47 protein-coding genes, 1 pseudogene and 1 riboswitch (1 of these 49 cut by a window edge) are annotated in these 45,211 nt (G+C 74.8%); of the genes and pseudogenes, 32 read left to right on the forward strand and 16 right to left on the reverse strand.

Features of this window, described 5'->3' with window-relative positions:
• Together RF644_RS16240 and RF644_RS16245 are read right to left on the reverse strand one after the other, a co-directional pair.
• Nucleotides 1–269 carry the start of a hypothetical protein gene (locus tag RF644_RS16240; protein ID WP_017834826.1) on the reverse strand. Its footprint begins 373 nt before the window's first position, so 269 of the gene's 642 nt are visible here — the first part of the coding sequence; it begins with the start codon at nt 267–269; its stop codon lies off the left edge, out of view.
• A complete protein-coding gene (locus RF644_RS16245; protein ID WP_368797261.1) occupies nt 266–1,069 on the reverse strand; it encodes a glycosyltransferase family A protein in 804 nt (267 codons plus the stop codon). The genes RF644_RS16240 and RF644_RS16245 overlap by 4 nt, the downstream gene beginning before the upstream one ends.
• A 38-nt stretch (nt 1,070–1,107) precedes the next feature.
• On the opposite strand from RF644_RS16245, the gene RF644_RS16250 reads away from it, so the two are divergent.
• The 5 genes from RF644_RS16250 to RF644_RS16270 all read left to right on the forward strand — a co-directional run bounded on the left by RF644_RS16250 (nt 1,108) and on the right by RF644_RS16270 (nt 6,893).
• Nucleotides 1,108–1,713, forward strand: coding sequence for a MarR family winged helix-turn-helix transcriptional regulator (locus RF644_RS16250; RefSeq protein ID WP_368797262.1), 606 nt, complete (start codon nt 1,108–1,110; stop codon nt 1,711–1,713).
• 143 nt (nt 1,714–1,856) lie between these two features.
• Nucleotides 1,857–2,879: a polyprenyl synthetase family protein gene (locus tag RF644_RS16255; protein WP_368797263.1), complete on the forward strand. Its 1,023-nt coding sequence runs from the start codon at nt 1,857–1,859 to the stop codon at nt 2,877–2,879.
• A complete protein-coding gene (gene crtI, locus RF644_RS16260; RefSeq protein WP_368797264.1) occupies nt 2,876–5,362 on the forward strand; it encodes a phytoene desaturase family protein in 2,487 nt (828 codons plus the stop codon). The genes RF644_RS16255 and crtI overlap by 4 nt, the downstream gene beginning before the upstream one ends.
• Nucleotides 5,359–5,715, forward strand: a complete 357-nt coding sequence (locus RF644_RS16265) for a lycopene cyclase domain-containing protein (protein ID WP_017834831.1) — start codon at nt 5,359–5,361, stop codon at nt 5,713–5,715. The genes crtI and RF644_RS16265 overlap by 4 nt, the downstream gene beginning before the upstream one ends.
• Nucleotides 5,712–6,893 carry a prenyltransferase gene (locus RF644_RS16270; protein WP_035923224.1) on the forward strand — a complete coding sequence of 394 codons (1,182 nt, stop codon included), beginning with the start codon at nt 5,712–5,714 and terminating at the stop codon, nt 6,891–6,893. Before RF644_RS16265 ends, RF644_RS16270 begins: the two co-directional genes overlap by 4 nt.
• 7 nt (nt 6,894–6,900) lie before the next feature.
• Here RF644_RS16270 and RF644_RS16275 read toward each other — a convergent pair whose 3' ends face one another.
• Nucleotides 6,901–8,358 (reverse strand): phytoene desaturase family protein, encoded by a 1,458-nt coding sequence (locus RF644_RS16275; protein WP_368797265.1) that lies wholly within the window; start codon nt 8,356–8,358, stop codon nt 6,901–6,903.
• On the reverse strand, nt 8,355–9,221 hold the full coding sequence (locus RF644_RS16280; protein WP_368797266.1) for a UbiA family prenyltransferase: 867 nt from the start codon (nt 9,219–9,221) through the stop codon (nt 8,355–8,357). The genes RF644_RS16275 and RF644_RS16280 overlap by 4 nt, the downstream gene beginning before the upstream one ends.
• Before the next feature lie 161 nt (nt 9,222–9,382).
• Here RF644_RS16280 and RF644_RS16285 point away from each other — a divergent pair, with 161 nt between their 5' ends.
• The 3 genes from RF644_RS16285 to RF644_RS16295 all read left to right on the forward strand — a co-directional run bounded on the left by RF644_RS16285 (nt 9,383) and on the right by RF644_RS16295 (nt 12,255).
• Nucleotides 9,383–10,576: a glycosyltransferase gene (locus RF644_RS16285; protein WP_368797267.1), complete on the forward strand. Its 1,194-nt coding sequence runs from the start codon at nt 9,383–9,385 to the stop codon at nt 10,574–10,576.
• A gap of 185 nt (nt 10,577–10,761) precedes the next feature.
• Complete coding sequence (locus RF644_RS16290; protein ID WP_368797268.1) at nt 10,762–10,923, forward strand: hypothetical protein; 162 nt, start codon at nt 10,762–10,764, stop codon at nt 10,921–10,923.
• Nucleotides 10,924–11,001: 78 nt separating this feature from the next.
• Nucleotides 11,002–12,255 carry an alpha-hydroxy acid oxidase gene (locus RF644_RS16295; protein WP_368797269.1) on the forward strand — a complete coding sequence of 418 codons (1,254 nt, stop codon included), beginning with the start codon at nt 11,002–11,004 and terminating at the stop codon, nt 12,253–12,255.
• A 216-nt stretch (nt 12,256–12,471) separates the two neighbouring features.
• Here the strand turns inward: RF644_RS16295 and RF644_RS16300 are convergent, their stop codons facing one another.
• The 3 genes from RF644_RS16300 to RF644_RS16310 are packed head-to-tail and all read right to left on the reverse strand — an operon-like array spanning nt 12,472 to nt 16,228.
• Nucleotides 12,472–14,004, reverse strand: coding sequence for a dihydrolipoamide acetyltransferase family protein (locus RF644_RS16300; protein ID WP_368797270.1), 1,533 nt, complete (start codon nt 14,002–14,004; stop codon nt 12,472–12,474).
• A gap of 2 nt (nt 14,005–14,006) precedes the next feature.
• The gene (locus tag RF644_RS16305; RefSeq protein ID WP_368797271.1) at nt 14,007–15,056 is read right to left on the reverse strand and encodes an alpha-ketoacid dehydrogenase subunit beta; all 1,050 of its coding nucleotides are present in this window, start codon (nt 15,054–15,056) and stop codon (nt 14,007–14,009) included.
• Nucleotides 15,053–16,228, reverse strand: coding sequence for a thiamine pyrophosphate-dependent enzyme (locus tag RF644_RS16310; RefSeq protein WP_368797272.1), 1,176 nt, complete (start codon nt 16,226–16,228; stop codon nt 15,053–15,055). The genes RF644_RS16305 and RF644_RS16310 overlap by 4 nt, the downstream gene beginning before the upstream one ends.
• Nucleotides 16,229–16,469: 241 nt before the next feature.
• On the opposite strand from RF644_RS16310, the gene RF644_RS16315 reads away from it, so the two are divergent.
• The 4 genes from RF644_RS16315 to RF644_RS16330 all read left to right on the forward strand — a co-directional run bounded on the left by RF644_RS16315 (nt 16,470) and on the right by RF644_RS16330 (nt 20,715).
• The gene (locus RF644_RS16315; protein ID WP_017834841.1) at nt 16,470–16,922 is read left to right on the forward strand and encodes an Lrp/AsnC family transcriptional regulator; all 453 of its coding nucleotides are present in this window, start codon (nt 16,470–16,472) and stop codon (nt 16,920–16,922) included.
• A 112-nt stretch (nt 16,923–17,034) separates the two neighbouring features.
• Nucleotides 17,035–17,156, forward strand: a riboswitch (SAM riboswitch).
• Nucleotides 17,157–17,193: 37 nt separating this feature from the next.
• Nucleotides 17,194–18,522 (forward strand): O-acetylhomoserine aminocarboxypropyltransferase/cysteine synthase family protein, encoded by a 1,329-nt coding sequence (locus tag RF644_RS16320; RefSeq protein WP_368797273.1) that lies wholly within the window; start codon nt 17,194–17,196, stop codon nt 18,520–18,522.
• A gap of 7 nt (nt 18,523–18,529) precedes the next feature.
• Entirely contained in the window at nt 18,530–19,723 is a 1,194-nt protein-coding gene (locus RF644_RS16325) for a cystathionine gamma-synthase (protein ID WP_368797274.1), read from the forward strand.
• Between the two features lie 53 nt (nt 19,724–19,776).
• Nucleotides 19,777–20,715, forward strand: coding sequence for a sulfurtransferase (locus RF644_RS16330; RefSeq protein ID WP_368797275.1), 939 nt, complete (start codon nt 19,777–19,779; stop codon nt 20,713–20,715).
• Here the strand turns inward: RF644_RS16330 and RF644_RS16335 are convergent.
• The 3 genes from RF644_RS16335 to RF644_RS16345 form a co-directional block, all read right to left on the reverse strand.
• The gene (locus tag RF644_RS16335; protein WP_368797276.1) at nt 20,681–22,243 is read right to left on the reverse strand and encodes an SDR family oxidoreductase; all 1,563 of its coding nucleotides are present in this window, start codon (nt 22,241–22,243) and stop codon (nt 20,681–20,683) included. The two genes, RF644_RS16330 and RF644_RS16335, sit on opposite strands and share 35 nt — an antisense overlap.
• A 175-nt stretch (nt 22,244–22,418) precedes the next feature.
• Nucleotides 22,419–23,534, reverse strand: a complete 1,116-nt coding sequence (locus RF644_RS16340) for an acyl-CoA desaturase (protein WP_017834847.1) — start codon at nt 23,532–23,534, stop codon at nt 22,419–22,421.
• Between the two features lie 53 nt (nt 23,535–23,587).
• The gene (locus RF644_RS16345; protein ID WP_368797277.1) at nt 23,588–24,640 is read right to left on the reverse strand and encodes a ferredoxin reductase; all 1,053 of its coding nucleotides are present in this window, start codon (nt 24,638–24,640) and stop codon (nt 23,588–23,590) included.
• Nucleotides 24,641–24,743: 103 nt separating this feature from the next.
• Here RF644_RS16345 and RF644_RS16350 point away from each other — a divergent pair, with 103 nt between their 5' ends.
• The gene (locus tag RF644_RS16350) at nt 24,744–25,952 is read left to right on the forward strand and encodes a CdaR family transcriptional regulator (protein ID WP_229588109.1); all 1,209 of its coding nucleotides are present in this window, start codon (nt 24,744–24,746) and stop codon (nt 25,950–25,952) included.
• Nucleotides 25,953–25,971: 19 nt separating this feature from the next.
• Here the strand turns inward: RF644_RS16350 and RF644_RS16355 are convergent, their stop codons facing one another.
• Nucleotides 25,972–26,787 carry a lysophospholipid acyltransferase family protein gene (locus tag RF644_RS16355; RefSeq protein ID WP_368797278.1) on the reverse strand — a complete coding sequence of 272 codons (816 nt, stop codon included), beginning with the start codon at nt 26,785–26,787 and terminating at the stop codon, nt 25,972–25,974.
• 248 nt (nt 26,788–27,035) lie between these two features.
• On the opposite strand from RF644_RS16355, the gene RF644_RS16360 reads away from it, so the two are divergent.
• From RF644_RS16360 to RF644_RS16390, 7 genes are all read left to right on the forward strand, one after another.
• Nucleotides 27,036–27,434: a DUF4870 domain-containing protein gene (locus RF644_RS16360; protein WP_126346572.1), complete on the forward strand. Its 399-nt coding sequence runs from the start codon at nt 27,036–27,038 to the stop codon at nt 27,432–27,434.
• 161 nt (nt 27,435–27,595) lie between these two features.
• On the forward strand, nt 27,596–27,880 hold the full coding sequence (locus RF644_RS16365; RefSeq protein ID WP_284562775.1) for a hypothetical protein: 285 nt from the start codon (nt 27,596–27,598) through the stop codon (nt 27,878–27,880).
• Nucleotides 27,881–27,919: 39 nt separating this feature from the next.
• On the forward strand, nt 27,920–28,492 hold the full coding sequence (locus RF644_RS16370) for a hypothetical protein (protein ID WP_368797279.1): 573 nt from the start codon (nt 27,920–27,922) through the stop codon (nt 28,490–28,492).
• A gap of 35 nt (nt 28,493–28,527) precedes the next feature.
• Nucleotides 28,528–29,100 carry a hypothetical protein gene (locus RF644_RS16375; RefSeq protein ID WP_368797280.1) on the forward strand — a complete coding sequence of 191 codons (573 nt, stop codon included), beginning with the start codon at nt 28,528–28,530 and terminating at the stop codon, nt 29,098–29,100.
• A 72-nt stretch (nt 29,101–29,172) separates the two neighbouring features.
• Nucleotides 29,173–29,577: a hypothetical protein gene (locus tag RF644_RS16380; protein WP_035923187.1), complete on the forward strand. Its 405-nt coding sequence runs from the start codon at nt 29,173–29,175 to the stop codon at nt 29,575–29,577.
• Entirely contained in the window at nt 29,574–31,133 is a 1,560-nt protein-coding gene (locus RF644_RS16385; protein WP_368797281.1) for a hypothetical protein, read from the forward strand. The genes RF644_RS16380 and RF644_RS16385 overlap by 4 nt, the downstream gene beginning before the upstream one ends.
• Complete coding sequence (locus tag RF644_RS16390) at nt 31,103–31,786, forward strand: ATP-binding cassette domain-containing protein (RefSeq protein ID WP_368797282.1); 684 nt, start codon at nt 31,103–31,105, stop codon at nt 31,784–31,786. The genes RF644_RS16385 and RF644_RS16390 overlap by 31 nt, the downstream gene beginning before the upstream one ends.
• Here the strand turns inward: RF644_RS16390 and RF644_RS16395 are convergent.
• Nucleotides 31,750–32,445: a response regulator gene (locus RF644_RS16395; RefSeq protein ID WP_368797283.1), complete on the reverse strand. Its 696-nt coding sequence runs from the start codon at nt 32,443–32,445 to the stop codon at nt 31,750–31,752. The two genes, RF644_RS16390 and RF644_RS16395, sit on opposite strands and share 37 nt — an antisense overlap.
• Nucleotides 32,446–32,626: 181 nt before the next feature.
• On the opposite strand from RF644_RS16395, the gene RF644_RS16400 reads away from it, so the two are divergent.
• Together RF644_RS16400 and RF644_RS16405 are read left to right on the forward strand one after the other, a co-directional pair.
• Nucleotides 32,627–32,812, forward strand: a complete 186-nt coding sequence (locus RF644_RS16400) for a hypothetical protein (RefSeq protein WP_368797284.1) — start codon at nt 32,627–32,629, stop codon at nt 32,810–32,812.
• A gap of 86 nt (nt 32,813–32,898) precedes the next feature.
• Nucleotides 32,899–34,116, forward strand: a complete 1,218-nt coding sequence (locus RF644_RS16405; RefSeq protein WP_368797285.1) for a sensor histidine kinase — start codon at nt 32,899–32,901, stop codon at nt 34,114–34,116.
• Here RF644_RS16405 and RF644_RS16410 read toward each other — a convergent pair.
• Nucleotides 34,045–35,331 (reverse strand): MFS transporter, encoded by a 1,287-nt coding sequence (locus tag RF644_RS16410; protein ID WP_368797286.1) that lies wholly within the window; start codon nt 35,329–35,331, stop codon nt 34,045–34,047. The two genes, RF644_RS16405 and RF644_RS16410, sit on opposite strands and share 72 nt — an antisense overlap.
• Before the next feature lie 56 nt (nt 35,332–35,387).
• On the opposite strand from RF644_RS16410, the gene RF644_RS16415 reads away from it, so the two are divergent.
• From RF644_RS16415 to RF644_RS16450, 8 genes and pseudogenes are all read left to right on the forward strand, one after another.
• Entirely contained in the window at nt 35,388–36,026 is a 639-nt protein-coding gene (locus RF644_RS16415; RefSeq protein WP_368797287.1) for a DNA-3-methyladenine glycosylase I, read from the forward strand.
• A 58-nt stretch (nt 36,027–36,084) separates the two neighbouring features.
• A complete protein-coding gene (locus RF644_RS16420; protein WP_095651850.1) occupies nt 36,085–36,294 on the forward strand; it encodes a hypothetical protein in 210 nt (69 codons plus the stop codon).
• A gap of 4 nt (nt 36,295–36,298) precedes the next feature.
• Nucleotides 36,299–37,132, forward strand: coding sequence for a PhzF family phenazine biosynthesis protein (locus RF644_RS16425; protein ID WP_095651849.1), 834 nt, complete (start codon nt 36,299–36,301; stop codon nt 37,130–37,132).
• 37 nt (nt 37,133–37,169) lie between these two features.
• Nucleotides 37,170–37,346: pseudogene (locus tag RF644_RS16430) on the forward strand (acyl-CoA thioesterase); the annotation flags it as partial.
• A gap of 70 nt (nt 37,347–37,416) precedes the next feature.
• Nucleotides 37,417–38,286 (forward strand): SMP-30/gluconolactonase/LRE family protein, encoded by an 870-nt coding sequence (locus tag RF644_RS16435; RefSeq protein ID WP_368797288.1) that lies wholly within the window; start codon nt 37,417–37,419, stop codon nt 38,284–38,286.
• A gap of 5 nt (nt 38,287–38,291) precedes the next feature.
• A complete protein-coding gene (locus RF644_RS16440; protein WP_368797289.1) occupies nt 38,292–38,465 on the forward strand; it encodes a hypothetical protein in 174 nt (57 codons plus the stop codon).
• A 43-nt stretch (nt 38,466–38,508) separates the two neighbouring features.
• A complete protein-coding gene (locus RF644_RS16445) occupies nt 38,509–39,303 on the forward strand; it encodes a MerR family transcriptional regulator (RefSeq protein WP_368797290.1) in 795 nt (264 codons plus the stop codon).
• Between the two features lie 74 nt (nt 39,304–39,377).
• Entirely contained in the window at nt 39,378–40,082 is a 705-nt protein-coding gene (locus tag RF644_RS16450) for a TetR/AcrR family transcriptional regulator (protein WP_017834867.1), read from the forward strand.
• Nucleotide 40,083: 1 nt separating this feature from the next.
• Here RF644_RS16450 and RF644_RS16455 read toward each other — a convergent pair whose 3' ends face one another.
• Nucleotides 40,084–40,683 carry a GNAT family N-acetyltransferase gene (locus tag RF644_RS16455; protein WP_368797291.1) on the reverse strand — a complete coding sequence of 200 codons (600 nt, stop codon included), beginning with the start codon at nt 40,681–40,683 and terminating at the stop codon, nt 40,084–40,086.
• A gap of 77 nt (nt 40,684–40,760) precedes the next feature.
• Between RF644_RS16455 and RF644_RS16460 the strand changes: the two genes are divergently transcribed.
• Together RF644_RS16460 and RF644_RS16465 are read left to right on the forward strand one after the other, a co-directional pair.
• Complete coding sequence (locus tag RF644_RS16460) at nt 40,761–42,887, forward strand: 3-hydroxyacyl-CoA dehydrogenase NAD-binding domain-containing protein (RefSeq protein ID WP_368797292.1); 2,127 nt, start codon at nt 40,761–40,763, stop codon at nt 42,885–42,887.
• Between the two features lie 50 nt (nt 42,888–42,937).
• Complete coding sequence (locus RF644_RS16465; protein ID WP_035923166.1) at nt 42,938–44,176, forward strand: acyl-CoA dehydrogenase family protein; 1,239 nt, start codon at nt 42,938–42,940, stop codon at nt 44,174–44,176.
• A 75-nt stretch (nt 44,177–44,251) separates the two neighbouring features.
• On the opposite strand, the gene RF644_RS16470 is transcribed toward RF644_RS16465, so the two are convergent.
• Together RF644_RS16470 and RF644_RS16475 are read right to left on the reverse strand one after the other, a co-directional pair.
• Nucleotides 44,252–44,590 carry a hypothetical protein gene (locus tag RF644_RS16470; protein WP_017834871.1) on the reverse strand — a complete coding sequence of 113 codons (339 nt, stop codon included), beginning with the start codon at nt 44,588–44,590 and terminating at the stop codon, nt 44,252–44,254.
• Between the two features lie 260 nt (nt 44,591–44,850).
• A partial coding sequence (locus RF644_RS16475; protein ID WP_368797293.1) for a hypothetical protein occupies nt 44,851–45,211 on the reverse strand: 361 nt, incomplete at its 5' end.

Below are 45,211 nucleotides of genomic sequence, written 5' to 3' on the forward strand. Positions count from 1 at the left end.
TCGGCCAGCACCGCGGTGGCCGCGAAGTGGACGACCAGGTCCCAGTGGTCGTACCTCTCGTAGAGCAGGAACACGGAGCTCCAGGCCGCGACCAGTAGCGTCAGGTCCGTGATGATCTCCAGGGCCGCGGGCAGCCGGGCCCGCCACGTGATGGTGATGGCCAGGCACACGAGCATCATCACGGAGGCGCCCACGGCGTCGAAGAACAGCGCGGTGAGCAGCACGGAGAGCGGGCCGAGCCACCGCACCGCCAGGGCGAGCCGGCTCATGCGCGGCCCCCCGGCAGCCGGTGCCCCAGGCGCGCCTGCCACCGCTCCCACGGGCGCTCGTCGGCCCAGTTGAGCCGGATCGTGCGGAAGGCGCGCGCCAGCCGGCGGACGGCGGGGCGCCCGCCCCGCAGCGCCCGCGGGGACATGCCCACGGACAGGCCGGGCCGGAAGAGGATCCGGTGCGCCGGGTCCAACCGGAAGCTGAGGTCGAAGTCGTCGTGCAGCTCCGGGTCGTGCCGGTGGACGCCGTCCCGGACCTCGAGCCACCAGGAGCGGCGCATCGCCATGTTGGTGCCGAACAGGGGAGGGTGGGCCAGCGCGGCGGCCGTGCTGAGCACGTAGAGGCCGATGTAGAGCGCGGAGAGCAGTCGGTCGAGGCCGGGCGGCAGGCCGTGGAAGCGGCCCGGGCCGGCCACGGCGACCACGTCGGGGCGGGACGCGAGGGCAGTGAGCAGCCCGGCGATCCACTCCGGGCCGGGGACCGTGTCCGCGTCGCAGCGGACCACCACGTCCCCCCGGGCGGCGTCGTAGCCGGCGGCCGCGGCGGGCGGGATGCCCGGCGCGGGCTCGTACACCACGCGGGCCCCGGCGGCGCGGGCCACGTCCGCGGTGCCGTCGCTCGAGGCGTTGTCCACCACCACGACCTCGTCCGGCGGCCGGGTCTGCGCGGCGAGCAGCCGCAGGCAGCGCGCGAGGTGCACGGCGTCGTCCCGGGCCGGCACGACCACGGACACCGTGGGGGCACCGGGTTCCCCCGGGGGCGGGAGGTCCGGTCCGGTCGGGTCTCTGCTCTCCGTCATGGCCCCATTCTCTCGCGCCCGCGCCCTAGAATCGGCACATGCAGTCCGACGAGGGCACGATCAGCACGTCTGGCGCCGCGGCGCCGGGCGGCAGCGCGCACCGGGGGCGGCGCGGATTCGACGTGCTCTTCCTGCTGCAGCAGTTCAGCACCGAGGCCGAGCGGTACGCGGACCAGGTCCGCCGCCGCTTCGGGCTGGCGCACAAGGACGTCCACGCCCTCAACGAGGTCATGCAGGCCAACCGCGCCGGCCGCCCGATCCGCGCCGGGGACATCGCCCGCCGGCTCGTGCTCAGCGGCTCGGCGACCACCACGGTGATCAAGCGCCTGGTCTCCGCGGGGCACCTGGTGCGCGCTGTCGACCCCCGCGACCGGCGGGAGGTCAGCCTGCAGGCCACTGAGCACGCCTACCGCTCCGGCCGCCAGATGTTCTCGGCCATGGGCGAGGAGGTCCTGGCGGTGCTCGACGACTGCACCGACGAGGAGATCGACGTCCTGCGGCGGCGTCTGCCCCAGCTCACCGAGGCAGTCCGCCGGGCCGGCCACCGGGCGGGGGAGGGCGCGCCCGAGGACGGGGCGGCGACCGGGGGGACCCCGCCCACGGCGGCTCCGGAGGGCCCCGAGGCGGTTCCGCGCACGGCGTGACACGGACAATTGATTCGATTTTCGAAGGACTGTGGTGGAATGGGGGAATGGTGACGGTCTTCTCGCGCGAATCGGCCTTCTCGAGCGCTCGTCCGGGCACCGGGACGCGGACCGGGCACGGTGGGGGGCGAGAGCCTGCCCGGGTGCCCGTCCTGGAGGAGTTCCTCGCCGAGGCCACCGGCCGCGCCGAGGCCGTGGACCCCGGCTTCGCCCGGCTGTGGGGCGAGGTCGCCCGGCTCAGCTCCGGCGGCAAGCAGATCCGTCCGCACCTCGTGCGGCTCACGGCCGGCGCCTATCCCGCGCCCGAGCCGGACCCCGTGATCGAGTCCGTCGGGGCGGCGTTCGAGCTGCTGCACACCGCCCTCATCGTGCACGACGACGTCATCGACCAGGACGAGCTGCGCCGGCACCAGCCCACCATCAACGCCGCCGCGGCCTCCCGGGCGTTCGCTTCCGGCTCCGGGCCGGACCAGGCGCGCCAGTACGGCGCGAGCGTGGGCGTCATCGCCGGGGACCTCGCCCTGGCCGGCGCGTACCGGCTCGTGGCCCGCTCCGGGCTCTCGCCCGAGCGGCTGCCCCGGGTCCTCGACCTGCTCGACGCCGCCCTGTTCTCCTCGGCCGCGGGCGAGCTGCTCGACGTCGACCACACCCTGCCCGGGGCCCGTCCCGGCCGCGAGCAGATCCTCGCGGCCACGTGCCTGAAGACCGCGGTCTACTCCTTCGAGACCCCCCTGCAGGCCGGGGGAGTGCTCGGCGGGGCCCCCGACCGGGACGTGGAGGTGCTCGGGCGCCTCGGCCGCACCGTGGGCACCGCCTACCAGCTCGTGGACGACCTGCTCGGCGTCTTCGGCGACCCGGAGGCCACGGGCAAGTCCGCCGTCAGCGACCTGCGGGAGGGCAAGCGGACCATGCTCGTGGCCGCCGCCCAGCGCACGCCCGCCGGCGAGGAGCTCGACGCGATCCTGGGCCGCCACGAGATCAGCAGCGAGCACGCCCTGCGCGCCCGCGACCTGCTCGAGCAGTGCGGGGCGCGGCAGGAGGTCGAGGACATGGTCGCCGGGTGCGCGGCCGAGGCCCGCGCCCTGCTCGACGCCGCGGGGCTGCCCGCCGCCCTCGAGGAGGACCTGCGCCGCATCGTGGCCGGGGCCACGGAGCGCATCCGGTGACCGCCGCCCAGCACACCGGGTCACCGGCCGAGGCCGCCGCCCGGTACGACGACACCGCCCAGCAGGCCGCCGCGACCGTCATCCGCCGCTACTCCACGTCCTTCGGCCTCGCCTGCCGGCTGCTGGGCCCGGAGATCCGCCCGCACGTCTACGCCGTCTACGCCCTGGTGCGGATCGCCGACGAGATCGTCGACGGCGCCAGCGCCGGCGCCGGTGTCCCGCCCCGGGGCTCACGGGAGCTGCTGGACGGCCTCGAGGACGAGACCTACGGGGCGATCGAGCGCGGCTTCAGCAGCAACCTCGTGGTGCACGCCTTCGCCCGCACCGCGCGCCACGCGGGGATCGGCCCCGACCTCGTGCGCCCGTTCTTCGCGTCCATGCGCGCCGACCTCAGCGAGGACCGGCACAGCGCCGCCTCCCTCGACGAGTACGTGTACGGCTCGGCCGAGGTCGTGGGGCTGATGTGCCTGCAGGTCTTCCTGGCCGGCCGCACCGTGCCCGACCGGCGCCGCGCGCAGCTCGTGGCGGGGGCCCGCCGCCTGGGCGCGGCGTTCCAGAAGGTCAACTTCCTGCGCGACCTGGCCGAGGACTACGGGGAGCTCGGCCGCGTGTACTTCCCCGGCGTGGAGCCCGGGGAGTTCTCCGAGACCGAGAAGTACCGCCTCCTCGACGACATCGACGCCGACCTCGCGGCCGCCCGTGCGGTCGTCGACGACCTCCCCGCGTCCTCCCGCGCCGCCGTCCTCGCCGCCCACGACTTGTTCCGGGAGCTGTCCGTGCGGATCCGCGCCACCCCTGCCCGGGAGCTGCTGAGCTCCCGCATCCGCGTGCCGAACCCCCGCAAGGCCGCGCTCGCCGCGGCCGCCGTGGTCAGGGCGCGCACCCGCCGCCGCCCCACCGGGCCCCGGGGACGGCACGCCGTGGTGGTGGGGGCCGGGATCGCCGGGCTCGCCGCCGCGGGCCTGCTCGCGAAGGACGGCTGGGACGTGACCGTCCTGGAGCGCGGGAGCACGACGGGCGGGCGCGCCGGGAGGCTCGAGCGGGACGGCTTCCGCTTCGACACCGGGCCCTCCTGGTACCTCATGCCGGAGGTCTTCGACCACTTCTTCCGGCTCATGGGCTCCAGCGCCGCCCAGGAGCTCGAGCTGCTCCGCCTGGACCCCGCCTACCGGGTCTGGGGCGAGCGCTACGAGCGGCCCATCGACATCCGCTCGGACCTCGAGGACACCGTGGCGCTGTTCGATTCCGTGGAGCCCGGGGCGGGCGAGCGGATCCGGGCGTACCTGGCCTCCGCGAAGCGGACCTACCAGCTGGCCGTCGACCACTTCCTCTACACCTCCTACGCCTCGTTCACGCCGCTGCTCACCCGGCCGGTCGTGCGGGGCCTGCCCGAGCTCGCCCGGCACCTCACCGGCTCGCTGCACGACTTCGCCGCCGGCACCGTGCAGGACACGCGGCTGCGTCAGGTGCTCGGCTACCCGGCCGTCTTCCTGGCCAGCGCGCCCCGGATGACGCCGTCGCTGTACCACCTCATGAGCCACATGGACCTCACGGACTCCGTCCAGTACCCGCAGGGCGGGTTCCGCCGGGTCGTCGAGGCCGTCGAGCGGCTCGCCGTCGCCCACGGGGCACGGATCCGGACGGGCGCGGACGTGGTGCGGATCAGCACCTCCCCGGCCGCCGACGGCCCCGTCCGGGCCACCGGCGTCGTGTGGCGGGACGCGGACGGGGCGGAGCACGAGCTCGCGGCGGACGTCGTCGTCTCGGCCGCGGACCTGCACCACACCGAGACCGCGCTGCTCCCGCGCGAGCTGCAGAGCTACCCGCAGCGGTACTGGGACCGGCGCCAGACCGGCCCCGGTGCGGTGCTCGTGATGCTCGGGGTCCGCGGGGAGCTGCCCGAGCTCCCGCACCACAGCCTGTTCTTCAGCGAGGACTGGGACACGAACTTCCGGGCGATCTTCGAGGAGCCCACGAGCGTCCCGGACCCCGCGTCCGTCTACGTCTGCAAGCCCTCGGCGACCGACCCCGGCGTGGCCCCGGACGGGCACGAGAACCTCTTCGTGCTGATCCCGGTCCCCGCCGACCCCGCGCTGGGCGCGGGCGGACCGGACGGCACCGGCTCCCCGCGGGTCGAGGCCGTCGCGGACCGGGTGATCGACCAGGTCGCGGCGTGGGCCGGTGTGCCGGACCTGCGGGAGCGCGTGGTGGTGCGCCACACCGTGGGCCCCGAGGACTTCCGGCGGGACTTCAACTCCTGGCGCGGCAACGTGCTCGGTCCCGCCCACGTGCTCAAGCAGTCCGCGTTCTTCCGGGGCGCCAACCGCAGCCGGAAGGTCGCCGGCCTGCACTACTGCGGGGCCTCGACGATCCCCGGCATCGGCCTGCCGATGTGCCTGATCAGCGCGGAGATCCTGCTCAAGGACCTGCGCGGGGACACCTCCACCGGACCGCTGGCAGAACCCCTGGTGCCGCGCGGATGAGCTTCGTGTACCTCGGCTTCCTGCTCCTCAGCCTGGCCGGGATGGTGCTCCTCGACGTGCGGGAGCGGCTGTTCTTCGCCCAGGACCCCCGCCGGGCGGCCCTCGTGCTGCTCGCGGGCCTGGTGTTCTTCCTCGCCTGGGACGTCGCCGGGATCAGCCTCGGGATCTTCCTGCACAGTCGCAGCGCGTGGGCGACCGGCTGGATGGTCGCCCCGCAGATCCCCGTCGAGGAGGTCGTGTTCCTCGTGTTCCTCTGCTACCTGACGATGAACCTCGTCCGGCTCACGGAGAAGGCGCTGGCGCGCCGCTCCGCGGCGGCCGGTCCGGCCCGCGGAGGAGCGGACGCCCCGTGACCTACGCCCTCGTCATCCCCGTCTTCCTCGCGCTGGCCCTGACCCCGGCCACCCTGCTGGTCCGCCGGCCCTCCCCGGCGCCGCCGCGGCGCCGGGCCCTGGCCGTGCTCGGGATCTCCTTCGCCGTGCTCGCGCTGCTGACGGTCGTGTTCGACAACCTCATGATCGCCGCCGGGTTCTTCGACTACGGGGCCGGGCACATCACGGAGCTGCGGATCGGCCTCGTGCCGGTCGAGGACTTCGCGTACCCGCTCGCCGCGCTGCTGCTGTTGCCCTCGCTGTGGTGGGGGCTGGCCGAGCGCGGCCGGCTCACCGCCACCGTGCGCACCCTCGTGGCCACCTCCCGGCCGGTCTCCTGGGTCAACACCGCCTACCCCTTCGCGGCGGCCTACGTCCTGAGCACGGGCCGGGTGGACCTGCCCCTGGTGGTGGGGACGCTGTTCTTCCTCTTCCCGTACAACCTCCTGATGTACGGGATCAACGACGTCTTCGACTACGAGTCCGACCTCCGCAACCCCCGCAAGGGCGGTGTCGAGGGCGCTCTCGTGGACCGTTCCGAGCACCGGACGGTCCTCGTGGGCTCGGTGCTGACGGCGCTGCCGTTCCTGGCGTACCTGTTCCTGGCGGGCGGGGCCGCCGCGGCGGGGGTGCTCGGGGTCAGCCTGTTCGCGGTGGCGGCCTACAGCCTGAAGGGGCTGCGCTTCAAGGAGGTCCCGTTCCTGGACTCGGCGACCTCCGCCACCCACTTCGTGTCCCCGGCGGTCTACGGCCTCGTGCTCGCCGGCGCGGACTGGTCGGGGGGCCTCGTGGCCCTGTGCGCCGGGTTCTTCCTGTGGTCGATGGCCTCGCAGGCGTTCGGGGCCGTGCAGGACGTCCAGGCGGACCGGGAGGGCGGGCTGCGCTCGATCGCCACCGTCCTGGGCGCCCGCCCCACGGTGTGGGCCGCCGCGGCCCTCTACCTCGCCGCCGGGGTGCTCCTGCTGCTCGCCCCCTGGCCCGGGCCGGTCGGGTCCCTCCTGGTGCTGCCCTACCTCGCCAACCTCGTGCCGTTCCTGACCATCACGGACGCCGGCTGCGAGCGCGCCAACCGGGGCTGGCGGCGGTTCCTGTGGCTGAACTACCTCACCGGGTTCCTCGCGACGCTGCTGCTGCTCTGGGCGTGGGAGCTCGCCCGCTGACCGGTTCTCAGCCGGGCCGGCGGCCCTCGGCCCGTGCGAGGCGCTCCAGGAGCTTCCCGGTCGAGATCATGGCGCCGCCCAGCACCGCGGGCAGCCCGCCGCCCGGGTGCACGGAGGCGCCCACCCGCCACAGCCACGGCCGCAGCGGGCTCGTGTGGGCCGGGGCGTGGAACGGGCCGCTGCGCCACGCGGGACGCACGGCGCCGTAGAGCGCCCCTCCTGCCGAGCCGTGCGCGGCGAAGTACGCGGGGTCCAGGATCTCCGCGCTGCGGAAGCGGTCCGTGAGCGGTCCGGGCAGCCCGAGCACCCGCGCCGTGCGCTCGAGCTCGCGCGCGACGAACGGGTCCTCGAGGGTGTAGGACTTCCCGTTGGCCGGCGCGGTCAGCAGCAGGGCGAGCGTGGCCGCGCTGTTGGGGTGGCCTGCGTGCGCCGGGTAGTGGTTGGCGAAGGCCATGGTCTGCTCGGGCTCGGTCCCGGCCTCCAGGTCGGCGTAGAGGTCGGCGGGTCGGTCGGGCATGATCACCCCGTGCCGGGGCGTCCCCTCGGGCAGCTCGTGGTGGAGCACCGCGTAGACCGCGATCGCCGAGCAGCTGAGCCGGCGCGGTGCCCGGGGCGCGCGCCCGGCGAGCAGCCCGTCCAGCCGGTGGGCGTCGAGCCCGCTGACGACGGCGTCGGCCGGGTACGCGCCCCGGGCGGTCAGGACGCGCCGGCGGGCGACGGAGATCACCGGCTCCCCGGTGCGGAGCTCTACCCCGGCGTCCACGGCGAGGCGCCGGAGCGCCTCGACGAGCTCGTAGACCCCGCCCCGGGGGATCCAGACGCCGTCGCGCGCCATGACGGCGGGCATGCTCGCGTAGAGGGCCGGGGTCCGTGCCGGGCCGACACCGGCGTTGAGGGTGTGGATGGCGATGACCTCGCGCAGGCCCTCCGGCATCCAGGTGAGGCTGTCGAGGTAGTCGCGGGTCGTGAGCCGGCGCCCGTACAGCGTCCCGAGCCGGCCCAGGGCGGGAAAGGCCGCCCGGTCCAGCACGTCGGTGGTCAGCAGCCGGGTGATGTCCGGGCCGAGCACGCCGTGCTCGGCCTCGAAGCGGGTCCAGGCCGCGTGCCAGGGGTGCCCGGGCGGGACGGGCAGCTCGCACCGGGTGCCGCGGTAGTAGTACGTGCCGACCGCGGGCAGGCGCTCCAGCTCCAGCCCGGCGGTCTCCTCGGCCCTCGGCGCCCCGGCTACCGCGGGGCGGGCGTCCCGCAGCCGGTCCAGGCGGCGGAGGAGCTCCTCCCACACCCCCGGGAAGGTGAAGAGGGACGGTCCGGTGTCCAGGCGCTGCCCCTCGGCCTCGAGCCGACGGCTCTTGCCGCCGAGGTGGTCGGCGGCCTCGAGGAGGGTGACGCGGTGACCGGCGTGGCCGAGCAGCACGGCCGAGGTCAGCCCCCCGATCCCCCCGCCGACGACGACGACGCGGCTCACGGGTACAGCCCGAAGAACAGCGCCACCGTCAGCTGCACGCCGGCCACGGCGCCGGCGACGTAGGGGAAGGCGATCGAGTACCGGTACAGCCGGTGCCCGGTCTCCGGCCTCGGGTCCCGCAGGAGGGAGACCACGAGCCACCCGGCGATGAGCGCGTTGACCGCGGCCACCGGGAGGCTGACCAGCGCGAAGCCCAGCGTGGACGCGGCCCACCAGCCGCCGCTCCACAGGGCCGTCCCGCGCGGTCCCAGCCGGACCGCCGTCGTCGTGATGGCCACCGCGCGGTCCTCCTCGATGTCCTGGACGGCGTCGAACGCGTGCTTGGCCACGCTCCAGGCCATCAGTCCGAGCGCCGCGGGCCACACGGGGGCCGCCCCGAGCGCATGGGCGACGAAGACCAGCGGCAGCGCGTAGGCGGCGTTGCTCAGGGAGTCGAGGTACGCCCGGGCCTTGAAGCGCAGGGGTGGGGCCGAGTAGAACACGAAGACCAGGACGTACAGCGCGATCCAGCCCAGCGCGGCCGGGGGCAGGGTCACGGCGAACCAGACGACGAACGGCACGTTGGTGACGAGCACCGCGGTCAGGATCGTGCGCACCTCCTCGGACCGGATGAGGGCTCCCTCGAGCGAGCCCTTGCGGGGGTTCAGGGCGTCGGTGTCCTGGTCGAAGACGTCGTTGACGCCGTAGATCAGCAGGTTGAAGGGGAGGGTGAGCCACAGCAGCAGCGGCAGTGCCTCCCACTGCCAGAGCGAGCCCGCCAGCCACATGCCCACCACGCCGGTGCCCAGGGCGTTGATCCAGAGCACCGGTCGCGAGATGTGCACGATCCGCTGGAGCGCGGGGGCGAATCCGGCCTGGGGCACGGCGGCGGACCTCCTCGGACGTCAGGTGACCCGGGGGTCCGGGTGCACCCCACACTACGTCGGTTCCGGGGCCGGTGCGGCGGCGGGCCCCGGCGGTCCCGGGGTGCTCCGCCGGCCCGGTCGTGCGCCGTCCCGCCGCGGGGCAGACTGTGGGGGTGCGCATGATGCTGCTGACCTCCGGAACCCGCGGCGACGTGGAGCCCTTCGCGGCCCTGGCCCGGCACGCCGCCGCACAGGGCCACCGGGTCCGGCTGGGGGTGCCGGAGAACTCCGGGGTGGACCTGGCCGGGATCGACACCGTCGGCCTGGACGTGGACTTCCACCGGCTGATGCACGCCCCCGGTGCCTCGCCGCGGGCGGCGGTGCACCACGTCCGCGCCGAGGTCCGCCCCGGGATGCGGCGGATGTTCTCCGCGGCGGTGCGCGAGACCCTGGCGTTCGACCCGGACCTGGTCCTGCACCACCCGCTGATCCTCAGCGCGCCGGCCGTGGCGGACGCCCTCGGCGTCCCCCGCGCGCTCGCCGAGTTCGTGCCCGTGGCGACGCCCACCCGGGAGTTCTCCGCACCGGGCGGGCCCACGGTCTCGAAGGACCTCGGGCGGTTCAACCGGGCGACCTACGCGGTGCCCCGCGGCGGCGCCCGGTTGTTCCGGCGGGACGTCGAGCACGCGTGCCGGCAGCTGCCCGGCGGCCGGGCGCCCCGGCACGCCGCACCCTCCCGCGCCACGCTGATGGGGATCAGCCCGCAGCTGCTGCCCCGGCCCGCCGACTGGCCGGCCAGGGTGCACCTGACCGGTGCCTGGCACCCCGGCGCGGCCGCCCCCGACCCGGACCCGGCGGTGGCCGAGTTCGTCCGGGGCGGGCCGTGCCTGGTCGCGACCTTCGGGTCCATGGCGGCGGGGGACCCGTCCGCGCGGGGGAGGACGGTCGTGGACAGCGCGCGTGCCCACGGGCTGCGGGCCCTCCTGGTCACGGGCTGGGGCGGGCTGGCCCTGCCGCCGGACCGCCGCGGCGAGGACGTGCTGGTGGTGCCGGCCGCCCCCCTGGGCGCCCTGCTCCCGGACGCCGCGGTGGCGGTCCACCACGGCGGAGCCGGGACCGTGCACACGGTGGCCCGTGCGGGCGTCCCGTCCGTGGTGGTGCCCTTCCTCGTCGACCAGCCCTTCTGGGGCCGGCAGCTGCACCGGCTCGGCATCGCCGCGGCCCCCATCCCTCGCCGGAAACTGGCCCCGGAGGCCCTGGTCCCCGCCGTGGGCGACGCCCTCGCCCGCCGGGAGCAGGCTCAGCGGGTGGGGCGCGCGGTCCGGGCGGAGCAGGGCCTGGACACCGCCTTGGACGTCCTCACCGGCCTCTGAGCCCGGCCGCCTCCCGGGGCACGTCCCCGGGGCCTCGTGACCGAGCCGGCGGCCCCGGCAGGAATCATCAGCGGGACTGACGGATCAGCATGGGAAAACTTCGCTTTTCCGCACGGATGACGCCCCCGATACTGGAGGGACCGGGCGACGCCCCGCCCGCCACCACCCTCCCGGAGGACTGCACCATGACCGTCGACCTGCTCCCGCCCCGTTCTCCCCGGACCTCCTCGCGCCCTGAGGGCGCCGCCGGCCGCGGGCCGGCGGCACCGCTCCTCCGGGGCGGGCGGCACAGCTGGGCCGACGTCGAGCAGGACTGCCCGTACTGCGCGGGTCCCGAGACCGACTGAACGGCACCCCGCCCCCGGCGTCGTCGGGGCCTCCGACGTAGTGTGGTCGGGAACACCCCGACCGTCAGGAGGTCCGCCGTGGAACGGCGTCTGCCCCAGTGGTCCGAGCTGCGCCCGCTCCTGCAGTTCGAGACCCCCGCCCTCGACCGCCGCGCGGCCCGGCTCGCCCGCGCCGCGGACCTCTGGGACCTGCGCCGGATCGCCCGCCGCCGCACCCCGCGCCCGGCCTTCGACTACGCGGACGGCGCCGCCCAGCGCGAGCTGACCCGCCGGCGCTCGCGGGAGGCGTTCGACGCGGTCGAGCTGCTGCCCCGGATCCTGCACGGCATCGCCGCCCCCGACCTGTCCACGCCGATCGCCGGGGCGCGGTCCGCGCTGCCGTTCGGGATCGCCCCGACCGGCTTCACCCGCTTCATGCACGCGGAGGGCGAGATCGGGGGAGTCCGCGCGGCGGAGCAGGCTGGCATCCCCTTCACGCTGTCCACCATGGGCACCCGCTCGCTGGAGGAGGTCGCCGCGGCCGGACCGGACGCGACCCGCTGGTTCCAGCTGTACCTGTGGAAGGACCGGGCCCGGTCCCGGGACCTGCTGGAGCGCGCCGCGGCCCACGGCTACGGCACCCTGCTCGTCACCGTGGACACCCCGGTGGCGGGCCAGCGGCTGCGGGACGTGCGCAACGGCATGGTCATCCCGCCGAGGCTCACGCTGCGGACGGTGGCCGACGCCTCCTACCGGCCCGAGTGGTGGTTCAACTTCCTCACCACGGACTCCCTGAAGTTCGCGTCCCTCTCGGGCACGAGCGCCGACCTGCCCACCATCACGAACTCGATGTTCGACCCGACCCTGTCCTACGCGGACCTCGAGTGGATCCGCTCCGTGTGGCCGGGGAAGCTCTTCGTGAAGGGGGTGCTGACCCGGGACGACGCCCGGCAGTCCCTGGCCGCGGGGGCCGACGGGCTGGTGGTCTCCAACCACGGCGGCCGCCAGCTGGACCGCGCCCCCGCCTCGCTGCACGCGCTGCCCGAGGTGCGGGACGAGGTGGGGGAGGGCGTCGAGCTGATCCTCGACTCCGGGGTGATGAGCGGCGCCGACGTGATCACCGCCCTGTGCGCCGGAGCGGACTTCGTCCTCATCGGCCGGGCCTACCTCTACGGGCTGATGGCCGGCGGGCAGCAGGGGGTGGAGCGGGCGATCGAGCTGCTGGCCGAGGAGGTGCGGATCAGCATGCAGCTGATGGGCGCCGAGACGGTCGCCGACCTGGGCCCGCACCTGCTCGGCGCCCGCCACCACCCCGACCCCTCCCGCCGGGACACCCCGGCCGACCGGCGCTGAACCACCGGCCCCTGCGCCGAGGGGTCGCGTTCCGCCTCCACCACCGCCGAGGAGTCGCGTTCTGCCCCCGCCGCCGCCGAGGGGTCGCGTTCTGCCCCCGCCACTGCCGAGGAGTCGCGTTCTGTCGACATGTGGCCGCGATACCGTCCGAACACGACCCCCCGCGATGGGGGTGCGCCGGACGCGACCTCTCGCGGGCGGCAGGCCCGCGGGCCGCTACAGGTCCGCGAGCACCGACACCGGGTTCTCCACCGCGTCGGCCACCATGCGCAGGAAGCCGCCGGCGGCCCCGCCGTCGCACACCCGGTGGTCGAACGCGAGGGAGAGCTGGGTGACCTTGCGGACGGCCAGCTGCCCGTCGACCACCCACGGGCGGTCGATGATCCGGCCGATCCCGAGGATCGCGACCTCCGGGTGGTTGATGATCGCCGCGGCCCCGTCCGTGCCGAACACCCCGTAGTTGTTGAGGGTGAACGTGGAGCCGGACAGCTCGGCGGGCCCGGCCTTCCCGGAGCGGGCGAGCTCGGTGAGCCGCCGGAGCTCGGCGTCCAGGCCGCGGGCGCTGAGGGTGTGCGCGCCGCGGATGTTCGGCACCACGAGCCCGCGGTCGGTCTGCGCCGCGAAGCCGAGGTTCACGCCGTCGAAGCGCACGATCTCCTGGCTGCCGTCCTCGAGGGTCTCGATCCGGGTGGCGAGCTCGGGGTGGCGGGCCAGGCCGGCGAGCACGAACCGCGCGATCAGGGCCATGAGCCCCGGCGCGGTCGCGGGGTCCTGGGCCTTGAGCTCGGCGCGCAGCTCCACGAGCCTCGTGGCGTCCACGTCCACCCAGACGGTGGCCTCGGGGATCTCGGCGCGGGAACGGGTCATGGCTTGGCCGATGGCCTTGCGGATCCCGGAGACCGGGACCCGCTCCGCGACCCCGAGCCCCGTGCGGACGTCCACGGCGGACAGCGCCGCGGTGGTGGACGGCACCGGGGCGGGGGCCGACGACGTCGGGGCCGTGCTCTCCCGTGCGGCCGGTGCGGCGGGGGCGGCCGCCGCGGTCACCACGTCCCGGCGCAGGATGAGCCCGCCGGGGCCCGAGCCGCGCACGGTGGAGATGTCGACCCCGCGGTCCTTGGCGAGCTTGCGCACGATCGGCGAGACGACCGTGGGCGCCAGGCGCGGGGCCGAGGCCATCGCGTCGTGGGCGGCACCCGCGGCCTGCGCCGCCTGGGCCGCGGCCTGCTCCGCGGCCTCCGCGGAAGCGGGCTCGGGGACCGGCCGGGCGGCGGAGGCGGCCGGGCCGGTGGCACCGGATCGCTTCGGCCGGCGCCGGCGTCCGGCCGTGCCGCCGGCGGGCGTGCCGTAGCCGATGAGCACGCTGCCCGACCCGGCGTCGTCGGCGGACGCGGCGACCGCGGAGGCCTCGGCGGCCGCCGCGGGGTCCGCCCCGGCGCGCTCCTCCTCCCGGTAGGACTGCCCGCCCTTCGGGCCGCCGCCCTGCGGGGCGGGCGTCCCGGCCCGGTCCCCGGTGTCGACGGAGATCAGCGGCGCGCCGACGTCGAGGGTCTGCCCCGAGGCGCCGTGCAGCCGGTGCACGGTCCCGGCGAAGGGGCAGGGCACCTCCACGGCGGACTTGGCGGTCTCCACCTCGGCGATCGGCTGGTCCACGGCGACGGTGTCGCCCACCTGGACGAGCCAGCTCACGAGCTCGGCCTCGGTCAGTCCCTCGCCGAGATCCGGCAGGGTGAACGTCTTCACGGTCATGGTCAGTCCTCCCACTGCAGGTCGTCCACGGCGTCGAGGATGCGGTCGACGCCGGGCAGGTAGTGCTCCTCGAGCTTGGGCGCCGGGTACGGGATGTCGAACCCGGTCACGCGGCGCACGGGCGCGGCCAGGGAGTGGAAGCAGCGCTCCTGGACGCGGGCCACGATCTCGGCGGCCACGGACGCGAAGCCCGGCGCCTCGGCCACGACCACCACGCGCCCGGTCTTCCGCACCGACGCGGCGACCGTCTCGTCGTCGAACGGGACGATGCTGCGCAGGTCCACGACCTCGAGCGAGCGCCCCTCGGCGGCGGCGGCCGCGGCGGCCGCCACGGCGGTCGGCACGGACGGCCCGTAGGCCACCAGCGTGGCGTCCTCGCCGGCGCGGGCGACGACGGCGCGGCCCTCCCGGCGCTCGGGCGCCCCGTTCTCGTAGCGGTCCCTCAGCTCGGCCAGGTCCACGGGGGCCTTGGACCAGTAGAGTTTCTTGGGCTCGAAGAACACGACGGGGTCGTCCGAGTCGATCGCCTCGCGCAGCATGAGGTAGGCGTCCTCGACCGTGGCGGGGGTGAACACCTTCAGGCCCGGGGTGTGGGCGTAGTAGGCCTCGGAGGAGTCGCAGTGGTGCTCCACGCCGCCGATGCCGCCGGCGTAGGGGATGCGGATGACGATCGGCAGGCGCACGGCGCCGCGGGTGCGGTTGTGCATCTTCGCGATGTGCGAGGCGACCTGCTCGAAGGCCGGGTAGGCGAAGGCGTCGAACTGCATCTCGATGACGGGGCGCATCCGGTTCATCGCCATGCCCACGGCCATGCCGGCGATCCCGGACTCGGCCAGCGGGGTGTCGAAGCACCGGGTGCGGCCGAAGCGCTTCGTCAGCCCGTCGGTGATGCGGAAGACGCCGCCGAGGGTGCCGACGTCCTCGCCGAAGACGACGACGGCGGGGTCGGCGGCCAGCGCGTCGGCCAGGGCGGTGTTGAGCGCCTGGGCGAAGGTGGCGGGCTTGACCGCCGGGGCCTCGCTGGCCGGGGCGGGGGCGTGCAGGGTGCTCACTGTCCGGTCTCCTCTCGGGCGAGCTCGGCGGCCAGGAACTGCTCCTGCTCGGCGAGCTGCGGGGTCTGCTCGGTGTAGACGTGGCGGAACAGCTCGAGCGGGTCGATCTCCACGTCGGCGTTCATGCCGTCGCGCAGGGCCGTGGCGACGTCCTCGGCGGCGGCGGCGATGCGCTGCTCCGCCGCGTCGTCGAGCACGCCCTCGGCGCCGAGGTAGGCGCGCATCCGGGTCACCGGGTCCTTGGCGATCCACTCCTGCACCTCGGCGTCGTCCCGGTAGCGGGTGGCGTCGTCGGCGTTGGTGTGCGCCTGCATGCGGTAGGTGTGCGCCTCCACGAGGAGGGGCTCGGACTCGGAGCGGGCCAGGTCCACGGCGCGCCGCAGGGTGGCGAGCAGCGCCACGAGGTCGTTGCCGTCCACGCGCTCGCCGGCCATGCCGTAGCCCACCGCCTTGTGGGCGAGGCTCGGGGCCGCGGACTGCTGGGACAGGGGCACGGAGATCGCGTAACCGTTGTTCTGCACGAAGAACACGACCGGCAGCTTGAACACGGCCGCGAAGTTCAGGGCCTCGTGGAAGTCGCCCTCGCTGGTGGCGCCGTCCCCGCACATCGCCAGGACCACGGTGTCCTCGCCGCGCAGCTTGGCGGCGTGGGCCACGCCCACCGCGTGCAGCAGCTGGGTGGTGAGCGGGGTCGACTGGATGCCCACGCAGTGCTCGTACGGGTCGTAGCCGCTGTGCCACTCGCCGCGGAAGATCGCCATGACCTGCATCGGGTCCACGCCCTTGGTCATGACCGCCACGGTGTCCCGGTAGGTGGGGAACAGCCAGTCGCCCTCCTCGAGGCACAGGGCGGCCGCCACCTGGCAGGCCTCCTGGCCGTGGCTGGACGGGTAGACGGCCATCCGGCCCTGGCGGACCAGCGCGGAGTTCTGGTCGTTGACCCGCCGCCCGACCACCAGCTTCTCGTAGGCGCCCAGCAGGACGTCCGGGGCCGGCAGCGGGTACTCGTGGCCGGGGCCGGTGCCCTGCTCCTCGGGGGCGAGCAGCCGCCCGCTCGGGTCGACCATGCGGATCTCGCCGCGGGCCGGGAGCATGTACTGCTCCGGCGTGATGCCGAAGCTCTGGGAGGCCCGGAGGATCGGGTCCTCGGGGGTCTCGACGGTCTGGCTCATGGTGTCCCCTCGGTCGGTCCCCGGTGCGGCCGCGGTCCGGGGAGGGCAGGAAGGTGGTGCGGCTCTGTCTCCCCAGTATGGGAACCGGGCATGGTTCGTATCCACAGAGCGGGGAAAATGCAGAAGTCTGAGACGGACAGTGCACCGCGCGTGGACGAAATGTTCTAGTGTGGCGTGGAGCACACGCATTCGTCCGACACGTTCCGGGCCCCGCGCCCGACCCGCCCCGAAGGAGCCCGCCGTGCCCTCGACCCCCGTGCCGCTGGACGAGACCGACCGGAAGATCCTCGCGGAGCTGTCCCGGGACGCGAGGCAGTCCGTGACGGCGATCGCCGCGGCCGTGCACGTCTCCCGGGCCCACGCCTACGCCCGGATCAACCGGCTCCGGGACGAGGGGGTGATCCTGCGCTTCAGCACCGTGATCGACCCGGTGCGGGCGGGCCTGCAGGCCTCCGCGTACGTGACGCTCAAGCTCCAGCAGAACACCTGGCGGGAGCTGTGCGCCCAGCTCCAGGCGATCCCCGCCGTGCACCACATCGCCCTGGTGGGCGGGAACTTCGACGTCATGCTCCTCGTGCGGGCCGTGGACACCGTGCACCTGCGGCAGGTGATCTTCGAGCACGTCCAGCAGCTGCCCGGTGTGGTGGACACCCAGACGTTCCTGATCTTCGAGGACATCGACACCCGGGCCTGACGCGAGGGCCCGCGCCGGGCCCGGCGCGCACGGCCGGCGTCACGAACCGTCACGGTCGTCATCTTCCGACGCGGAGGGACACCCACTACCTCTGCGCATAGTGTTGTTCCAGCTTCACGAGACGTGACCGCCAAGCTCCGACTTGGTCACGCACCAACCCCATGCTCATTGGGTGGTTCGGATGAGGAAGCGGCCTGCATCTTCCGCGGCGTGCCCACCGGGTCCGCGCGGGTGACCGGTGCGGGTAAGAGCAAGGCACAGGAGCAGCGCCATGTCCATCCCCGTGACCGACCACGACCTCGCGACCCGGCAGATCCACGCCGGCACCCACGACCAGGTCGTCCAGCGCACCCTGACGGTGCCGATCTACCAGACCGCGGCCTTCGAGTTCCCGGACTACGAGGCGGCCCGGCAGATGTTCGCCCAGACCCGGGCGGGCTTCACCTACACGCGCACCGGCAACCCCACGGTGGCCGTGCTCGAGCAGCGGATCAGCGACCTCGAGGGCGGCGCGGGCGCCGTGGCGACCGGTTCGGGCCAGTCCGCCGTGGCCGTGGCGCTGCTGGCCCTGCTCGGCCAGGGCGCCGGGAAGCACCTCGTGGCCTCCGAGAAGCTCTACGGGGGCACGGTGGACCTGCTCACCGACTCCTTCGCGGACTACGGCATCGAGGTCTCCTTCGTGGACCCCACCGCCCCGGGGGCGTGGGCCGCGGCCGTGCGCCCCGACACCCGCGCGTTCCTGCTCGAGTCCATCGGCAACCCGCTGGCCACCCTCCCGGACCTGCCCGGGATCGCCGACGTCGCCCGGGCCGCCGGGGTGCCCGTCGTCGTCGACAACACCCTCGCGTCCCCGGCCCTGTACCGGCCGCTGGAGAAGGGCGCCGACATCGTGGTGCACTCGGCCACCAAGTTCCTGGGCGGGCACGGCAACGCGCTCGCCGGGGCGGTCGTGGACGGCGGGACCTTCGACTGGTCCGCCCGGCCGGACAAGTGGCCGCAGTTCACCCAGGCCCGCGCCCGCTGGGGCGGGCTCAGCCTCGTCGACAAGTGCGCCGCCGCCAGCCCCTACCTGCACCTGGTCCGGGCGAAGTACGTGCACGACCTCGGCACCACGCTCTCCCCGTTCAACGCCAGCCAGATCCTGCAGGGCACCGAGACCCTCGACCTGCGCGTGGCCCGCCACACGGCCTCGGCGCTGGCGGTGGCCGAGTTCCTGGCCGGGCACCCCGCCGTCGCCCGCGTCCACCACCCCGGCCTGCCCGGGGACCCCGGCGCCGGGATCGCGGCCCGGGACTTCCCGCGCGGGACCGGCTCCGTGTTCTCCTTCGACCTCGCCGCCCCGGACGGCGCCGTGGGCCCGTTCATCGACGCGCTCCGGCTGTTCAAGCTGGTGGCCAACATCGGGGACACCCGCAGCCTCGTGGCCCACCCGGCGGCCATGACGCACTGCCGCCTGACCCCCGAGCAGCGCCGGGCCGGCGGGATCGCCGAGACCACGATCCGGCTCTCGATCGGCCTCGAGTCCCCCCAGGACCTCGTGGCCGACCTCGGCCAGGCCCTCGACACCGTCGTCACCGCCGTCCAGACCACCCGGAAGTGAGCCCGCCATGACGTCCCCCACCGAGACCCGCACCCGCCACCGGGGCTTCACGACCACCGCCGTCCACGCCGGCCAGGAGCCCGACCCGCTGACCGGGGCGGTCATCCCGCCGATCTACCAGACCTCCACGTTCGCCCAGGACGGGATCAACGTGCTGCGCGCCGGGCACGAGTACAGCCGCGGCTCCAACCCCACCCGCAGCGGCTTCGAGGAGCAGCTCGCGGCCCTGGAGCGCGGCGAGCGGGGGTTCGCGTTCGCCTCGGGGATCGCGGCCGAGGACGCCCTGCTGCGCGCCGTGCTGCGCCCGGGCGACCACATCGTGCTCGGCGCCGACGGCTACGGCGGCACCAACCGGCTGATCACCCGGGTCCTCGCCCCGTGGGACATCGGGCACACGCCCGTGGAGATCACGGACCTCGACGCCGTCCGGGCGGCCGTGCGCCCCGGCGCCACGAAGGTGCTGTGGCTCGAGACGCCGTCCAACCCGCTGCTCGGCATCGCCGACGTCGCGGCCTGGGCGCAGCTGGCCCGGGACGCCGGGGCGCTGCTCGTCGTCGACAACACCTTCGCGTCCCCGTACCTGCAGACCCCCCTCGAGCTCGGCGCGCACGCCGTGGTGCACTCCACCACGAAGTACATCGGCGGGCACTCCGACGTGCTCGGCGGCGCCGTGGTCGTGGGCGCGGCCCAGTGGCGCGGGGCCCCGCTCGCCGACGCGGTCGGCTTCCAGCAGTTCGCCGCCGGCGCCGTGGCGGGCCCCCAGGACAGCTACCTGGCCGCCCGCGGGCTCAAGACCCTGAGCCTGCGGATGGAGCGCCACCAGGACAACGCGCAGCGGATCGCCGAGTGGCTCCTGGAGCGCCCCGAGGTCGCGCAGGTGCTCTACCCCGGGCTGCCCGGGCACCCCGGCCACGCGCTCGCCGCCGCGCAGATGCGCGGGTTCGGCGGCATGGTCTCCTTCCGGCTGACCGGCGGGGAGGCCGCGGCCCGGGCGGTGGCGGAGGGCACCCGGCTGTACTCGCTGTCGGTGAGCCTGGGCGGGGTGGAGTCCCTGATCTGCTACCCCTCGGAGATGACGCACGCCTCCGTGAAGGGCACCGCGCTGGCTGTGCCCGTCGACCTGGTGCGGCTCTCGGTGGGCATCGAGGACGTCGAGGACCAGCTGGAGGACCTCGAGCGCGCGCTCGCCGGCGCCTCCTGAACCTGCTCCTCCCGACCCGGCGTCCCGGCACCGAGCGCACTAGCCTGGGGCGCATGAGCACCGGCACCCCGCAGCACAGCACCCAGCAGCACAGCACCCCGCCCAGCAGCACCCCGCACGACGACGCCCCGCTCGCGCTCCCCGGGCCCGTGGTGAGCACCCACTGGCTGGCCGAGCACCTCCAGGACCCCCGGCTGGTGCTCGTGGACGCGAGCTCCACGCTCAACCGGGCCGAGGAGGCCCTCCCCGGTGCGGTGCTCCTGGACCTGGACGGGGCCTTCTCGGACCCGTCCTCGGACCTGCCGCACACGGCGCCCCCGGCGGAGCAGCTGAGCGCGGCGGCCCGGGCGCTCGGCATCTCGCGCACGAGCACGGTGGTGGCCTACGACGCCAAGGGCGTCTTCGCGTCCGCCCGCGTCTGGTGGCTGCTCCGGACCGCGGGCTTCGACCGGGTCGCCGTCCTCGACGGCGGCCTCCCGGCGTGGACCGCGGAGGGCCGGCCCACGGGGGCGCATGCTGCGCCGCCGGCCGAGCCCGGCGACGTGGAGCTCGTGCCCCGTCCGGGCGGCTTCGTCGGGGCGGAGGACGTCGCCCGCGCCCTGGCCGACCCGGGCGCCACCGTCCTGGACGCCCGCTCCGCCGGCCGGTTCGCGGGCACCGAGCCCGAGCCGCGGCCGGGCCTGCGCCCCGGGCACATGCCGGGGGCGGTCAGCCTGCCCTACACCGACCTGCAGGACGGGCAGGGGCGGCTGCTGCCGCTGCCGCAGCTGCGGGAGCGGATCGCGGCGGCCGCGCCCGAGGGGCGGCGGATCGTCACCAGCTGCGGCTCGGGCCTCACGGCGTGCGTCCTGGCGCTCGGCGCCCACCTCGCCGGCCGCGAGGACGTCGCGGTCTACGACGGCTCGTGGAGCGAGTGGGGCCGCCCCGGTCCCCGGCCCGTGGCGGGCCCCGAGGGGGTCAGCCGCGGGCCGGGGTCTCCCCGGCAGGACTGATCCGCGCCGCGGCCCCGTCGGTCCGGTCCGCCTCTCCCGGGGCGCCGGGGGCGGGGTCGTCCAGCGCGGCGGCGGTGGCGAGGATGTTGCGGGCCATGGACGGGAAGATGAAGCCGTGGAAGGGCCACACGCCCCACCAGTAGAGCCGGCCCGGCAGGCCCCGGGGGAAGAAGATGGCCCGCTGCGTGTACCGGCTGCCCTCGCCCTCGGGCTCCACGGACAGCTCGAGCCACGCCCGTCCGGGGGCCCGCATCTCGGCGTGCAGGAGCAGCTTGTGCCCCTCCTCCATGGCCTCGACGCGCCACCAGTCCACGTACTCGCCCACCTGCAGGTCCGTGGCGTCGCGGCGGCCGCGGTTCAGGCCGGCCCCGCCCACGAGCTTGTCCATGACGCCGCGGACCTGCCACGCCAGCGGCAGCGAGTACCAGCCGTTGCGCCCGCCGATGGACTCGACGACCCGCCACACCTGCTCGGGCCGCGCCGGGCCCGAGCGGCTGCGCTCGTCCACGAACACCGTGCGCCCCGCCCAGTCCGGGTCCGAGGGCAGCGGGTCCGCGGCCGCCTCGGAGGAGCTGTAGTGGACGTCCCACGTGGTCTCCACGGAGTTGTCCTCGATCCTCTTCAGCGCGAGCGCCACGGCGCGGCGGTAGCCGGCCAGCCCCTCGGGGGGCGGCGGGATGTGGTCGTCGATGTCGTGCTCGCCCGACACGGCGTCGTGCTGCAGCGACTGCACGAGCGGAACGGCCAGGCCCAGGGGGATCGGGGTGACCATGCCCACCCAGAACCCGGACAGCCGGGGCGCGGGGAGGGGGAAGTGGAAGACCACCCGCCGGCGCAGCCCGGCCACCCGGGCGTAGCGGCGCATGGCGTCCGCGTAGGTCATGACGTCGCGGGAGCCGATGTCGAAGGTGCGGTTGAGGCCCTCCGGCAGGTCCATCGCGTGGATCAGGTAGTACAGCACGTCACGGACGGCGATGGGCTCGATGCTGTTGGTCACCCAGGACGGCGCCGGCATGATCGGGAGGGTGTCGCCGAGGTGGCGGATCATCTCGAAGGATGCCGAGCCGGAGCCGATGACCACGCCGGCCTGGAAGACCACCGCCGGGACCGAGCTCGCGAGCAGGATCTCGCCCACCCGGACCCGGGAGCGCATGTGCTGGGACAGCTCCACGCCCTGGGGGTGCAGCCCCGAGAGGTAGACGATGCGCCGCACCCCGGCCCGCTCCGCGGCCCGGGCCACGGTCCGGGCCATCTCGGCCTCCTCCTCCTCGAACTCCCGGGAACCGCCCATGGAGTGCACCAGGTAGTAGAGGGTGTGCACGTCCTGGCACGCGGCGGTCATCCCGTCGAGGTCGTTGAGGTCCGTCTCGGCGACCTCCACCCGGTCCCGCCACGGCACGGCGCGCAGCTTGCCGGGGGACCGGACGGCGACGCGCACGGTGTGCCCGGCCTCCAGCATCCTGGGCGCCAGGCGCCCTCCGATGTAACCGGTGGCACCGGTGATGAGGACGCGCTGGGGAGAGCTCATGGCCTGCCTTTCGTGCGGGTCCCGCGAGCCTACCAACGCCGCCCGACAGGAGCCCGGCCCGGTCCCGTCGGTGCCTCGGGTACCCCGGCAGGCGCTCCCGCCCGGGTCCCGGCACGCGGAACGGCCGCGTGCCGGAGCATCGCGGCCGTTCGGCCCGTCGTCGTGCGGGGACGGATCAGGGCAGGGCCAGGCGGAACACCTTCGCCCACGCGGAGGCGACCTGCTTCGGCAGGGGCCCGGTGGTGTAGGGCAGCTCGTAGCGCTCGCAGATCTCGCGCACCTTGACGGCGACCTCGGCGTAGCGGTTCGAGGGCAGGTCCGGGAACAGGTGGTGCTCGATCTGGAAGGACAGGTTGCCGGTCATGAGGTGCATCAGCCTCGACCCGGAGATGTTGGCCGAGCCGATCATCTGCCGCACGTACCAGTCGCCGCGGGTCTCGCCCTCGATCTGCTCCTCGGTGAACGTGTCCGCCCCGGCGGGGAAGTGGCCGCAGAAGATCACGGCGTGCGCCCAGACGTTGCGGACGGCGTTGGCGGTCAGGGTCGCGGTCAGGGCCTGCTTCCCGGAGCCGGCCAGGGCCGCGGCGGCGGGGGTGGCCACGTAGTCCTTCGCGGCCTGCTTCAGGAACTTCGCCCCGAGGGCCTTCAGGCTGCGCCGGAGCTCCGACTTCGGCTTGCGGCCCTCGCGGTACTCGTCGAGCTCGAGGTCGTAGATCGCGATCCCCCACTCGAAGACCGGGGCGAGCAGCGCGTTGTACACCGGGTTGCCGAGGTTCCAGGGCTTCCACTCCTGGTCCTCGTCCATGCGCAGGATGGTGTACCCGACGTCCCGGTCCTTGCCGACCACGTTGGTCCAGGTGTGGTGCAGGTCGTTGTGGGTGTGCTGCCACGCCCGGGACGGCGTCACGAAGTCCCACTCCCAGGTGGTGGAGTGGATGTCGGGATCGCGCATCCAGTCCCACTGCCCGTGCAGCACGTTGTGCCCGATCTCCATGTTCTCCAGGATCTTGGCGACGGTCAGCATGCCGGTGCCGGCGAACCAGGCGGGCTTGTGCTTGGCGAACAGCAGCGTGGCGCGTCCGGCCAGCTCGAGGGAGCGCTGCGTGGCGATGACGCGGCGGATGTAGGCCGCGTCCTTCGCCCCGCGGGTGGCGATCACGGACTCGCGGAGGGCGTCGAGCTCGCGGCCCAGCTCCTCGACCTGCTCGTCGGAGAGGTGGGCGGCGGCGGAGGGCTTGGCCGACTCGGTGGGGCGGCCCGAGTCGAGCAGGAAGGGGGTGACGATCGTCATGGTGTCGGTCCTTTCGGAACGGGGTCGGGGAACGAGTGCTGGAAGTTTCGGGGTCAGGCGTCGAGGCTGACGGGACCGGCGGCCGTGGACACGCAGGTCTGGACGAGGTGGCCGGGCTCGCCGTGGACCTCGCCGGTGCGGGTGTCACGGACCTGCCCGGAGAGCAGCGGGGTCACGCACGCGTGGCAGATGCCCATGCGGCAGCCGCTGCGCATCATCAGACCGGCGTCCTCGCCGGCGGCCAGGAGCGTCGTGGCGCTGTCGGCCTCGACCTCCTTGTCGGACTTCTCGAAGGTCACGCGCCCGCCCTTCCCGCCGGAGCCGGGGGCGACCACGGCGGCGAAGCGCTCGACCCGCAGCTCGCCCTCCTCCCGCTGCCAGAGCGCCTCGGCGGCGTCGAGGAAGTCGGCGGGGCCGCACGCGTAGGCGGCGCGGTCGCGCCAGTCGGGGCACGCGGTGTCGAGGTCGGCGGTGGCCGCGAGGTCGAGGCGGCGGCCGCGCTCGCCGGTGAACCACTGGACCAGGCGGAAGCCGGGGAACTGGTCGGTGAGCTCCAGCAGCTCCTCGCGGAACAGGGACTCCTCCGGGGAGCGCGAGGAGTGCACGAGCACCAGGTCGGCGTCCGGGCGGCGGGGCACGAGGGTGCGGATCATGGACATGACCGGCGTCAGGCCGCTGCCGGCGGTGAGCATCAGCAGCGGGCGCGGGCTCTCGGGGAGGACGAAGTCGCCCTCGGGCGGGGCGAGGAACAGCACGTCACCGGGCCGGGTCCCCCGGACGAGGGCGGTGGAGACCTTGCCCATCGCCGTCACCGTGATCGCCGGGTCCTGGCCGGCGCCCGTGCTGAGGGAGTAGGAGCGCCAGTGCCGCACGCCGTCGATCTCCACGCCGATGCGGGCCCACTGGCCGGCCTCGTGCGCGTTCCAGCCGCGGCCGGGGCGGAAGCGGATCGTCACCGAGTCCGCGGTCTCGGGCACCACGGCGGTCACCAGGCCGCGCAGCTGGCGGGCGCTGGCCAGGGGGTCGATGAGCCGCAGGAAGTCCTCGGGGGAGCGGGGCGTGGTGAAGGCCGAGGCCAGGCGGGTGAACAGTCGCAGTTGGGGCACGTAATAACTGTGCCCCAAATCCGACGGCAGTTCTCGTCCCGTCACGTACTCTTTCAGCAGAGAAATTGTGGTGTCGGAATGAAAGCGGGGGATCGTGGAGCGGGTGGACCACACGACGGAGCACGCGCAGCCGGGGCGGCGGGCGGACCGGGAGCTGCCGTGGACCTCCCTGCCGCCGGCGCTGACCCCCCTGCTGGTCCCGCACCTGCCCGCGGTGACGGAGGAACTGCTGGACGCCGTGCGGCTCGACGTCCCGGTCTACGCCCGGCCGCTGGAGGGCCTGTTCGGCGACAGCATCCGGCGCGGGGTCGAGGTGGCCCTGACCCGGTTCCTGCAGCTGCCCGGCACCCAGCAGCCGGCGCTGATGGGGGACGACCGGCGGGTCTACGAGGGGCTCGGCCGCGGCGAGGTGCGCGAGGGCCGGCCGATGGACGCCCTCTTCGCGGCCTACCGCTCCGGGGCGCGCACCACGCTGCGCTCGCTCTCCCGCGTGGCCATGGACGCGGGGTTCGAGGCGTCCGTGCTGATCGGCCTCGCGGAGTCCGTGTTCGCCTACATCGAGGAGCTCTCCGCGGCCAGCGCCGAGGGCTATGCCATGGAGCAGTCCGAGCGTGCCGGGGAGCGGGACCGGCTGCTGGACGCGCTCGCGGACATGCTCGTCCGCGGCCACGTGGTGGAGGACGCGGTGCGCACGGCCGCCGCCGCCGCGGGGTGGCCGGTGCCCGACCGGGTGGTCGTGGTGACGCTGGCCGCCGACCGGCGGGTGGGGCTGCGCTCGCGCCTCGGGGAGCGGGCGCTGCTCACGTCCCGCCCCGGCGACGTGGTGGCGGTGGTCCCCGAGCCCTCCTCGCCGACCGGCCGCCGGGAGCTGGAGCGCGCGCTCACCGGCCGGGGCGCGGTGATCGGCCCGGGCCGGCCCTGGTACGCGGCCCCCGAGTCCCTGCGCCTGGCCGTGCTGACCCGGGACCTGCTGCAGCGGGAGGAGCCGGCCGACGCCGGGCCGCTGTGGGTCTCGGAGCACCTCATGGAGCTCGTTCTGCACAGCGAGCGCAGCGTGGTCGCGGACCTCGCCGCGCAGTGCCTGGCCCCGCTGGACGAGCTCAAGGCCGGGCAGCGGGAGCGGCTGGTCGCGACCCTGCTGTGCTGGCTCGAGCACCACGGGCAGCGCGCGGCGATGGCCGCCGAGCTGAACATCCACGAGCAGACGGTGGGCTACCGGGTGAACCAGCTCCGGGAGGTCTTCGGGGACCGCCTCAACGACCCCAGGAGCCGGTTCCAGCTCGAGCTGGTGCTGCGCGCCGGCTTCCGCTGAGACGGTGCCCCCGCCGGGCTCAGCCGGTGCGCTTGTAGGCCTCCCGCTCCCGGGCGTCGGCGTCGATCTGCTCCTGGACCGTGATCGCGCTCCCACCCCGGTGCGCCGGCATCCACCACGCACCCGGCTCCGGGGTCACGGGGTAGCTGTCGATGCACCGGTCGATCCCCTCCTGCAGCACCGTGCGCAGCCGGGCGCTCGCGGCGCGGACGTCCTCGTCGGGGTCCACCCGCAGCACCGGGCCGACGTGCACGCGCACCGGCGTGCGCCACACGTCGCGCAGCCGGATCCGGCCGCGCCCGCGGGTGAGCATCCGGTGGCCGCCCCACACGGACACCGGGATGACGGGGGCGCCGGTCTCGGCGGCCATGCGCACGGCGCCGGTGCGCAGCGGGCGCACGGTCCAGCTGCGGCTGACCCCGCCCTCCGGGAACACCGCGAGGAACTCGCCGCGCGCCAGCTTGGCCACGGCCTCGGCGTAGGCCGGGGCGCCGTCGGCGCGGTCGACCACGACGTGGTCGCACAGCCGGCACACCGCCGTGACGAAGGCGCTGCTGGTGTGCTTGCGGGTGATGAGGAAGCGGGAGTGGGCCCGCAGCCGGCGCCAGACCACCAGCTGCGCGAAGACGAAGTCGAGGTAGCCGAAGTGGGTCACCGCCACGACGGCGCCCCGGCCGGGGCGGACCTCCCGGTGCAGGCCGCGCACCACCTGGTCGGTGGGCAGATGCTCCTCGCCCGAGGCCAGCAGGGGCACGCGGAAGAGCTTCACCGCGGCGAGGCCGGCGAGCACGATGGCCCGGTAGGCGTACTTGTTGGGGCGCAGCTGCGGAGCCACGGGCCTCCCTCGGGAAGAGGCCCGCGGGGGCGGGCCGAGAACGGTCTGCCGAGAATCGTAGACCAGCGCGCGGCGCGGCGCCGCGGTCGGTGCCGTGCGTGACGGCGGGGATCCGCCGCCGTCATGTGCGGTCTTCCCCCATACCGGGCGCGGGCCCGGCCCCGATACGCTGGCTGCACCGCGCCGGTCCGGCGTCCGCGGCACCGGGTGCCGCGACCGGTTCCGCCACTGCCCACCAGGAGAACCCCATGTCCTACCTTCCACCGTCAGCACCCCGTCCGCAGTACCGGGCGCAGGGGGACGACCGCACCATCGCGGTCCTCACCCACCTGTCCGGACTGATCGGCGCGCTGGTCTCCGTCGGGTGGCTCGGATTCGTGGGTCCCCTCGTCGTCTGGCTCGTCTACCGGGACAAGAACGCGTTCCTGCGCGCCACCTCCGCCGGGTCGTTCAACTTCAACCTGTCCATGTGGCTGCTCAACGTGGTGGCGTGGGTGTGCCTGTTCACCGTGATCCTGATCCCCGTGGCGATCGTGCTGTGGATCCTCGCCGCGGTCCTGCTCGTGGTGTGCCACGTCCTGGCCGTGCTCAAGGCCAACAAGGGCGAGGTGTACCGCTACCCGCTCCAGCTGCCGGTGCTGCAGTGACGTCCTTCCGGACCGGCCGGCGGCATCCTCCGGACGGTCCGGAACCATTCCTTCGGCCGATGGCCGAGGCCTCCCGGCTCTCGTAGATTCTGAGCCATCACCCGGGGAACCCGCCGGATGATGCACCCCCCACAGAAACCTCGGGAACGCAGGAGCTCTTCATGACCACCCCCCGCACCCCCTCCGTCCGCACGGTCCTGCCCGTCTCGGCCGCCGCCTCCGTCGCCGTCCTCGGCCTCGTCCTCGGCGGTGTCGGCATCGCCTGGGTCGCCGGCTCCCTCGGCATCTCCGCCGCGTCCGCGAGCCAGATCGTGGCCGCGGTCGAGGCCGGCGGCTGGGCGCTGACCCTCGTGGCCGCGATGTTCGGCTTCGGCATCGGCGGCGCGGTCGTCGGCACCATCCGCTGGTACCTGTCCAAGAAGGCTCGCAGCCTGGCCATCGCCTGAGCCGCCGCCCGCTCCGCCGACCCTGCCGGGACCCCCGCCATGAAGACCGTGCCCACGGACCTCCGCACTGCTCCCCGCGACGCCCGGGCCGCGCGCCGCGCCCTCGGGTGGGCGGCGGCGGCCGCCACGGCGCTCTTCGTGGCGGGGTTCCTGGTGGGCTACGAGAGCATCTCCCGCGTCCCCGCGACCCTGCAGGACACGGCCGGTGCCGGTCAGGACCACGACGGGTCCTTCGGCGCCATCCTGGTCCGCAACCTCGGCGCCGCCGCCCTGCTCTACAGCGGCGTGCTCACCGGCGGCCTGCTCACGGGCACGTCCCTGGCGCTGCTGTCGGTCTACGTGGGGGCCACGGCGAAGATCGGCGTGCTCAACGTCGGCGCCGCCGCGCTCGTCGGTGCGGCCGGGTGGTACGCGGGGCTCGAGTTCCTCGGCTGCCTCGTGGCCGCGGCCGCGGGCCTGCTCCCCCTCACCGCCGCCCTCACCGCCCGCCGGCACGGCCTGGTGCGCAGCTACCTCACGGCGCTGCCGGCCTCCCTCGGCGTCCTCGCCCTCGCCGTCGCCCTCCTCCTCGCCGCCGCGGGCATCGAGGCGGCGCTCATCGCCCGGCGGTGAGCGCCGCCGTTCCCCCCGCTACCGGAAGGCCCCCGATGTCCAGCCTCCACGTCTCCGCCCACCCCAGCGCCGGGACCCCTGCCACCCGTCCGCTGCCGGCGACCACCCGGCCCGTCCGGACCGTCCTCTGGGCGGTGGGGCTCGGGCTGCTGCTGCTGCGGCTGCCGGCGACCACCGACCAGATGCAGGACCAGGCCGCGGCGGCCGTGACCGGCGAGCTGCAGGGGGTCGACCCGTCCCTGATCGGGCTCTCGGTCAACGTCGCCGTGCTCGTCGGCGTCCTGGTCTTCGCCGTGGTCCTCGCCCTGTACCTCTGGTTCGCCGGGCTCCTCGAGAGCAGACTCCTCCCGCAGGGCCTGCCGCTCGGCGGCGGGCAGCGGATCGGGCTCTACACGCTGGTGGTCGGCGGCCTCACGGTGCTGTCCCAGGGCTGGGCCCTGGCCACCGGGCGGATGGCGGAGGGACCCGTGGAGGCCGCCGCGGTGCTGGTCCTCGCCCTCGCCGCGGCGCTGCTCTACCGCGGCCGGTGGAGGTCCTGCGGCGCCGGCCGCCAGGTGCTCGTGGTCGTCGTCGCCGTCGCGACCGCCGCGCTCGTCGCCATGGTGTGACCCGGCCGCCGCTCCCGCTCCCGAACCCGCCCTCACCGCTCACCAGATCCTCGACCACCAGGAGTGCCCACCGTGCCGACCCTCACCCAGAACCACGTCCGACTGGTCCTCGTCACCGTGGCCGTCCTGAGCGCCGCAGCCCTGACCGCGATCCTCCTCGAGGGCCGGGGCACCAGCACCGTCCCGGTCGGGCTGTGGTCCCTCCTCGTGGGCGGGCTGGCGGTCGCCGGGGTGCTCCTGCCGCTCGTGGCCGCCGCGACCCCGCTGTCCCGCCCGCGCTCCGTGGCACCGGCCGTGCTGCTGTTCCTGGCCATGACGGCCCACGCGACCTTCCTCGACGAGCAGCTGAGCGGGTTCCCCGTGGGCTGGCTGTGCACCATGGGCGTGGTCGTCGCCCTCGCGGGCACGGTCGTGCTCCTGTTCAACGCGCTCGGGCTGCGCCGGGAGCGGTCCGGGACGCGCAGCAGGCTCTCGTGACGACCAGCGCGACCGCGAGCCCCACGAGCGGGTCGGTGCGGCGGCGGCCGCCCGCCCCGCCGGCCCGCCGCCGGCTCCGGCTCCTGGCGGACCTGCGGATCGCGGACCTGCTGCAGGCGCTGGGCACGTCCGTGCCGGTGGACACGGCCCGCCGCATCGTGGTCGGGGCCGCGGCAGGGGCCGTGCTCCTGGCGTTCGCGGCCGGGATCGTCGCGGCGCGCGCGGCCGCGGTGCTGGCGCCGGGCGCGGACGTGGTCGGGCTCTTCGTGCTGCTCTGCGCCTACGCCGGGCTCGGCGCCCTCGCGGGCGAGACCCTCGGCCGGTTCCGCAGCTGCGTCAGCGACCACCCGCAGCGGGACTTCTTCGTGGGCCTCGACGTCCGGGCCGCGGACGTGTTCGTCGTCCACGCCCTCCCGCGCGTGGCCGTGGCGAGCGCCGTGTGGGGTGCCGCGGGCCTGGGGGTGCTCGCCGGTTCCGTCCTGGCCGGGCACGGGCCCGGGGCCGCGGGGACGGCACTGCTGCTGGGGACGCCCGTGGCCTTCGGCGCGCTGACGGCCGCCGGGGCGCTGCGCTCCGCCGCCCGCCCCGAGAACGGGCGCCGGCACTTCCCCGCGGTGCTCGCGGCGGCGTCCGTCCTGGCCGGGGCCGGGGCGCACGGGGCGGTGCTGCTGCTGACCCCCCTCGTCCCCGGCGCCCTCGTCCCGGCGGCCGGTGCGGCACCCGGTCCCGCGCCGGGGCTGCCTGAGCCCGTCCTCCTCGCCGGCCTCACGGCGGTCGCGGCCGTCGGCGCGGTCGGTGCCGTCGCCGGCCGCCGCGCCCTCGCGGCGGAGTCCTTCCCGGCCCGGCGCGCCGCGCCCCCGGTGCGCCGGCCGCGCCTGAGCGGTCCCGCGGTCCTGCAGTTCGCCCGGGTGCTGGGCGTCCAGCGGGCGCACGGGTGGCGTCTGCGGGCCCAGCAGCGGATCACCGTCGCGGTCGCCGCCGCGACCGCGGCGCTGCTCGGGGCGACCTCCGCCGGTCTCCGGATGCCGCCGCTGCCCGCCGTGCCGGACGCGGCATGGGAGGCGGCGCTGCGGCCGACCCTGGGCTTCGCCGCCCTCATGACGGGTCTCGCTCTCGCGGAGCTCGTGAGCTCGGACATCGGCGCCTTCCGCTACGGCCGCCACCTGCGCACCGCCGTGGAGTCCGGGGCGTCCCGCTCCTCCGTGGCGCTGGGGCACCTCACCGCGCTCACCCTGCCGCTGCTGCTGCCGGCCCTACTGCTCGTCGTGGCGGTCCGGGTGCTGACGGGGACCCTGTCCGCGGCGCCCGCGGCCGTGGTGCTGGGCGCGGTGTGGGCCGCGACCGTCGCGGAGCACCTGTTGCCCCCGCCGCGCACGGTCGAGGGGACGGGCGCGGACAGCCCGCTCACGGGGGTCCTCACCGTCGTCCTCGCCGCGGCGCCCGTGGCCGTCCCGCTGACCTTCCCCGCCACCGACCCGTGGATCGTCCCCCTGCTCGCCCTGACCCTCGCCGGAGGTGCCCTCACATGCCTGCATCGCTCCCTCACCCGCCGCTGATCCACGTCGAGACGGTGAGCGCCGGCTTCGACGCCGGGCGCCCCGTCCACCGGGGGCTCACGCTGCGGATCGACGCCCCCGGGCTGACGCTGCTGCAGGGCCCCAACGGCTCCGGCAAGTCGACGCTCGTCGAGGTCCTCAGCGGGCACCTGCCGCAGACGGCGGGGACGGTCACGCTCGCCGGCGTGGACGCACGCTCGCCGGAGGCCTCCCGGGTGCGCCGGATCTGCCGCACCGAACCGGCGCTCTACCCCACGATGACCGCACGGGACCACGTGGTGTTCGCGAGCGGCTGGTGCGGGGTCGACCCGCAGGAGGGGCTGCGCCGGGCGGAGCGCCACGGGCTCGGACCGTGGCTGGACGAGTCCGCCGAGCACCTGTCCACGGGCAACCGGCGCAAGCTGTGGACGATCGTGTGCACCAGCGGCGACTTCGACGTCGTCGTCCTGGACGAGCCGTTCAACGGACTGGACGGCGCGTCCACGACGGTGCTCTGCGAGGAGCTCACGGAGTGGGCGGCGCGGCGCGCGGTCCTGGTGGTGTCCCACCGCCCGCCGGCGCAGCTGGCGCCGGACGCGGTGCTGACCCTCCCCGGCGGCGCGGACCCGCGGGCGGCTCAGGACGAGGGGATCGTCACCAGCCCGGTGCGGTAGGCCTTGATCACGACCTGCACCCGGTCCCGCACCTCCATCTTCGTGAGGATGTGGCTGAGGTGGGACTTGACGGTCGGCTCGGACACGAAGAGCGCGGCGGCGATCTCGCGGTTGCTGAGGCCCTCGCAGAGCAGGGCCACGACCTCGCGCTCCCGCGCCGAGAGCCCCTCCACCGCGGCGACGTCCTCCGGCCGCGGCGCCGCCGGCTCCGGGTCTGCGACGACGCTGCGGACGAGGGTGGCGGCCACCCGCCGGGAGATCGCGGCCTCCCCGGCCAGCACGCTGCGCACGGCGCCCACGATCTCGTGGGGCTCGGAGTCCTTGACCACGTAGCCGCTCGCTCCGGCCCGGAGCGCGGGGATCACCCAGTCCTCCGAGTGGAACGTGGTCACGGCCAGCACCTTCACCTCCGGGTGCTCGTGCGTGATCGCACGGGTGGCCTCGATGCCGTCCAGGACCGGCATCTGCAGGTCCATGACCACCACGTCCGGGCGCAGGGCGCGGCACTGCTCCACCGCCGCCCGGCCGTTGCGGGCCTCGCCCACGACCACGAGGTCCTCCTCGGCGTCGACGAACACGCGCAGGGCGCGGAGCATGAGCTGCTGGTCGTCGACGATCAGGACCTTGACGGGGCTCGCCGCCGGCGCGTGCTCGTTCATGGCTCTCACCGTAGCGGAGAGAGGCCACGGCGCCGGCGGGACGGGGCCGCCCGTCGCACGGGTCCGCCCAAGGGATGACCCCCGGCCATCCTCCCGGATGACCCCGCGGACCCCACCCCTCGGCGACCATGGTTCACGACCGCACACCGATCGGGTGCGGCGCCCTGCCGGAAGGACCCCCGTGAACACGCTCTCCGCCGCCTCGCTGCTCGCCGCACTGCTGCTGACCGCCGGCGGTGCTCCCACCGCCGCGGCCCCGGAGCCGCCGGTGGCCCTGGCGCCCGTCCTGAAGGTCGACCCCGGCACCGACAGCCCGGACGGGCACACGAGCCGCGGGTGCTCGTTCCTCTTCCTGCGCTGGTGCTGATCCGGCGCGCTCCCGGACGGGCCCGGCGCCCGCGGCTATCCTCCGAGGTGGACCGGAGCACCGGGCCACCGCACGGGAAGGACCGCATGGCACGCCGCGCAGCGCAGCAGGACCGCCGGTCCGGCCTGGGCACGCTCCTGCCGCAGGGGATCGCCCGGGCCCGCCCCCTGCACCGGTGGGTGCGGGTGGCCCTGCTGCTGTTCATCACGGTGAGCGCCCTGGACGCCGTCCGGCTCGTGCTGACCGGTCCGGGCCTGGGGTTCGGGGACCGGGACTACGAGCTGCTGCTCGTGGTCCTCGAAGCCGCCACGGTCGCCGTCCTGGCGCTGCGCTCCAGCTGGACGTGGCTGCCGCTCGCCGCGCTGCTGGTCCTGCTCCACCCCCAGACCAACCCGGGCAGCTACATGGTCGTGATCCCGCTGGTCCTGGCCTTCACCGCGTACGGGGCGGCCCTGCCCGGGCTCGCCGCGGCCGTCGGGGCCTTCCTCGTGTGGCAGACCTCGTGGGCCGTCAACGTCTCGGTCGTGGGCCCGCAGTTCCTCTGGAGCTACGTGCCGCTGACCCTGGTCCTCCTCCTGCCCGGTCTCGTCCTGCGGGCCCTGAGCGCGCAGCAGGAGCTGGACCGCGTCGAGATCGCCGCGGGCCAGGAGCGCACGGCCCACGCCCTCGAGCAGCAGCGCCTCGAGCTGGCCCGGGAGCTGCACGACATCGTCGCCCACGACCTCACGCTCATCGCCATGCAGGCGCGCTCGGGGGCCTACTCCCGGGACCCGGAGACCATGAAGGAGGCCCTGGACGTGGTGGGCGACTCCTCCCGCGCGGCCCTCAAGGACCTGCGCCGGCTGCTGGGGATCATGCGCGTGGAGCCGGGCGCCGGGCTCGCACAGGACTCCAGCGCCGCCGCGGCCGTCGACACGGGCCGGGGCCTCGAGGAGGTCGCGGCCGCGCTGCGGGAGGTCGGGTTCCGCACGGACACCCGGGTGCGGGGCGATCTCGCGCGGATCCCGGAGGGGGTGCGGCCCACGGTCCAGCGGGTCCTCCAGGAGGGGGCGACGAACATCATGAAGCACGCGCCCGCCCGGACGAGCTGCGTGCTGGCCGTGCAGGTCGACGAGGCCGACGTCGTGGTCGAGGTGCACAACGCCGCGGGGCCGGGCTCCGGGCCCGGCCTCCCGGCCTCGGGGTACGGGCTGCTCGGGCTGCGCGAGCGCGTCCAGCTGCTCGGCGGGGAGCTAGCGGCGGGACCGGCGGACGGCGGCTGGCGCGTCGGCGCCCGCATCCCGCTGGGCCCGGCCGCCGTGTGAGACCACCACGACCGCCACGAGGACGAGCAGGGCCGCGCTGAGGCCGTCGAAGCCGATCAGCGCCAGCACCGGACCGGCGAGCGCACCGCCGGTCGCCCCGGCGAGGTTCATGAACAGGTCCGAGACGCCCTGCAGCCTCGGCCGCTCGGCCGGCGGGACGGCCTCGGCCACGAGCGTGGAGCCCGCGACCGTGGAGGCGGACCAGCCGAGCCCGAGCAGGACCAGGCTGACCGTCACCAGCACGGGGGACGTCGAGCCGAACCAGGACAGCACGAGGGACGCCACGAACAGGGCCTGGCCGAGCAGGACGGTGGGGCGGCGCCCGGCCCGGTCCGCGAGCCAGCCGAACACGGGGGCGAGGGCGTACATCCCGGCCACGTGCAGGCTGATGGTCAGGCCCACGACGCTCAGCGACGCCCCGTGGAGGGTCAGGTGCACGGGCGTCATGGACATGAGCGCCACCATGACGGCGTGGCTCAGCGCCACGGTGAGCACGGCCCGGCGGGCGGGCGACGAGGCCCGCAGCACCGCCAGCCCGCCCGCGGGGGAGGGCTTGCCCCTGCCCGCGGCCTCGCCGTCGGCCACGGCCAGCAGCAGGGGGTCCGGCCGCAGCGCCGTGAGGTAGACCAGGGCCCCGAAGGCCTGCGCCACGAGGGCGATGACGAATCCGCCCGTCAGCGCCGGCAGGCCCAGGGCCCGCCCGAGCAGCTCACCCGGCTCGAAGAGGTTGGGGCCGAGCACCGCGCCGATGGTCGTGGACCAGACCACCAGGGAGAGGTCCCGGGCGCGGGTGTCGTCCGCGGCCAGGTCGGTCGCCGCGAACCGGGACTGGAGGTTGAGCGCCGAGCCGGCGCCGAGCAGCGCCAGGCCCAGCAGCAGGACGGGGAAGCTCGAGAGGACGGCGGCGCCGATCGTGATCGACGCGCCCGCCATGGCGGTGAACGCCCCGGTGCTGAGCGAGATCCGCCGGCCGCGGGCCTGGGCGAGCCGCGCGAGGGGGACGGCGAGCAGGGCCGCGCCCAGGGTGTTCATGGTCGCGGCCATGCCGGACCAGGCGGAGGAGCCGGAGACCTCGGTGACGAGGAGGGCGCCGAGGGCCAGGGTGGCGCCGACGCCCAGCCCGCCGAGGATCTGGCCGAGGGCGAGGACGCGGACGACCTTCCGCTGCAGGGCGCGCCGGTCCACGGCGGGGTTCGTCGGGTGCATGACCGCCATCCTATACCCCTGGGGGTACTCGCTCCGGGTGTGCCGGAGCCCCTCGGTGTGGTTCGATGCTCGGCATGAGCTCCCTGCCCGATCCCGCGACCGGACTCGTCCTCGGCGAGGACGGGCTCGCCCGCCCCGTCTGGGCCGCCACGGACCCGCTCCTGCGCGAGTACTACGACACCGAGTGGGGCGTCCCCGTGCGGGACGAGCGGGGGCTCTACGAGCGGATCTGCCTCGAGGGCTTCCAGTCCGGGCTGTCCTGGGCCACGATCCTGCGCAAGCGGCCCGCCTTCCGGGCGGCCTTCGCGGGCTTCGACCCGGACGCGGTCGCGGGCTTCGGCCCGGCCGACGTCGACCGCCTGCTGGGCGACGCCGGGATCGTGCGCCACCGGGGCAAGATCGAGGCCGCCGTCGGCAACGCCCGCGCCACCGTGGCCCTGCGCGCCGAGGGCGGGCTGACCGAGCTCGTGTGGTCGTTCCGCCCGGCACGGACCCCGCGTCCGCGCACGGCGGAGGAGGTCCCGACCCGCTCGCCGGAGTCCGAGGCCCTGTCCCGGGCCCTGCGGGCGCACGGCTTCCGCTTCGTGGGGCCGACCACGATGCACGCGCTCATGGAGGCGGTCGGGATCGTCGACACCCACCTGCTCGGCAGCCACCGCCGGGGCAGCTCCGGGGTGTGGCCGGAGGCGCCGGAGGGTGCGTAGGATTCCTGGCACCGAACCCGACGACGCCCCGCGTCGCCTTCCGGCAGGAGGCCCGGCCATGTACGACAACAGCGAGCAGCGCAGCGCGGTGCTGCCCCTGGTGCTGAGCACCGTGGGCTCCGTCCTGGTCGGCCTGGTGGTCCGGAGGCTGCGGGAGGACCGGGCGGCGGCCCGTGGCGGGACCGCCGGCGGGCCCGCCGGCCGGGACGCCCGGCGGACGGGACGGGCCCGGCCCGCCCGGAGGAACACGCGCGGGCCGGTGCTCTGAGATCATGACGAGCCACGCGATCAGCTGGGTGGACGTCTTCTCGCCGGCGCCGCTGGGCGGCAACCCGCTCGCCGTCGTGCACGGGGCCGACGCCCTCGACGAGGCCACGATGGCGCGCTTCGCCCGCTGGACCAACCTCTCCGAGACCACGTTCCTGCTCGAGCCCACGGTCCCCGGCGCCGACTACCGGGTGCGGATCTTCACCCCCGGCGGGGAGCTGCCCTTCGCGGGTCACCCCACGCTCGGGACGGCGTCCGCCTGGCTCGCCCTCGGCGGGGAGCCCGCGGGAGCGGACGTCGTCCAGGAGTGCGGGGTCGGGCTGGTGACCGTCCGGCGCCGCGAGGGCAGGCTCTCGTTCGCCGCCCCGCCCCTGACGCGCTACGAGCCCGTGGCGGAGCCCGCGCTGCTGGACCGGGTGGCGCGGTCCCTGCGGCTGGACCCGTCCGCGCTGCTCGACGTGTCCTGGCTGGACAACGGCCCCGGCTGGATCGGGGTGCGCGTGGCCGACGCCGGGACCGTGCTGGGCGTGCGTGCGGACTGGTCCGCCATGGCCGGGCTCAAGCTCGGCGTGGTGGGCCCCCACCCCGAGGGCGCCGAGTGCGCGGTCGAGGTGCGGGCGTTCGTGGGGGACTGGGTCGTGGAGGACCCGGTCACGGGCAGCCTCAACGCGGGCCTGGCCCGGTGGCTGACGGACAACGGGTGGGCTCCGGCGCGCTACGTCGCCGCCCAGGGCACCGTGCTCGGGCGCACCGGGCGCGTGCTGCTGGAGCGGGACGCAGACACCGTCTGGGTCGGCGGCCAGGTCAGCCCGGTGGTCCGCGGGACCGTGGAGCTGTAGCCGACGGTGCGGAGGGCGCCCTCGGTATCGTGGGGGCATGACCACCCAGGACATCACCTTCCGCACCCGCAAGTGGGTCGAGCCGGAGGACCTCAACGCCAACGGCACCCTGTTCGGCGGCAGCCTGCTCCGCTGGATCGACGAGGAGGCGGCGATCTACGCCATCGTCCAGCTCGGCAACCAGCGCGCGGTGACGAAGTACATGTCGGAGATCCTCGTGAACCCCGACCGGGACCGGATCCCCACCACGGCGCTGCCCGCGGTGCACGGGAAGGGGCTCTGAGATGGCGGCGCGGCGGCTGCGCGCCGAGCGGATCACCGACTCCGTCACCTACCACGGCGAGGGGCCGTGCTGGTCGGAGTCCTGGGGCGGGCTGCGGTGGGTCGACATGCTCGCGGGGGACGTGCTGTCCCTCGGCGCGGACGGCGAGGTGCTCCGCAAGCACGTCGGGGACGTCGTGGCCTGCGTGCGCCCGCGCGCGACCGGGGGAGCGGTGCTGGCTCTGGAGACCGGCGTGGCCCTCGAGGACCCGGACGGCACCGTCCACCCGGCCGAGCAGCTCTGGGAGCCCGGGGCGGTCCGGATGAACGAGGGCGGGGCCGGCCCGGACGGCTCCTTCTACGTCGGCTCCATGGCCTGGGACCAGACGGAGGGCGCGGCCACGCTCTGGCGCGTGCACCCGGACCTGCGCTGGGAGCCGGTCCTGGAGGGCGTCACCGTCTCCAACGGCATCGCCTGGTCCCCGGACGGCGCGCTGGCCTACTACAACGACACGCCCACCGGGAAGGTCGACGTCCTCGACTGGTCCCCGGACGGGGGTCTGCGCGGGCGCCGCACCTTCGTGGTGCCCGAGCTCGAGGAGGGGGACGTCCACCCCGACGGGCTGACCGTCGACGCCGAGGGCGCGGTCTGGGTGGCGCTGCACGGCGCCGGGCAGGTGCACCGCTACACGGCCGACGGCGTCCTGGACACCGTCGTGGAGGTCGGCGCCCGCCAGACCACCGCGTGCTGCCTGGGCGGGGAGGACCTGCACACCCTCTACATCACCACGTCCCGGGAGAACCTCGCCCCGGACGAGGACCCCGCCGCCGGCTCCCTGTTCGCGGTCCGGGTCGACGTCCCCGGCCTGCCCGTCCTGCCGTTCGGGGGCTGAGCGCGGTGGAGAACCCCCGGCGCACCGCCGGACTGCTGTGGCTGCTCGTGCTCGTGTGGGTCGTGGCCCTCGTGGGCTCCCTGCTCAGCGGGGGCACCTCCTCGGCGCTCTCCTTCGCCGTGCTCGCCGTGCTGTGCGCCGCCGGGGCCGTTTTCTTCGGCGCCCGGACCCACCGCTGACGGGCTTGACCCTCACGCGACGGGAGGGCCCAGAGTGGAGGACATGGACGGACAGCGCCCCGTGACGGCGGACGAGAAGCTCACCGTGGGACAGGTCGCGGAGCGCTTCGGCGTCACCGTGCGCACGCTGCACCACTACGACGACGTCGGCCTGCTGCGCCCGAGCGAACGCTCCGCGGGCGGATACCGCCTCTACACGGAGGACGACCTCCTCCGGCTGCGGCACGTGGTGGTCTACCGCCGGCTCGGCTTCCCCCTCGAGCGCATCGAGGAGCTCCTGGCCGCGGCGGACCCCGATTCCGTGCTGGTCCACCTGCGCCGGCAGCGCGAGTCCGTCCTGGCGAGACAGGCCGAGCTGGCCGACCTCGTCACCGCGATCGACCGAGCACTGGAGAAGGAAATGACCGGAATCGACCTGACCCCGGAGGAGCACCGCGAGCTCTTCGGTGAGGGATTCAGCGACGAGTACGCGGCCGAGGCCGAGCGCCGCTGGGGCGGCACCGACGCGTGGGCGCAGTCCCGTCGGCGCGCGGCCGGATACGACCGGGAGGACTGGCGGCGGATCGCCGCCGAGACCACGGCGATCAACGAGCGCTTCGTCGCGGTCAAGCGCGCGGGGCTCCCCGCGGACTCGGCCGAGGCGATGGATGCCGCGGAGGCCGCCCGGCGCCAGATCCACGAACGCTTCTACGACCTCTCGCCCGAGTTCCACCGGGCCCTGGGGGACATGTACGTGGCCGACCCGCGGTTCACGAAGACCTACGAGGACCTGGAACCCGGGCTGGCGCAATACGTCCGCGACGCCATCCACGCCAACGCCGACCGCGCCACGGGCTGAGGCCCACTCGCCGCCCGGGGCGTGCGGGCGGTCCGGCAGGCCGCCGGACTACCATCGTCAGCGAGGAGGCACCCATGACCGAGACCCCCCGGGCGGCCCCGGACGTCGTCACCGGCTCGATCCGCCTGCTCGCGGAGCAGGGCTGGGACGCCACGACCGTGGACCGGCTCGCGCTCGCCGCGGGCATCAGCCGGGCCACGTTCTTCCGCAAGTACGGGTCCAAGGAGGACATCGTCTTCGCGGACCACGCCGCGAACCTCGAGCGCCTCGAGCAGCAGCTGGCCCGGGCGGGGGAGGAGCCGGGCACCGATCCGGCCGTCGCCCTGCGGGACGGCGTGCTGCTGGTCTTCCGCCACCACCTCGACCACCGCGAGCGGGCGCTGGCCCGCAACGCCCTGCTCCGGCAGGTCCCGCAGCTGCGGGACCGGGAACTCATCACGTCCCACCGCTACGAGCGGGTCCTGCGGCGCTACCTGCGCTCCGCGCTGCCCGACTCGCCGGGGCGGAGCACGCTGGCCACGGCGCTGTCCGCCGCCGCGGTGGCGGTGCACAACGCCGCCCTGCGGGCCTGGCTGCGCGCACCCGACACCGACCCCTCGGCCGAGCTGGCCGGGCAGCTCGAGCGCCTCGCGCACACGCTCGTCTCCGGCTACGAGGACGGCGCGGCGCGGCCGGCCGCCGCGCCCGGGGCCCGCCCCGCCGTCGTCGTCACCGTCCTGGACCCCGGCGCGGACACGGAGGAGATCCTGGCGTCCGTGCGGGACGCCCTGCGCCGATGACTCAGACCTCGTCGGCGAGGATCGCGTAGAGCAGCTCGTCGCGCCACTCGCCCAGCTGGCGGTGGCTCTCGCGCAGGGTCGCCTCCAGGCGCATGCCGATGCGCTCGCAGACCTTGGCGGAGCTCACGTTGAGGGCGTCCAGGCTCGCGCAGACCCGGTGGGCGCCCAGCTCGGCGAACGCGAACTCGATCGCGGCGCGGGCCGCCTCGGAGGCGATGCCCCGGCCCGCGTGGTCGGGGTGGACCACCCAGCCGATCTCGACCTGCGCGGCCGCCGCGTCCGTGAGGGTCAGCACGATCTCGCCCACGAGCTCCCGCGAGCCCCGGGGGGAGACGGCGAAGCGGACGGAGTCGCCGTCCCGGCCCCACGGCCGCATGCCGCTGTTCTCGGCCAGGGTGCGCTCGCACTCCTCGCGCGTGCGCGGGCCCCGCCACGCGTACTGCGCGTAGTCCTCGCGGCTCTGGTAGGAGTGCATGGGCTCGAGGTCCGCGCCGTCGAAGCGGCGGAACGCGAGGCGCTCGGTCTCTGGGGGCAGCACGTCGATCATCACCAGCCAGAATACGGCCTGAACGCCCAGGAACCGCACGCCGCACCACGACACTGAGACTCAATCCCTTGACCTGAGACTCCGTATCAGTCAGAGTGGTGACGATCACACCACTCGTCAGGAGTCCGCCCATGGCACCCGCCGCGCCCGCCCCGTCCTTCCCCTCCACCGTCGCGGTGGACGTCGAGCAGCTGGTCCTGCCCGGACGCTCCGCGCCCGTCGCCCTGGTGCGGCTGGACTCCACCCCGCCGGGCGGGCTGATCATCTGGGGTTCCGCGGCCCTGGAGCAGCTCCGGGACGTCCTGGGCTCGATCGACCAGTCGGCGGTCGAGGCCATCGTGGTCACCGGCAACGCCCGGTCCTTCGGCGCGGGGGCCAACCTCAAGGAGATCCGCCACGCCCAGCTCAGCGGCGTCTCCGACCGGTACGTGGGGCTCGGCCACGAGGCCTTCGGCGTCCTGGCCGACGCGAGCGTGCCCACCTTCTCCCTGCTCACGGGTCAGGCCCTGGGCGGCGGGCTCGAGCTCGCGCTGCACACGGACTACCGTGCGGCCCACCCGCGCACCGGCCCGCTCGGACTGCCGGAGTGCCGGCTCGGCTTCTTCCCCGGCTGGGGCGGCGTGCACCTGCTCCCGCACCTGATCGGCCCGGCCGCGGCGCTGCGCGTCATCGTGTTCGACTCCCTGCGGGGCCGGAACACCAGGGCGGCGGAGGCCCTCGAGCTCGGCCTCGTGGACGTGGTGCTCGACGCCGCCCCGGGGACCGGGGAGTGGGACACCGCCTGGCAGCGGTGGGTGGCCGGCACGCTCGACGCGCTCGACGCGGGGGGGACCCGCCGCCGCGCGGGCACGCCCGGCGGCACCGGGGAGCAGGAGTGGCAGGACGCCGTGGACCAGGCCCGGGACCGCGCCGAGCGCACCTGGCACGGCGCGGCGCCGGCACCGCTCGTGGCGATCGACCTCGTGGCCGACGCCCGGACGGAGTCCCGCACCGAGAACGGGACGAAGGCCGTGGCCGCCTTCGCCGAGCTGGTCCGCGGGGACGTGGCCAAGGCCTCCCTCTACGCGTTCGAGCTCGTCTCGGCCCGCTCCCGGCAGGCGGCCGACGTGCCCGCCGCCGAGCCCGTGCCCCTGCGCAAGGCCGCCGTGATCGGCGCCGGCCTGATGGCCGGCCAGCTCGCCTCGCTCATCGCGAGCGGCGCCCGGATCCCCGTGGTCATGACCGACCTCGACGACGAGCGGCTCGCCGCCGGCGTGGCCCGGACCCGGGAGCGCTTCGCGGCCCAGGCGGCCAGGGGCCGGATCAGCGCGGAGCAGGCCGAGCAGCTCGGCGCCCTCGTCACGGGGGCGAGCGGGCCGGAGGACCTCGCCGACGCGGACTTCGTGATCGAGGCCGTCTTCGAGGACCTCGACGTGAAGAAGAAGGTGTTCGCCCAGTGGGAGCAGATCGTGCGCCCGGACGCGATCCTCGCGACCAACACGAGCTCCCTGTCCGTCACCGCCATGGCGGAGGACCTCCGGCACCCCGAACGGGTGGTCGGCTTCCACGTCTTCAACCCCGTGGAGGTCACCCCGCTCCTCGAGATCGTCGCCGGGCGGCGGACCGGCGACGCGGCCCTCGCGACCGCCTTCGAGCTCGCCGCGGCGCTGCGCCGCACGGCGGTGCGCGTCCAGGACGCCCCCGGCTTCGTGGTCAACCGGGTGCTGACCCGGCTGTTCGACGTGATCGTCCAGGCGATCGACGCGGGCACGGATGTGGCGGTCGCCGACCACGCCCCCGATCCGATGGGCCTGCCCATGACCCCGCTGCGGCTGCTCGACTTCGTGGGCCCGGCCGTGCTGCACCACGTGGACGAGACCATGCACCGGGCCTACCCAGAGCGCTACGCGCGGTCCCCGTGGATGGAAGCGGTGGTCGGGGCGAGCCTCACCCACGTGCTGCCCACCGAGCAGGCCCCGGGGACGGGCGCGGACGGCTACCTCGCCGCCGACGCCGCCCGGCTGCTCGAGCGGACCCGGGCGGAGCACCCCGCCGGCGCTCCCGTCCCGGCGGAGGAGCTGCTCGTGCGGGTGCAGGACGCCCTGGCCGAGGAGATCGGCGCGATGCTGACCGAGGGCGTCGTCGCCGGGCCTGAGGACGTGGACCTGTGCATGGTCCTCGGCGCCAACTACCCCTTCCACCTGGGCGGGATCACCCCGTACCTCGACCGCACGGGCGCCTCCGAGCGCGTCCTCGGACGCCGCTTCCAGCAGGACTGACCCTGTCCCCGACCGACCTCCCACCAGCCCACAGAACGAAGGACCCAGCCATGACCGCCACCCCCGAGACCGGCGCGACCCTGTTCCCCGCCGGCACCGTGGAGCCCGACTACGTCCTCGACAAGGCCCTCGACACCGACGCCGCCGGCGCGTTCGACGCGGTCTCCGACACCGACCGGGGGCACTGGATGCGCGCCCGCCGGTTCGTCCAGGAGGACCTGCTGCCCGTCATCGGCGAGCACTGGGACCGCTCGGAGTACTCCCTCGACCTCGTCCGCCGGCTCGGGGAGCTCGACCTGCTGCGCGACGGCGTGGCCGTCGACGGCTACGAGCAGATGTCCAAGACCGCCGCGGGCCTGATCAGCATGGAGCTCTCCCGCGGCGACGGGTCCATCGCGACCGTCTCCGGCGTTCAGGGCGGGCTCGCGATGCGCTCGATCGCCATGTGCGGCTCCGAGGAGCAGCGGCAGCGCTGGCTGCCGCGGATGGCCACGGGCGAGCTCCTCGGCGCGTTCGCCCTCACGGAGCCCACCCACGGCTCCGACTCCGTCAGCCTCGAGACCCGTGCCACCCCGGTGGACGGCGGCTGGGTGCTCAACGGGGAGAAGAAGTGGATCGGCAACGGCTCGATGGGCGGGATCACCGTGGTGTGGGCCCGCGCCGACGAGGACGGCCAGGTCAGGGGTTTCGTGGTCCCGCAGGAGAGCGAGGGCTACACCGGCACGACCATCCGCGGAAAGCTCGCCCTCCGGGCCATCCACCAGGCGCACCTGCGGTTCGAGAACGTCTTCGTGCCCGAGGAGAACGCGCTGCCGGCGGCACGGTCCTTCAGGAACACCGCCGACGTCCTGTTCGCGACCCGCATCAGCGTGGCGTGGGGCGCGGTGGGGCACGCCCAGGCCTGCTACGAGACCGCCGTCCAGTACGCGGCCCAGCGCGTGCAGTTCGGCCGCCCGCTGGCCGCCTCGCAGATCGTGCAGGAGCGGCTGGCCCGGATGCTGAGCGAGCTCACCCAGATCCAGCTCCTCGTGGCACGGATGACCGAGCGGGAGGAGGCCGGCCGGCTCACCGCCGAGCAGGCGTCGCTGGCGAAGTACACCTCCACGCGCACGGCCCGCTCGATCGCGGCCAACGCCCGGGACCTCCTGGGCGGCAACGGCATCCTCATCGAGAACCGCGTGGCCCGCCACTTCGCGGACATCGAGGCGCTGCACACCTACGAGGGCACCGAGACCGTGCAGGCCCTGATCATCGGACGCGGGATCACCGGCATCTCCGCGTTCGCCTGAGCTCGTCCGAGTCCACATGACGACGGCGCCCCGGCCGTGGAGGCCGGGGCGCTGTCGTGCTCGGTCCGTCGGGGCTCAGAGGTCGGCGCCGCCGTGGAACGAGTCGTTGCTCGGGTCGACCTCGTCCTCGAACGCGGGGTCCTCGGGGACGTCGAGGTCCGCGATCGCCTCGCCCATGCGGGGCTCCTCGGGCGGGACCTGCTCCTCGCCCGCCTCGTAGCGGGCCTCGGCCGTCTCGTCCCGGAGCTCCTGCTCCGAGGGGACCTCCGGGTGCTCGGGGTCCACGCGCTCGTCCTGCGCGCCGGCCTCGGCGCCCTCGATCAGCGGATCCTCGCGCCAGTGCTCGGGGTCGACCTCGGCGGCGCCCTCGTAGGTGTCGGGGGTCTCCGGCAGCTCTTCCGGTGAGGTGCTCATCTGCTGTCCTTTCGGGTCGGGGCATCGATGTGCCATCAGCCTACGCACTGCCGTCCCCGCCGCCCCGGCCATCGGCTCGTCCGGTGGCCGGGGGAGCGCCGGGAGCGGTGACGAGGAGGCATCCGCCCGGCCCTCCGGGGTTTTGACGGTCCTGCGGGGCGTGTGTAATGTATTCCGAGTCGCCGCAAGGGACGCGAGAGATCGCCCCGGACGGCAACGCCGAATCCGGCGGACCGAACCCCCTCGAACCATCAAGCCGATCACCGCTGCGCGGTGGCCGACAGCTTGTGGGCCGGGACCGGGTCGGGTACGCTGGTGGAGCTGTTTCGGGCAGCAGCGAGAAATCGCTGCGGCCCACGGCGCCGAATCCGGCAGATCCAGGAATTCTCCTCCCGAAGGACTTTTTCGTCGCTGAGCGACGGAAAAGCGATTTGGGAAAGCGGAGAAGATCGGGATAAGCTGAGGAGGTCGCCGCGGGGAAAGCGAGAGATCGCGAGAACCGAGCGAAAAAGAATTCCAACACGGTTTCCGGGTGTGGTGCCTGGTTGCTGGTCTGTTGTTTGAGAACTCAATAGTGTGCCATGTTTGTTGATACCGGATGTTTTATTCGGTTGATTGGTT

This window comes from Kocuria sp. CPCC 205258, from assembly GCF_040981005.1.
Taxonomy (GTDB): Bacteria; Actinomycetota; Actinomycetes; order Actinomycetales; family Micrococcaceae; genus Kocuria; species Kocuria rosea.

Bases quoted from the DNA above. Each gene is read 5' to 3' on its own strand.
- RF644_RS16245 (WP_368797261.1), bottom strand. From the start codon at position 1,069: ATGACGGAGAGCAGAGACCCGACCGGACCGGACCTCCCGCCCCCGGGG.
- RF644_RS16250 (WP_368797262.1), top strand. From the start codon at position 1,108: ATGCAGTCCGACGAGGGCACGATCAGCACGTCTGGCGCCGCGGCGCCG.
- RF644_RS16265 (WP_017834831.1), top strand. From the start codon at position 5,359: ATGAGCTTCGTGTACCTCGGCTTCCTGCTCCTCAGCCTGGCCGGGATG.
- RF644_RS16285 (WP_368797267.1), top strand. From the start codon at position 9,383: ATGATGCTGCTGACCTCCGGAACCCGCGGCGACGTGGAGCCCTTCGCG.
- RF644_RS16290 (WP_368797268.1), top strand. From the start codon at position 10,762: ATGACCGTCGACCTGCTCCCGCCCCGTTCTCCCCGGACCTCCTCGCGC.
- RF644_RS16300 (WP_368797270.1), bottom strand. From the start codon at position 14,004: ATGACCGTGAAGACGTTCACCCTGCCGGATCTCGGCGAGGGACTGACC.
- RF644_RS16310 (WP_368797272.1), bottom strand. From the start codon at position 16,228: ATGAGCCAGACCGTCGAGACCCCCGAGGACCCGATCCTCCGGGCCTCC.
- RF644_RS16320 (WP_368797273.1), top strand. From the start codon at position 17,194: ATGTCCATCCCCGTGACCGACCACGACCTCGCGACCCGGCAGATCCAC.
- RF644_RS16325 (WP_368797274.1), top strand. From the start codon at position 18,530: ATGACGTCCCCCACCGAGACCCGCACCCGCCACCGGGGCTTCACGACC.
- RF644_RS16330 (WP_368797275.1), top strand. From the start codon at position 19,777: ATGAGCACCGGCACCCCGCAGCACAGCACCCAGCAGCACAGCACCCCG.
- RF644_RS16335 (WP_368797276.1), bottom strand. From the start codon at position 22,243: ATGAGCTCTCCCCAGCGCGTCCTCATCACCGGTGCCACCGGTTACATC.
- RF644_RS16340 (WP_017834847.1), bottom strand. From the start codon at position 23,534: ATGACGATCGTCACCCCCTTCCTGCTCGACTCGGGCCGCCCCACCGAG.
- RF644_RS16360 (WP_126346572.1), top strand. From the start codon at position 27,036: ATGTCCTACCTTCCACCGTCAGCACCCCGTCCGCAGTACCGGGCGCAG.
- RF644_RS16365 (WP_284562775.1), top strand. From the start codon at position 27,596: ATGACCACCCCCCGCACCCCCTCCGTCCGCACGGTCCTGCCCGTCTCG.
- RF644_RS16370 (WP_368797279.1), top strand. From the start codon at position 27,920: ATGAAGACCGTGCCCACGGACCTCCGCACTGCTCCCCGCGACGCCCGG.
- RF644_RS16375 (WP_368797280.1), top strand. From the start codon at position 28,528: ATGTCCAGCCTCCACGTCTCCGCCCACCCCAGCGCCGGGACCCCTGCC.
- RF644_RS16390 (WP_368797282.1), top strand. From the start codon at position 31,103: ATGCCTGCATCGCTCCCTCACCCGCCGCTGATCCACGTCGAGACGGTG.
- RF644_RS16395 (WP_368797283.1), bottom strand. From the start codon at position 32,445: ATGAACGAGCACGCGCCGGCGGCGAGCCCCGTCAAGGTCCTGATCGTC.
- RF644_RS16405 (WP_368797285.1), top strand. From the start codon at position 32,899: ATGGCACGCCGCGCAGCGCAGCAGGACCGCCGGTCCGGCCTGGGCACG.
- RF644_RS16410 (WP_368797286.1), bottom strand. From the start codon at position 35,331: ATGGCGGTCATGCACCCGACGAACCCCGCCGTGGACCGGCGCGCCCTG.
- RF644_RS16415 (WP_368797287.1), top strand. From the start codon at position 35,388: ATGCTCGGCATGAGCTCCCTGCCCGATCCCGCGACCGGACTCGTCCTC.
- RF644_RS16420 (WP_095651850.1), top strand. From the start codon at position 36,085: ATGTACGACAACAGCGAGCAGCGCAGCGCGGTGCTGCCCCTGGTGCTG.
- RF644_RS16425 (WP_095651849.1), top strand. From the start codon at position 36,299: ATGACGAGCCACGCGATCAGCTGGGTGGACGTCTTCTCGCCGGCGCCG.
- RF644_RS16435 (WP_368797288.1), top strand. From the start codon at position 37,417: ATGGCGGCGCGGCGGCTGCGCGCCGAGCGGATCACCGACTCCGTCACC.
- RF644_RS16445 (WP_368797290.1), top strand. From the start codon at position 38,509: ATGGACGGACAGCGCCCCGTGACGGCGGACGAGAAGCTCACCGTGGGA.
- RF644_RS16450 (WP_017834867.1), top strand. From the start codon at position 39,378: ATGACCGAGACCCCCCGGGCGGCCCCGGACGTCGTCACCGGCTCGATC.
- RF644_RS16460 (WP_368797292.1), top strand. From the start codon at position 40,761: ATGGCACCCGCCGCGCCCGCCCCGTCCTTCCCCTCCACCGTCGCGGTG.
- RF644_RS16465 (WP_035923166.1), top strand. From the start codon at position 42,938: ATGACCGCCACCCCCGAGACCGGCGCGACCCTGTTCCCCGCCGGCACC.
- RF644_RS16470 (WP_017834871.1), bottom strand. From the start codon at position 44,590: ATGAGCACCTCACCGGAAGAGCTGCCGGAGACCCCCGACACCTACGAG.